Annotated in this window: 48 protein-coding genes; 7 read left to right on the top strand and 41 right to left on the bottom strand. The window is 50.5% G+C overall.

Features of this window, described 5'->3' with window-relative positions:
* Positions 1 to 152: 152 nt before the first annotated feature.
* The 9 genes from WMO41_RS12295 to recJ all read right to left on the bottom strand — a co-directional run bounded on the left by WMO41_RS12295 (position 153) and on the right by recJ (position 10,351).
* Positions 153 to 1,946 (bottom strand): ATP-binding protein, encoded by a 1,794-nt coding sequence (locus tag WMO41_RS12295; RefSeq protein WP_349230005.1) that lies wholly within the window; start codon positions 1,944 to 1,946, stop codon positions 153 to 155.
* A complete protein-coding gene (locus WMO41_RS12290) occupies positions 1,943 to 2,620 on the bottom strand; it encodes a response regulator transcription factor (RefSeq protein ID WP_349230004.1) in 678 nt (225 codons plus the stop codon). The genes WMO41_RS12295 and WMO41_RS12290 overlap by 4 nt, the downstream gene beginning before the upstream one ends.
* Positions 2,621 to 2,632: 12 nt before the next feature.
* Positions 2,633 to 3,280, bottom strand: a complete 648-nt coding sequence (gene phoU / locus WMO41_RS12285; protein ID WP_349230003.1) for a phosphate signaling complex protein PhoU — start codon at positions 3,278 to 3,280, stop codon at positions 2,633 to 2,635.
* A gap of 1 nt (position 3,281) precedes the next feature.
* Positions 3,282 to 4,031 (bottom strand): phosphate ABC transporter ATP-binding protein PstB, encoded by a 750-nt coding sequence (gene pstB, locus WMO41_RS12280; RefSeq protein WP_177292126.1) that lies wholly within the window; start codon positions 4,029 to 4,031, stop codon positions 3,282 to 3,284.
* A 12-nt stretch (positions 4,032 to 4,043) separates the two neighbouring features.
* Complete coding sequence (pstA, locus tag WMO41_RS12275) at positions 4,044 to 4,949, bottom strand: phosphate ABC transporter permease PstA (protein ID WP_494338462.1); 906 nt, start codon at positions 4,947 to 4,949, stop codon at positions 4,044 to 4,046.
* Positions 4,949 to 5,800 (bottom strand): phosphate ABC transporter permease subunit PstC, encoded by an 852-nt coding sequence (gene pstC / locus WMO41_RS12270; protein ID WP_349230001.1) that lies wholly within the window; start codon positions 5,798 to 5,800, stop codon positions 4,949 to 4,951. The genes pstA and pstC overlap by 1 nt, the downstream gene beginning before the upstream one ends.
* Before the next feature lie 79 nt (positions 5,801 to 5,879).
* Positions 5,880 to 6,836 carry a substrate-binding domain-containing protein gene (locus tag WMO41_RS12265; RefSeq protein ID WP_349230000.1) on the bottom strand — a complete coding sequence of 319 codons (957 nt, stop codon included), beginning with the start codon at positions 6,834 to 6,836 and terminating at the stop codon, positions 5,880 to 5,882.
* Between the two features lie 229 nt (positions 6,837 to 7,065).
* Positions 7,066 to 8,313 (bottom strand): serine hydroxymethyltransferase, encoded by a 1,248-nt coding sequence (glyA, locus tag WMO41_RS12260; protein ID WP_349229999.1) that lies wholly within the window; start codon positions 8,311 to 8,313, stop codon positions 7,066 to 7,068.
* Between the two features lie 250 nt (positions 8,314 to 8,563).
* The gene (recJ, locus tag WMO41_RS12255) at positions 8,564 to 10,351 is read right to left on the bottom strand and encodes a single-stranded-DNA-specific exonuclease RecJ (RefSeq protein ID WP_349229998.1); all 1,788 of its coding nucleotides are present in this window, start codon (positions 10,349 to 10,351) and stop codon (positions 8,564 to 8,566) included.
* Positions 10,352 to 10,571: 220 nt separating this feature from the next.
* Between recJ and WMO41_RS12250 the strand changes: the two genes are divergently transcribed.
* Complete coding sequence (locus tag WMO41_RS12250) at positions 10,572 to 12,209, top strand: putative polysaccharide biosynthesis protein (protein WP_349229997.1); 1,638 nt, start codon at positions 10,572 to 10,574, stop codon at positions 12,207 to 12,209.
* A 114-nt stretch (positions 12,210 to 12,323) separates the two neighbouring features.
* Here WMO41_RS12250 and WMO41_RS12245 read toward each other — a convergent pair whose 3' ends face one another.
* The 15 genes from WMO41_RS12245 to WMO41_RS12175 all read right to left on the bottom strand — a co-directional run bounded on the left by WMO41_RS12245 (position 12,324) and on the right by WMO41_RS12175 (position 29,884).
* Positions 12,324 to 13,214 (bottom strand): ABC transporter permease, encoded by an 891-nt coding sequence (locus WMO41_RS12245; RefSeq protein ID WP_349229996.1) that lies wholly within the window; start codon positions 13,212 to 13,214, stop codon positions 12,324 to 12,326.
* The gene (locus WMO41_RS12240; RefSeq protein ID WP_349229995.1) at positions 13,192 to 14,154 is read right to left on the bottom strand and encodes an ABC transporter ATP-binding protein; all 963 of its coding nucleotides are present in this window, start codon (positions 14,152 to 14,154) and stop codon (positions 13,192 to 13,194) included. The genes WMO41_RS12245 and WMO41_RS12240 overlap by 23 nt, the downstream gene beginning before the upstream one ends.
* The gene (locus tag WMO41_RS12235) at positions 14,148 to 16,610 is read right to left on the bottom strand and encodes a DUF8725 domain-containing protein (protein WP_349229994.1); all 2,463 of its coding nucleotides are present in this window, start codon (positions 16,608 to 16,610) and stop codon (positions 14,148 to 14,150) included. The genes WMO41_RS12240 and WMO41_RS12235 overlap by 7 nt, the downstream gene beginning before the upstream one ends.
* Positions 16,611 to 16,615: 5 nt before the next feature.
* Complete coding sequence (locus WMO41_RS12230; protein WP_349229993.1) at positions 16,616 to 17,764, bottom strand: sensor histidine kinase; 1,149 nt, start codon at positions 17,762 to 17,764, stop codon at positions 16,616 to 16,618.
* Complete coding sequence (locus WMO41_RS12225) at positions 17,754 to 18,458, bottom strand: response regulator transcription factor (protein WP_118531488.1); 705 nt, start codon at positions 18,456 to 18,458, stop codon at positions 17,754 to 17,756. The genes WMO41_RS12230 and WMO41_RS12225 overlap by 11 nt, the downstream gene beginning before the upstream one ends.
* Positions 18,459 to 18,671: 213 nt before the next feature.
* Positions 18,672 to 20,816, bottom strand: a complete 2,145-nt coding sequence (locus tag WMO41_RS12220) for an RNA degradosome polyphosphate kinase (protein ID WP_349229992.1) — start codon at positions 20,814 to 20,816, stop codon at positions 18,672 to 18,674.
* A 3-nt stretch (positions 20,817 to 20,819) separates the two neighbouring features.
* Positions 20,820 to 22,379, bottom strand: coding sequence for a Ppx/GppA phosphatase family protein (locus tag WMO41_RS12215; protein ID WP_349229991.1), 1,560 nt, complete (start codon positions 22,377 to 22,379; stop codon positions 20,820 to 20,822).
* A 214-nt stretch (positions 22,380 to 22,593) separates the two neighbouring features.
* Positions 22,594 to 23,736, bottom strand: coding sequence for a bifunctional chorismate mutase/prephenate dehydratase (locus WMO41_RS12210; RefSeq protein ID WP_494338461.1), 1,143 nt, complete (start codon positions 23,734 to 23,736; stop codon positions 22,594 to 22,596).
* A gap of 24 nt (positions 23,737 to 23,760) precedes the next feature.
* Positions 23,761 to 24,519 carry a lysophospholipid acyltransferase family protein gene (locus WMO41_RS12205; RefSeq protein ID WP_349229989.1) on the bottom strand — a complete coding sequence of 253 codons (759 nt, stop codon included), beginning with the start codon at positions 24,517 to 24,519 and terminating at the stop codon, positions 23,761 to 23,763.
* Between the two features lie 64 nt (positions 24,520 to 24,583).
* Positions 24,584 to 25,030 (bottom strand): putative ABC transporter permease, encoded by a 447-nt coding sequence (locus tag WMO41_RS12200; protein WP_349229988.1) that lies wholly within the window; start codon positions 25,028 to 25,030, stop codon positions 24,584 to 24,586.
* A 53-nt stretch (positions 25,031 to 25,083) separates the two neighbouring features.
* Positions 25,084 to 25,965 (bottom strand): MBL fold metallo-hydrolase, encoded by an 882-nt coding sequence (locus WMO41_RS12195; RefSeq protein WP_349229987.1) that lies wholly within the window; start codon positions 25,963 to 25,965, stop codon positions 25,084 to 25,086.
* Positions 25,966 to 26,052: 87 nt separating this feature from the next.
* Complete coding sequence (locus tag WMO41_RS12190) at positions 26,053 to 26,889, bottom strand: MBL fold metallo-hydrolase (RefSeq protein ID WP_349229986.1); 837 nt, start codon at positions 26,887 to 26,889, stop codon at positions 26,053 to 26,055.
* A gap of 21 nt (positions 26,890 to 26,910) precedes the next feature.
* A complete protein-coding gene (locus WMO41_RS12185) occupies positions 26,911 to 28,398 on the bottom strand; it encodes a tripartite tricarboxylate transporter permease (protein ID WP_349229985.1) in 1,488 nt (495 codons plus the stop codon).
* 12 nt (positions 28,399 to 28,410) lie between these two features.
* Entirely contained in the window at positions 28,411 to 28,875 is a 465-nt protein-coding gene (locus WMO41_RS12180) for a tripartite tricarboxylate transporter TctB family protein (RefSeq protein ID WP_349229984.1), read from the bottom strand.
* Positions 28,876 to 28,891: 16 nt separating this feature from the next.
* Entirely contained in the window at positions 28,892 to 29,884 is a 993-nt protein-coding gene (locus WMO41_RS12175) for a Bug family tripartite tricarboxylate transporter substrate binding protein (protein ID WP_349229983.1), read from the bottom strand.
* 212 nt (positions 29,885 to 30,096) lie between these two features.
* Between WMO41_RS12175 and WMO41_RS12170 the strand changes: the two genes are divergently transcribed.
* On the top strand, positions 30,097 to 31,029 hold the full coding sequence (locus WMO41_RS12170; protein ID WP_349229982.1) for a LysR family transcriptional regulator: 933 nt from the start codon (positions 30,097 to 30,099) through the stop codon (positions 31,027 to 31,029).
* A 6-nt stretch (positions 31,030 to 31,035) separates the two neighbouring features.
* Here WMO41_RS12170 and WMO41_RS12165 read toward each other — a convergent pair whose 3' ends face one another.
* Entirely contained in the window at positions 31,036 to 31,215 is a 180-nt protein-coding gene (locus tag WMO41_RS12165) for a DUF4250 domain-containing protein (RefSeq protein WP_349229981.1), read from the bottom strand.
* Positions 31,216 to 31,336: 121 nt separating this feature from the next.
* Between WMO41_RS12165 and WMO41_RS12160 the strand changes: the two genes are divergently transcribed.
* Positions 31,337 to 32,353, top strand: a complete 1,017-nt coding sequence (locus tag WMO41_RS12160) for a type I asparaginase (protein WP_349230006.1) — start codon at positions 31,337 to 31,339, stop codon at positions 32,351 to 32,353.
* An 81-nt stretch (positions 32,354 to 32,434) separates the two neighbouring features.
* Here WMO41_RS12160 and WMO41_RS12155 read toward each other — a convergent pair whose 3' ends face one another.
* The 9 genes from WMO41_RS12155 to WMO41_RS12115 are packed head-to-tail and all read right to left on the bottom strand — an operon-like array spanning position 32,435 to position 42,875.
* On the bottom strand, positions 32,435 to 33,637 hold the full coding sequence (locus tag WMO41_RS12155) for a mandelate racemase/muconate lactonizing enzyme family protein (RefSeq protein ID WP_349229980.1): 1,203 nt from the start codon (positions 33,635 to 33,637) through the stop codon (positions 32,435 to 32,437).
* 23 nt (positions 33,638 to 33,660) lie between these two features.
* Positions 33,661 to 34,938: a TRAP transporter large permease gene (locus tag WMO41_RS12150; protein WP_349229979.1), complete on the bottom strand. Its 1,278-nt coding sequence runs from the start codon at positions 34,936 to 34,938 to the stop codon at positions 33,661 to 33,663.
* On the bottom strand, positions 34,938 to 35,513 hold the full coding sequence (locus tag WMO41_RS12145; RefSeq protein ID WP_349229978.1) for a TRAP transporter small permease: 576 nt from the start codon (positions 35,511 to 35,513) through the stop codon (positions 34,938 to 34,940). The genes WMO41_RS12150 and WMO41_RS12145 overlap by 1 nt, the downstream gene beginning before the upstream one ends.
* Before the next feature lie 16 nt (positions 35,514 to 35,529).
* A complete protein-coding gene (locus WMO41_RS12140) occupies positions 35,530 to 36,681 on the bottom strand; it encodes a TRAP transporter substrate-binding protein (RefSeq protein ID WP_349229977.1) in 1,152 nt (383 codons plus the stop codon).
* A gap of 15 nt (positions 36,682 to 36,696) precedes the next feature.
* A complete protein-coding gene (locus WMO41_RS12135) occupies positions 36,697 to 37,830 on the bottom strand; it encodes a 2-hydroxyacyl-CoA dehydratase subunit D (RefSeq protein ID WP_349229976.1) in 1,134 nt (377 codons plus the stop codon).
* Positions 37,827 to 39,131, bottom strand: a complete 1,305-nt coding sequence (locus tag WMO41_RS12130) for a 2-hydroxyacyl-CoA dehydratase subunit D (protein ID WP_349229975.1) — start codon at positions 39,129 to 39,131, stop codon at positions 37,827 to 37,829. Before WMO41_RS12130 ends, WMO41_RS12135 begins: the two co-directional genes overlap by 4 nt.
* 35 nt (positions 39,132 to 39,166) lie before the next feature.
* Complete coding sequence (locus tag WMO41_RS12125; RefSeq protein ID WP_349229974.1) at positions 39,167 to 40,465, bottom strand: nickel pincer cofactor-dependent isomerase, group 22; 1,299 nt, start codon at positions 40,463 to 40,465, stop codon at positions 39,167 to 39,169.
* 8 nt (positions 40,466 to 40,473) lie between these two features.
* Positions 40,474 to 41,712, bottom strand: a complete 1,239-nt coding sequence (locus tag WMO41_RS12120; protein ID WP_349229973.1) for a CaiB/BaiF CoA transferase family protein — start codon at positions 41,710 to 41,712, stop codon at positions 40,474 to 40,476.
* A gap of 14 nt (positions 41,713 to 41,726) precedes the next feature.
* Positions 41,727 to 42,875, bottom strand: coding sequence for an acyl-CoA dehydrogenase family protein (locus WMO41_RS12115; protein WP_349229972.1), 1,149 nt, complete (start codon positions 42,873 to 42,875; stop codon positions 41,727 to 41,729).
* 276 nt (positions 42,876 to 43,151) lie between these two features.
* On the opposite strand from WMO41_RS12115, the gene WMO41_RS12110 reads away from it, so the two are divergent.
* Positions 43,152 to 44,639 (top strand): sigma-54 interaction domain-containing protein, encoded by a 1,488-nt coding sequence (locus WMO41_RS12110; protein ID WP_349229971.1) that lies wholly within the window; start codon positions 43,152 to 43,154, stop codon positions 44,637 to 44,639.
* Between the two features lie 85 nt (positions 44,640 to 44,724).
* Here the strand turns inward: WMO41_RS12110 and WMO41_RS12105 are convergent, their stop codons facing one another.
* The 3 genes from WMO41_RS12105 to WMO41_RS12095 are packed head-to-tail and all read right to left on the bottom strand — an operon-like array spanning position 44,725 to position 47,339.
* Entirely contained in the window at positions 44,725 to 45,501 is a 777-nt protein-coding gene (locus WMO41_RS12105) for an acyl-CoA dehydratase activase (protein ID WP_349229970.1), read from the bottom strand.
* Between the two features lie 27 nt (positions 45,502 to 45,528).
* Entirely contained in the window at positions 45,529 to 46,527 is a 999-nt protein-coding gene (locus WMO41_RS12100) for an electron transfer flavoprotein subunit alpha/FixB family protein (RefSeq protein ID WP_349229969.1), read from the bottom strand.
* An 11-nt stretch (positions 46,528 to 46,538) separates the two neighbouring features.
* Positions 46,539 to 47,339, bottom strand: a complete 801-nt coding sequence (locus WMO41_RS12095) for an electron transfer flavoprotein subunit beta/FixA family protein (protein ID WP_349229968.1) — start codon at positions 47,337 to 47,339, stop codon at positions 46,539 to 46,541.
* Positions 47,340 to 47,704: 365 nt separating this feature from the next.
* Between WMO41_RS12095 and WMO41_RS12090 the strand changes: the two genes are divergently transcribed.
* A complete protein-coding gene (locus WMO41_RS12090; RefSeq protein ID WP_349229967.1) occupies positions 47,705 to 49,264 on the top strand; it encodes a class I adenylate-forming enzyme family protein in 1,560 nt (519 codons plus the stop codon).
* An 8-nt stretch (positions 49,265 to 49,272) separates the two neighbouring features.
* Here the strand turns inward: WMO41_RS12090 and WMO41_RS12085 are convergent, their stop codons facing one another.
* Entirely contained in the window at positions 49,273 to 50,706 is a 1,434-nt protein-coding gene (locus tag WMO41_RS12085; protein WP_349229966.1) for a spore germination protein, read from the bottom strand.
* 612 nt (positions 50,707 to 51,318) lie between these two features.
* On the opposite strand from WMO41_RS12085, the gene WMO41_RS12080 reads away from it, so the two are divergent.
* Together WMO41_RS12080 and asnA are read left to right on the top strand one after the other, a co-directional pair.
* Entirely contained in the window at positions 51,319 to 52,374 is a 1,056-nt protein-coding gene (locus WMO41_RS12080; RefSeq protein WP_349229965.1) for a DUF8462 domain-containing protein, read from the top strand.
* Positions 52,375 to 52,522: 148 nt separating this feature from the next.
* On the top strand, positions 52,523 to 53,530 hold the full coding sequence (gene asnA, locus WMO41_RS12075; RefSeq protein ID WP_349229964.1) for an aspartate--ammonia ligase: 1,008 nt from the start codon (positions 52,523 to 52,525) through the stop codon (positions 53,528 to 53,530).
* A 66-nt stretch (positions 53,531 to 53,596) separates the two neighbouring features.
* Here the strand turns inward: asnA and rpiB are convergent, their stop codons facing one another.
* From rpiB to WMO41_RS12060, 3 genes are all read right to left on the bottom strand, one after another.
* The gene (gene rpiB / locus WMO41_RS12070; protein WP_118706339.1) at positions 53,597 to 54,040 is read right to left on the bottom strand and encodes a ribose 5-phosphate isomerase B; all 444 of its coding nucleotides are present in this window, start codon (positions 54,038 to 54,040) and stop codon (positions 53,597 to 53,599) included.
* A gap of 143 nt (positions 54,041 to 54,183) precedes the next feature.
* Entirely contained in the window at positions 54,184 to 55,263 is a 1,080-nt protein-coding gene (aroC, locus tag WMO41_RS12065) for a chorismate synthase (RefSeq protein WP_349229963.1), read from the bottom strand.
* Between the two features lie 75 nt (positions 55,264 to 55,338).
* Positions 55,339 to 56,400 (bottom strand): lactonase family protein, encoded by a 1,062-nt coding sequence (locus WMO41_RS12060; protein ID WP_349229962.1) that lies wholly within the window; start codon positions 56,398 to 56,400, stop codon positions 55,339 to 55,341.
* Between the last annotated feature and the right edge of the window lie 420 nt (positions 56,401 to 56,820).

Here is a 56,820-nt window from a genome sequence, read left to right as displayed (position 1 = left end):
TCACTGCTTTTTTATTTGAGAAAGAAAAAGCTGCGCAACAACCTTGGCAGGCCGTCGCGCAGCGACTTAGTTCAATAGCAATTTAGGGACGGATCTATTAAAGGTCCGGACGTTTGTACGCCCGGACCTTTTTTGATACTATATATTTACTTTTAGAACACGATCCGCACCGTGGTTCCCTCCCCCAGTGCGCTCTTTAATTCCACCTTTGCCTTATGGTAAATGGCTCCATGCTTTACAATGGAAAGTCCCAGTCCGGTTCCGCCGATCTGGCGGGAGTGGCTCTTATCCACCCGATAGAAGCGTTCGAAGATGCGCTCCTGGTCGTCCACCGGGATGCCGATGCCATCATCTTCTACGGTCAGTACCGGATGGTCTTTGATGGTGGCCACGTTGACTTCCACTTCTCCGAAGGGCTTGTTGTACTTGATGGCGTTGTCGCAGAGGTTGTAGATCATCTCGTCGAGGATCTGCGGATTGCCGTTTACTACAGTTGGTTTGCCGGTCATCATCAGGGTGATCTGGTTTTTCCTGGCCACATCCTGCAGGCGTCTTACCACATCGGAGGCAATCATGTGCAGATCCACCGGCCGCTTTTCCAGCTGGACTTTTTCTTCATCCAGCTGAGACAGGCGGATGATATCGCCCACCAGGGTGATAAGGCGCTGTGCCTCCTGATAAATCTTGCCGGAGAATCGTCCCATGTCGGATGGCTGAACCAGTCCATTCATCATGATTTCCGCATAACCGGAAATGGAAGTGAGCGGTGTTTTCAGCTCATGGGAGACATTGGCGGTGAATTCCCGGCGCAGTTCCTCGCGGCTCTGCTGCTCGGTTACATCGAGAATGACTACGACAGCACCGCTGCGGCCATTGCTCTCTGCCACCGGATTTGCCATAATCTGGTAATGGCGGTTTCCCACATCCAGCATCTGCTCACAGTGGGTACCTTTCAGTGCGCCATCTACCACCTGGCGGAAATTCCCGGAGCGGTTCAGGCTGATGATGTTGACGTTCGCCTGGTGTCCTGTGACGGTTTCCATTTTTGTGCCAGCTGCGCAGGCTTGTGCATCCGTGCTGCCTGCCCGCTGTCCTGCGCCTGCGTTTCCGGCAGCTCCGACCGAATAGTCATGTCCGGCTGCCTGCTCCACCGGAATTCCCAGCAGCTTCAACGCACTCTTATTATAGGACATCACATCGCCCTTGCTGTCCACCACAATGAAGCCTTCCCGCATGTTCTCGGTAATAGCAGTAAACTCTTCCTGCTTTTCCCGCAGTATTTCCATCTGCTGCCGGATGGTTTCTTTCTGCTTTTCCAGGCGGCGCACCAGTGGGGCCAGTTCATCGTAAACCTCGCCGGCCTTCGGATCATCCGGCTCCATCTCATTGATCGGCGCCACGATCCGCTTCGTCTGAAACTCGGCCAGGATCAGGACGCCAAGTACGATCAGAATACCCATGGCAATCATAACCGGAATGGTATGTACTACCGTGGCCAGCGCGCTCTTTGTGGTGCTGGCTACGCGGATGACGCTGCCATCGTCCAGGCGGGCTGCGTAATAGTAGGTCTGCTCAGCCAGCGTGCGAGAGGTGCGGACACTCTCTCCGCGTCCGTTTTTCAGCGCTGCCGCAATCTCCGGCCGGTCTTTATGATTTTCCAGGCTCTCGCTGTCTGCGAAGCTGTCATAAAGGACTTCTCCATCCGGGCTGACCCAGGTGATGCGGTTGACGCTGTTGCCGTCACCCCGGCTCTTTAAATGTGCAAGGTACTCTTCCCCGGACACATCCATGGCGGACTCCAGGTAACGAACCTCGGTCATAACAGACTGGCGCATCTGGGTCTGTAAGTCCTGGCATAAAAGCAGGGCTGTGATGAGCGCTGACAGCGCCATGGCAAGAAGTGCTACCAGACACAGATTCCAGTAGATTTTTCGTTTGATCTTCATGTTTCCGATTCCTCCAGCTTGTAGCCGACTCCGCGGATGGTCTCGATACAGCGGCTGGCATCTCCCAGCTTCTGCCGGAGTGTCCGGATATGGACATCCACCGTGCGGGTCTCACCGTCAAAATCATATCCCCATATTTTCGATAACAGCTGATCCCTGGTTAAGACCATGCCTTTGTTTTCCATCAGATAACAGAGCAGTTCAAATTCCTTGAAGGTAAGTGCTACCACATTTCCATCCACCGTCACCACATGGCGGTTTAAGTCTACGTGGATCGGACCTGCATTGCAGGTATCGTTTCGCTGCTCCGGCTCCGTACGGCGAAGCAGCGCGCGCACTCTGGACACCAGCTCCATCATGCCAAAGGGCTTTGGTATGTAATCATCCGCACCGCTGTCCAGGCCCACGACTTTGTCATACTCAGTTCCCTTGGCTGTCAGCATGATGACCGGAAGCCGTTTTGTGGGGCCGGCATCCCGCAGCTTCTTTAAGATGCTCAGGCCGTCCTCGTCAGGCAGCATGATGTCAAGGAGCACCAGGGACGGATATTCCTGCTTCATGGCATTCCAGAAATCCTTCGCGCAGGGGAAGCCCTTTGCGGTAAGACCCGTGGTCTGCAGCGTGTAGATTACCAGTTCCCGAATGCTTTCATCGTCTTCAACCAGATAGATCATTGTACTCTCCTTCTATTCCAGATGGGTTCCCGTGATGGAATATTCCACCCACTCCGCAATATTGGTCGCGTGGTCCCCGATCCGCTCAAAATATTTGGCGATCATCAGCATATCAATGCAGAACTCGCCCAGTTTTTCGTCGTTGTTCCCGGCACTCAGCATGCCGATCAGCTCCTGTTTTACCTTGTCAAAGAGGTCATCCACCACATCATCGTACTGGACCACCTCTTTTGCAATGTTCAAATCCCGTTTTACATAAGAATCAATACTCTGTGTCACCATGCGCATGGTAGCATCTGCCATGTCGCGGATGTGAAGGCGGCTCTTTGCCTCACGGTCATCTACAAAGCCGCAGATCTCCGCGATGTCGGACGCCTGGTCACCGATACGCTCCATATCGGAAATCATCTTCAGTGCAGAGGAAACCTGGCGCAGATCCTTTGCTACCGGCTGCTGCTGCAGCAGAAGGCGCATGCACAGGTTCTCAATCTCGCGCTCTTTCTGGTCGATCTCATGGTCGGCCTTATAAACCTCGTTGGCAAAATCACCCTCGCCCATCAGGGTGCGGGACGCATAGGAAATGGCATCCTCACAGAGGGCACCCATGCGGATAAGTTCCACATTCAACAGCTCCAGCTGTTCATCAAACCGGTTACGCATATCAACCAAACCTCCCTGTAATGTAATCTTCTGTCTTCTTGTTCTTCGGCATGGAGAAGATCTGCTCGGTCTCACCGAACTCGATCACTTCGCCCAACAGGAAGAAGGCGGTCTTGTCGGAGATACGCGCTGCCTGCTGCATATTGTGGGTTACCATGACGATAGTATAATCTTTTTTCAGTTCCACCGCAAGGTCTTCGATCTTAGATGTGGAGATCGGGTCCAGCGCGGAGGTCGGCTCATCCATCAGAAGCACCTCCGGCTGTACAGCCAGGGCTCTTGCAATGCACAGACGCTGCTGCTGTCCACCGGAAAGTCCAAGAGCGCTCTTTTTTAAGCGGTCCTTTAACTCATCCCAGATGGCTGCGTCCCGCAGGGATTTCTCTACAATATCATCGAGCTGCGCTTTGGAGCGGATACCGTGGGTACGCGGGCCATAGGCAATGTTGTCGTACACGCTCATCGGGAATGGGTTCGGCTTCTGGAATACCATACCCACTCGCTTGCGCAGAAGGTTGATATCCATATCCCCGTAAATGTCCTCGCCATCTAACAGAATGCTTCCGGTGATGCGGCATCCCTCTACCAGGTCATTCATGCGGTTTAAGGATTTTAATAAGGTAGATTTGCCGCAGCCGGACGGGCCGATGAAGGCCGTGATCTCGTTGGCCTGGATGTTTAAGTTAATGCCTTTTAAGGCTTTGAAGTCGCCGTAATATAATTCCATGTTGCTGATTGTCAGCTTATCCATAATGTTCTCCTTTTAAGCAGCCTTTCCAGATACTTTCTTTGCGATGAATCCGGATACTGCGTTGATACAAACCACAATGACCAGAAGCACGACTGCGGTAGCGTAAGACTGGTTGGTATAAAGTCCTTCATTGGTCAGCACGTACATGTGCACTGCCAGGGTTCGGCCAGAGCCGAATAAGTTGGATGGAATGCCTGCAACCGTTCCCGCTGTATACATCAGTGCCGCGGTCTCGCCTACAATACGGCCAACCGCCAGAATGATACCTGCCAGAATTCCAGGTACTGCAGATGGCAGAACTACCTGGAAAACGGTGCGGAGACGTCCGGCCCCCAGACCGAAGCTTCCTTCCCGGTAAGAATCCGGGACTGCTTTCAGGGCCTCCTCCGTGGTTCTCATGATCGTTGGAAGGATCATGATCGCCAGCGTCATGGCGCCGCCTAAGATGGTGTAAGACCAGCCCAGGGCCACCACAAACAAAAGAAATCCAAACAGGCCATAAACTATGGACGGAATGCCGGTCAGGGTCTCGGCGGTAATCCGCACGATGCTCACCAGCCGGTTGCCGCGTTTGGCGTATTCCACCAGATAGATGGCCGCGAAAATGCCAAGAGGAACTGCGATCAGCAGGGAGAGCCCTGTCATGATCACCGTATTGACCAGAGCCGGCATGAGGGATACATTTTCTGTGGTGTACTCCCACGCGAAGAGACTCGGAGTCAGGTACGGGATTCCCTTGATCAGAATATAAGCAATCAAAAACAGTAATGTCATCACCGTCAGAAACGCTGACACTGATACCAGGATCAGGAGGAGCAGTGACAGCGGGCTACGTTTATAAGACTTAAGCCACTGTCCGATGGTCTGCCGGTTGATGGCCTGAACTTCTATATTTTTCTTTTCCATAGCTGCTTCCATTACGCATTCGCCTTTCTGCTGATAATTGAGAACGACAGGTTAATGATCAGAATGAATACGAAGAGGACTACCGCCGTGGCAATCAGCGCTTCCCGGTGTAAGTCCGTCGCGTATCCCATTTCCAGTACAATGTTCGCTGTCATGGTGCGGACACCTTCCAGAATTCCTTTTGGCATACGCGCCTGGTTTCCGGCTACCATGATGACAGCCATGGTCTCACCGATGGCGCGGCCCACACCCAGGATCACACCGGCCAGAATACCGGATTTTGCAGCCGGGAGCGTGGCAAAGAATACGCTGCGCTCATGGCTGGCACCCAGGGCCAGGGAACCCTCGTAATAGCTGGACGGCACTGCGTTGATGGCAGATTCCGATACGCCGATGATGGTCGGCAGAATCATAATGCCCAGCAGGATGGAGGCCGTCAGCATGCTCTTTCCGCTTCCGCCAAAGAGCTGGGAAACCACCGGCACGATCACCACCATGCCGAAGAATCCGTATACGACGGAAGGAATGCCTGCCAGCAGGTCGATGGCCGGTTTGACCACTTTGTAAATGCGTCTCGGACAGAACTTTGACATGAAGACTGCGGTTAAAATTCCGATCGGCACACCAATGATCACAGCTCCTGCTGTTACATAAATACTGCCCAGGATCATCGGCAGGATGCCGTACAGGTTGTTGCCTGGTTTCCATTTCTCACCAGCCAGGAACTGGAACACGCCAATCTTTCCGATGGCCGGAATGCCGTTTACGAAAAGGAAGACGCAGATCATGGCCACACACAGAATGGACACGCACGCACTGAGTAAAAATGCCAGATGCATCAGCTGTTCTTTCAGATTTTTCATAGTTCTCACTTTCCTTCTTATGAAAAAAGCAGAGCAGCGGATTTTTTCACTTTCGCTGCCCTGCCACACTCGGTAATCGTTACTGAACGTCTGCCCAGTCGGTGATCTCACCGGTGAAGATGTCTTTTACGTTCTCGCTGGTCAGCTCGGTAACCGGGCTATCATTGTTGACTACAACTGCGATACCATCCATAGCGATGACGGTCGGGGTCAGGCCGGCTTCCAGCTCGCTGTCCTTTAAGTCTCTGGATGCCATACCGATATCGCATACACCCTCGATTGCGGAAGTCATACCAGTGGTGGAATCAGACTGCTGAACTTCAATCTCTACATCCGAGTTTACTGCTACATAAGCCTCTTTCAGTTTCTCCATAACCGGAGTTACGGAAGAAGAACCAGCTACAACAACCTTGCCCTTTAAGCCGGAAGCGGTGTAAGCGCCCTCGTTGCCCTGGCTGATGTAACCGTTATCCTCAACAACCTTCTGGCCATCCTCGCTCATGATGAACTTGATGAAGTCAGATGCAACATCGCTTAAGCCCTCTTTGACTGCAATGTTGAACGGACGTGCTACTTTGTACTCGCCAGCTTTGATGGCATCTACGGTTGCCTCAGCGCCGTCAATGTCAACTGCTTTTACGGTGTCATTTAAGGAACCCAGGGAAACATATCCGATTGCGCCCTTGTTGCCTGCGATGGTGGTCATCATAACGGAGGTGCTGTTGGTGATCTCTGCATCCTCGGTGGTGTTATCTACTTTCTCGCCAGCGTCGTTCTTGGTCTCGATACCGAACAGCTCGATGAAAGCGCCTCTGGTGCCGGAACCATCCTCACGGGATACTACGGTGATCGGGCCCTCTGCCTTGCCGCCAGCCGGCTCGGTGGTCTCTGCCTTCGTGTCAGCTGCTGAACTTGCTGCCTCAGTCTGTGCCTCGGTTGCTGCTGCGGTAGTCTCTGCCGGCTTGCTGCCACCACAAGCGGTCAGACTCGCGATTGTCATACCCATTGCTAATACCATTGCTAATGTTTTCTTCATAATACTTTCTCTCCTCTTCTCTCTGTTTATGAATACGCTCTGTTACGTTCTATGTTATTGTGGTTTCGATGTTCTCCATCTCTCAACCACAACTGCATTGTAAAATCTGAATGTAAAATCAAAAAGAGGGGAAATGTAAAATCGGTGTAAAACCGTTTAACAATAGAAAAAAGTCCGTGAAGCCGCATTTTCTGCGGCCTCACGGACCTGTAATATTTTACCTGTGTAATTATTCGTACAGCGGATATTTCTCGCACAGCCTGGTTACTTCGCCGCGGATGTAATCTGCCTTGTTCTCGAAATCGGTTGCTGCCAGCCAGATGCACTCGGCAATCTTCGGCATATCCTCTTCCTTTAAGCCGCGGGTGGTAACGGCCGGGGTTCCGATACGGACGCCGGAGGTTACGAACGGGCTTCTCGGCTCATTCGGAACGGTGTTCTTGTTCAGGGTGATGAAGACTTCATCACAGCGGTTCTGGAGCTCCTTACCGGAGATGTCCATGCCGCGCAGGTCTACTAACATTAAGTGGTTGTCAGTGCCGCCGGTTAAGAGTTTGAATCCACGCTCTACCAGTGCTGCGGCCAGTGCCTTTGCGTTCTTGCGAACCTGCTTCTGGTACTCGGTGAACTCTGGCTTTAATGCCTCGCCCAGGCAGACTGCCTTTGCAGCGATGACATGCTCTAACGGGCCGCCCTGGGTTCCCGGGAAGATGGCCTTGTTGAAGTTGAACTTGTCAGCGGACTCCTTGCTTGCCAGGATCATGCCGCCTCTCGGTCCGCGCAGGGTCTTGTGGGTGGTAGTGGTTACCACGTCTGCGTACGGGATCGGGCTCATATGCTCGCCTGCTGCGACCAGACCAGCGATGTGCGCCATATCTACCATTAAATATGCGCCAACCTTATCTGCGATCTCACGGAATTTCTTGAAATCGATCTCTCTTGCGTATGCGCTGGCACCTGCGAGGATCAGTTTCGGCTTGTGCTCAACAGCCAGACGCTCTACCTGATCGTAATCAAGATAGCCTTCGTCGTTTACACCGTAGGATACGATGTTGAAGTAAAGGCCGGAAAAGTTAACTGGGCTTCCATGGGACAGATGGCCGCCATGGTCAAGGCTCATGCTTAACACAGTGTCTCCCGGTTTTAACATAGCCAGGAATACTGCCATGTTTGCCTGGGCGCCAGAGTGCGGCTGAACGTTTGCGTACTCACAGCCAAACAGCTTCTTTGCACGCTCGATTGCGATCGTCTCTACCACATCGATATACTGACATCCACCGTAATAACGCTTTCCGGAATAACCCTCTGCGTATTTGTTAGTCAGTACGGTTCCCATTGCCATCATGACCGGCTCAGACACGATATTCTCGGAAGCGATGAGCTCCAGATTTCTTCTCTGACGTGCGGCTTCCTGCTCGATTGCTTTGCCGACTTCCGGGTCATAGTTTTCGATAAATTTCATTACCTCATTCACCATGGGCTTTGTCTCCTTTTCCGCAAATGCCCTCTCTCTGATACTCTCCAGGCATTTGCTTTCCTTTGTTATAATGCGGTTCCGATAAATGGAACTGCCACGTTGTGACAAAGGCACTGGGGTTGCCAGCGCCTTCGCGGTTATTTACGGTCGATTATAGTACAGCGTTTTGAAAGTGTCAAGCAATTATCACACTTCACAAATATTGTACGAAACTTTTGTGTATACAGAATATCTGATTCCGGTCTGCCTTTCAGGCATGCAGTTTGTAAGCTCTTACCACAATCTGCAGCGTCCGGTTTCCATTGTATTCATTGATATCCGGATAGTAAATGACGTCAATGCTCCGGCTGTTCTTCGCCTCCTCCACAAATTTGTCAGCCTCCGTGAATACCATGGCTTCCATGGGGCGGCCCTGCTCGGTCACCACGGTCATGCGGACTGCGTTGTTGTTGCGGCCGATGGCCCGCAGGCTGCGGATGCGGAGGTTCTTCTGGGCGAACTGGGGCTTTTCATTGCCCTGGCCGAAAGGTTCCAGGCTTTTCAGCTCGTTCACCAGCGCTTCTGATATGTACTCTAACGGCATTGCCACATCAATCCAGATCTTCGGAATGAAATCTTCCTTCGTGAGGGTGGACTGCTCGTTTAAGCGGCGGCGGAACTCCTCTACATTCTCTTCTTTTAAGGAAAAACCGGCTGCCATGGGGTGACCGCCAAATTTCAGCAGGAGCTCCTGCACACCGCACAGAGCCTTGTACATGTGATAACTTTCAATGGAGCGCCCGGAACCCTTCACGCAGTCCTCGCCCTTTGTCAACACGAAAGAGGGCTTGTTGTAGGCTTCCCGCACCCGGCCGGCAATGATCCCGGCCAAAGATTCATGACAATCCGGCAGATAAACCACCAGCACATCATCGTCTGCAAGCTCGGTATCCACCTGCTCAAAGGCCTGCTCCATGCCGGCCTGGGTCATGTCTTTGCGCTCTTCATTCAGAAGTTTTAACTCGGCCGCCATTTTCTCGGCGCGGGAGCTGCGCTGCATTTCCTGGCCCAGACACTTCTCCAGAAGCCCGGTCATGCTTCCGCTGGCATTCGGTTCCTCACAAAGCAGCAGCTCCAGCGCCAGCTGCGCGGTCTTTAACCGTCCGCTGGCATTCAGGCACGGTCCGATGACAAAGCCGATGTGGTACGCCGTCAGGTTGTAGATATCCAGTCCGCAGGCCTCCACCAGGGCGCGCAGTCCGGCACTGGCGGTATGGGGAATCTGTTTTAGTCCCCAGCGCACGATGATGCGGTTCTCATCCTGCAGCTTCATGACATCTCCCACGGTGGCAATGGCCGCAAACTCCAGCATATCTTTCCATTCCTGCTCCGGCACGCCGCTCTTTTCATAGAGCACCTGCACCAGCTTGTAAGCCACCACGCCGCCGCAGATTCCGGCAAACAGGTAGGAGCAGTCGTCCCGGTGTGGATTCACCACCGCGTCCGCTTCTGGCAGAACCTGACTGCCATCCTCCGCCCGGACCACTTCGTGGTGATCTGTCACGATGACGGTCATGCCAAGCTCTTTGGCCAGACGCACCTGTTCCAGAGCCGCAATGCCGTTATCGCAGGTGACGATGGTGTCGATTCCGTCTTCCTTCGCCTTGCGGATAATGGATTCGTTGATGCCGTAGCCATCCCGGATACGCTCCGGAATCTGGTAGTCCACATGACCACCGCACCGGGTCAGCCCCCGGTAAAGCAGGTAGGTAGAGCATACGCCGTCGATATCGTAATCCCCCACAATGCGGATGCAGGCGCCCGCCCGGATCTTCTCCAGAATCAGAGATGCTGCCTTGTCCATATCCTTCATGAGGTGGGGATCGTAAAGCTGGTCCAGGGTGCCGTTTAAATAACGGTCGATGGCTTCTTCCCCCTCCACATCCCGGTTCCGGATAATGCGGGCTGTGACCGGGCTGATATGAAACCGGGCGGCAACCGCGTTAAAATCCGCCCGCTTGGTCTGCAGCATCCAGATGGATTCCTGATGATTTCTCATATATATAACAATTCCTTTCGTAAACCTGACTGTAACCGTGCAAGCACGCTTCTGGCTCTCTTGCACTCGTTGCATTATATCACAGATGCGGTTTCATTTCCACGAACAACTTTCCGCATTGCATTCAGCCCCCCAATGGGATATACTGTTACTGTTCCGGCAAAACTTTCAATATACGATATGGTTTTGCCCACACGCAATTACTAAAGGAGACTTAGGTATGAGTAACAATAAGGAAAAATCCGACTCCGGCAACTTCCTGGTCCAGGGAAGCATTCTGGCCGCTGCCGGTATCATTGTCCGGTTCATCGGACTGCTCTACAAGATTCCCATGACCCGGGCCATCGGAGATGAGGGAATCGGCTATTACAATACTGCATACGAAATCTACAACATTGGCCTGATCCTGTCCTCCTACAGTCTGCCGCTGGCTATTTCCAAGCTGATCGCGGCACGGCGCGTGCACGGGAAGAATCAGGATGTACAGCGGGTCTTTAAGGCCGGACTGCTCTTCGGTCTTGTGGCCGGCGGCCTGATGACACTGTTTTTACTGTTTGGCGCCGACTGGATCACCGTTCACATCTTCAACAGCCCCAACAGTGCCCTGCCGTTAAAGGTCATGGCGCCGACCATTCTGGTCTTTTCCATTATGGGCGTGGTGCGGGGCTACTTCCAGGGACTGGGCAACATGGTGCCAACCTCCATTTCCCAGGTCATTGAGCAAGTGGTAAACGCAGTCATCAGCGTGGCTGCTTCCTTCGCTTTCATGCACTGGTTCGCGAACCGGGAAACTCCGGCTGCCTACGGCGCTGCGGGCGGCACCCTGGGTACACTTTCCGGTGCACTGGCTGCTTTCGTGTTCCTGACTTTGCTGATGTTTTTATACCGGAAGCAGAACGCCAAAGCCCTGCACAGACCGCAGGAAGACCGCCTGGAGAGCTGGAATCATGTATACACGGCGCTGTTTCTGACGCTGACTCCGATCATCCTCAGCCAGTTTGTGTACCAGTTAAGCGGTTCTGTGGATAACTCCATGTTCGGCTTCCTGATGAGTGGAAAAGGTCTCACCGAGAAAGAACGCCTTTCCCTGCTGGGCATCTACGGCGGCAAGTACCGCCTGCTTTCCAACGTGCCGGTGGCGGTGGCTTCTTCCCTTGGAACTTCCATGATCCCGAGCATTGTGCGCTCCCGCGCCCAGAAGAACCGTACCGATGTCATGTACAAGATCCGCCTGACCATCAAGTTTAATATGCTGATTGCCATTCCCTGTGCATTCGGTATGGCAGCACTGGCTTCTCCGGTTCTGCGGCTCATCTTCCGCGACAGCCGGGATCTGACCCGGAACCTGCTGATGTTGGGCGCTCCGGCCGTCATCTTCTTCTCCCTCTCCACCGTCACCAATGCGGTGCTTCAGGGAATTGACCTGATGAGAAAGTCTGTTACCCACTCCGCTATTTCCCTGGTAATTCACGCGGCGCTGGTATATGTGATGTTAAAATATTTAAACCTGGGCGTATACGGCCTGGTCATTGGCAACGTAACCTTTGCTCTGGTGGTCTGTGTCCTGAACTGGCACGCCATCGGAAAGGCCCTGCGTTACCGTCAGGAGGTCAAAACCACCTTCCTGCTGCCCTGCGCCTGCGCGGCTGTCATGGGCGTAATCGCCTTCCTGGTTTATTCCCTGGTCAACAACGTGACCGGTTACTACCAGATCGGACTCCTGATCAGTGTTCCGGTAGCCATGGTGGTCTACGGACTCCTGATCGTGCTGACCAAGGCCGTGACCGCAGAGGAACTGCCGGATATGCCGTTTGGCATGCGGATCCTGCGGCTGTGCCGGAAATTCCATTTGATGTAAGAAACGCCAAAACATAAATCCAAAATCAGAAAATCCTGTACCGGAGGTGTGATTCGCACGCACACTCTGATACAGGATTTTTTATTGCTCATACATTCTTCTTTTTTCGAATTATTACGCGTTGCCCCGCTCCACACTCCGCACCGTCCACAGCACAAACAACACAGCCAGCACCATCTGCAGCGCCATGCTCACGCCCATCCAGTGGCTGATGAGGGGATTGTCTGCCTGGTTGCCGAACCAGGTTCCTACCTGCACCCAGCTCTGGTTACCGGCCGTCAGCCGTCCGATGACCTGGGCGAAGGTGGCAATGGGATTCACCAGCAGCACATATAAAAGACTGCCGGATCCACTGCTCACGCCGCCGGATTCCGCGGATGCCAGGTACGCCCCGATCTGCATCTGGTTGATGTAGGTAACCAGAAAGTTGATGCCGTAGGTTCCAGCTGTCAGCACCGCGGTCACCGCGTAAGCAGCTACCGTAGCCGCCGTGGTCCGGCGAAACAGTGCCGAACAGCACAGGCCAATACTTCCCATGAACACTGCTGCGGCAAAGAAGCAGCACACCAGAAGCAGCAGATCCGATGCCGTCACACCGCCGTAGACAAACACCATAGCCAGGATCGGCAGGCTGGATACTACCATGAGAAACATGGTGCCCAGGGCCGCCTCCAGCTTGCCCAGCACAATATCCGCCGGGGTCATGCAGGTGGTCAGCATCAGATCCAGAGTCTGGCGCTCCCGCTCCCCGCTGATGCTCCCCGCCGTCACTGCCGGCATGATGAGGATCAGCATCAGAAATTCCAGGGATGCCACGAACATGTACAGATCCAGAAATCCCGTGTACTGCACCTCCGCCGTCAGCCGTACCTGAGCCAGGGCTGAGTACATGTTTAACAGTGCCACCAGAGCCAGAATCCCGTTAAACACCAGGAGCACCAGCGCCAGCTTAAAGCTTCGGACACTTATCATGCACTCCCGTTTATAGACCGGATTCGTCTTCATAGGACAACACCACCTTTTCCTCATTGTGATCCGTGATCTGCATAAAGATCGACTCCAGGCTTCCCGGCTCCCGCATAAAGCCGCGCACCGGAATGCCGGCCTCGATCATCTGCTTTAACAGTTCACTCTCCCGGTGCTCATCTCCGGTAAAGCCCACCATAATATCTTTCTCGCAGATGGAGATGGTCCGCACCATGGGGCTTTCCTTTAAGAAGGCCAGGGCTTTTTCCATCTCATCGTGCACGCTGATGATGATCTGCTTGGAGGTGTAAATCCGCTCCATGATCTCATCCATGCTTCCGGAGAGCACCATCTTCCCGGCATCAATGATGCCGATGTCCGTGCAGAGTTCGGAAAGTTCCGCCAGGTTGTGGGAGCTTAAGAGAATGGTCTTTCCCTGCTCATGCAGTTCCCATACCATCTGCCGGAATTCCAAATGTGTACGTGGGTCCAGTCCGGCTGTCGGCTCATCCATGATCAGAAGCTCCGGGTCATGGATCAGCGCCCGGGCCAGGCAGAGTCTCTGCTGCATACCGCGGGAAAGTCCGTCCACAAAGGCATCCATGCGGTCTCCCAGCCCCACCTGCTCTAAAAGACTTCGGGCGCGTTTTCGCGCCTCAAAGCCCTCCAAGTGGTAGCAGGCCGCAAAAAATTCCATATATTCTGACACCTTTAAATTATCATACAGGCCGAAGTGGTCCGGCACATAGCCGATCCGCCTGCGCAGGTCCATGGTGTTGCCCAGCATATCTTTGCCATCCAGCTCCACTGTTCCCTGATCCGGCTTTAAGAGGCCGGTCATAATTTTTATAGTAGTCGTCTTTCCTGCTCCATTTGGGCCCACAAAACCAAACAGGGCCCCGTCCTTTAGTTCCATGTCCAGTCCATCCAGGGCATGGTAATTTCCGTATTTTTTATGTAATCCCTGAATCTTTAACATCCGCGTTCCCTCCCTGCTACCATCGGCATTGGAAGCTGAATGGCATCAAAGCCGCCTCCGTTGTAGGCATAGCGCACTGTCAGCGTATTGCCCGGAGACAGGTACGATTTTAACTGTTCCACATCCAATGTGGTTCCCTCCAGTTCCATCTTGTCAAAGTTTCCGGTGGCATAATTATAGAAGTAAATGCTTCCGGTAAAGATGCGGCTCAGGCTGCTGCCGCTTCCGGCAAACTCCTCAGACACCGTTTCAAAGGTCAGGCTTTCCACCTCAATATCGGTTCCGAACTGATACTCCAGCGTCAGCGGTTCCGCGCCGCTCATGGAGTTGGTTTCCGCGTCATAACTGCCGCCCAGCACCTTCGGCGTTTTCATGAGCACAGAGCGGTAGATGGAACTGTCTCTGGAAGCATTGACCGGCACCGTCTGGGTCAGCATGGTGATGCCATAGGTCTCCTCGGACGGGTTCTTTAAGAACTGGCTTTCCTCCTTCTGGGTACTGAAGGCAATGACCCGGGCATCCGCGGTGTAACCGTTTAAATAGTTGTCCAGATAGAAGCGGGTCAGGTTGGAACGCTCCACCGCCAGCATATAGTTCTTGTTGCGGATATCCGCGGAAGCATAGGCATCCTCCCCGGAGATATGCTCCGCCGCCAGATAAGAATCTCCCAGCGGGTAGCGAAGCAGCTCATAGTCCGCCAGATTTTTAGTCTCGCCCGGCTCCATGCGTCCGATCTGCACCATATTTCCGTACAGCACCAGAGTCGCGTTTTCAATCGGGTACGGGAACTGGTTGGTCAGCGTCCCCTGAATCTGTCCCTCAAAGTAATCCACCTCGCCGGTGATGCCTACCCGGTCCGTGTTTTCCGTGCGCCGTTCCAGCCGGAAATAGCGCGGAGTAAACGCGGAAATGTTCTGGCCTTTCACCGTCAGCATATCTTCCTCGGTGCGGATTGCAATCTGATATGGCTCATCCACATCCAGAGACTGTCCGCCCACGGTATACTGGCTGCTTCTTGTGATGGGAAGCAGGCGGTAACCCGGATCCAGTTCCACGGTGTACGGGCGGTTGTAGGGATTTCGGATATTGATGTAGGTCGTATCCGTGATATAATCATCGGTCACATCCTGAATGGCCGCATAGGTGTAGAACGTAGAACGGAAGCGGGTCGGCATGCCAAGTACATACACCAGGGCCGAAAAGCCCAGCGCTACGATCACCACACCTTTGCGGTACATATTCTGAAGGCCGCGGCCGCGCAGAAACAGATAAAGCCCCGGCCCCAGAATGATCAGATACAGGCCGGTTATCCCCACATACAGCCAGAGGTTCGGCAGCTTATCCACATCTCCGGTGTTAATTAACCCCTGAACCGCCCAGAAGCGGCCGGAATTGCCGCTGTAAACCACCTCGGCAAGCTGATTGATGCGCTCCTCGCCAAGTAAATTGGTAAACAGGTAATCCACATAGGAGGTCTGCTTTTCACAGAAATCCGCAATGTCGCCCAGATCAAAGGCGGCTACAGCCACCAGTCCCTGCTCCTTCACTGCCGCAGTCAGAAGCGGAAAACCGTTGCTGGAGAGGATGACGTTGCCACCGTGCAGCGGTACATCCACACAGGAAATAGCCAGCATGCCGGCTCCCGGTTCATTCACTGCGGTAAAATCTTCTGCCAGGTTGATATGCGTGATATTGGGCGTTCCGTAAGAATCGTCCAGAAGCTCCGGCGCAAAGCGGCCCAGGGTGTCATCTACCCGGTCGCCGGTGCCCAGGATCAGCACGCCGCCGTCCTGAACCCAGTTCATGATTGCTGCCGTCTGCGTTCCGGAAAGATCCCGGAGCTTATAATCATTCACCACCAGTACGTCAAAAAGGCTGAGTCCCACCTCATCCTCCGGAAAGTCTGTGCCATCCAGCTCAAAGGTGCGGGTGCGCAGGGTACTGTAATTGATGCCAACACCGTTGAAATAGTGAAGCTCCCAGGGCGCGTCCGAGAGCACGCCCACAAACAGCTCCGGCACATCCCGGCTCACATTCAGCTTCACCTTACGGTTTAAGAGTACATTGTCAGAACTATCTGTCAGAGACAGCACCAGCTCATCGGCCGCCGTGCCAAGCGGAATGTAGTAGCGCGTTGTTTCACTGCCCTTCGCCTCCACCTCCACGCCGTAATCGTAGCGGTATACGGTCTCATCGGATTCTCTTGTTTTGATTTCCAGGGTTCCCTCTACCGGAGTCTCCTGGTTATTCTGTATGGTGACATTCACCGGCAGGTAGCGCCCGCCCTTGGCGCTGTCCTCATAGCCATAGCTTACATCCATGCTCACCGGATCATCCTGCGCCCAGGCCGGAGCGCAAAAAGCCAGACCGCCCAAAAAGCCGGCAGCCACCAAACAGACTGCCGCCCTTTTCAGGGGTCTGACCATCCGGATGTCTGAAAATTTTTTTCTATTCATCCACATCAGAGTTCTCCAAAATGTTCCTTATCTACATCAAAATCCACCTGCAGGGTTACCGTGAACACGGTGCCGTTCAAATCACTCTTCACCGTGATGGTTCCGCCGTGCATGTCTACAATGTTTTTTACGATGGCAAGTCCCAGACCGGTTCCGCCGGTGTGGGTGGAGCGGGACTGCTCAACCCGGTAGAATTTGTCAAAGATCAGCGGAAGCTCCTCCGCCGGGATCACATAACCGTAGTTGGTCACAGAGACCTGTACCGTGTCGGTATCGGCCATGACCTTGACCAGGATCCGTTTGCCCTCCGCGCCGTACTTGATGGCATTGCCGATCAGGTTGTCGAACAGGCGGGCCAGAAGGTTGCCGTCCGCCGTAATGATCTTGGCCGGCACGTTGCTCTGAAGCTCATAGGAAAGTCCCTTGTTGGCAAAGTTCGGATAGGACTCCTCCAGAAGCTGTCCCAAAAGCTTTACGATATCCACCTTGGACACGTGCATAGCCAGCTTGCCGTAGTTCATCTTGGTGAATCCGAACAGATCCTCGATGAGTTTCTCCAGGCGCTTTGCCTTGCTGTAGGCAATGTCTATGTATTTTTTCTGCATCTCCGGCGGCAGGACTACCTGGCCGGACAGCAGCTCCAGATATCCAATGATCGAGGTTAACGGCGTGCGCAGGTCGTGGGCCACGTTGGTGATCAGCTCATTCTTAGTGCGCTCGGATTCCCGCTCCTTATCCATCAGGCGGCGGATATCCTCCACCATCTTATTTAAGTTGGATGCCATGGAAGAAAACTCGTCATCTCCCACCACCTCCACCTGGGTGTTTAAGTCCCCTTCGGAAATTCGTTCTACCGCATCGGAAATCCGTCCAATGTATGCCGCGGACTTTTCCTGCAGAAGCAGAAAGGTCACGACAAAGGCCAGAATGCCGATGAGCACGTAAACCAGAACCACCACCACATCCGACTGCCCCACCATGTTTAACAGGGCGCTGGACTGTTCTGAGCGCTGGGCATATTCCGCCAGCATGGTCAGGTTCGTAACCAGAAACACATCGATGAGGCAGGCCACCAGGGTGCTGTAGATGATGTTGGCAATGACCCGCGTATGGTAGCAGTGGCTTAAATCGCTTTTTCTGCCGTTATTTTTCAATTTTGTATCCTACCCCCCACACTGTGGTGATGATCTTGTCCTGACGCTCGTCTTCCTTCATCTTGCCGCGGAGACGACGGATATGTACCATAACGGTGTTGTTGGCCTCATAAACCTTCTCATTCCAGACCTTCTCAAAGATCTCATCCGTGCTGAACACCTTGCCCGGGTTGGATGCCAGAAGGTAAAGGATGTCAAACTCAATCGGGGTCAGCTTGACCTCTTCATCGTACACCGTTACCTTGTGATTGTCTTTGTTAATCGTAAGGCCGCGGATGCTGATCTCGTTCTTCACAGTCTCATGCACATTGCTGTTCGGGTTTAACTGGGTGTAGCGGCGCAGCTGGGATTTGACCCGGGCTGTGAGTTCCAGCGGGTTGAACGGCTTTACCACGTAATCGTCCGCGCCGGTTCCCAGGCCCAGGATCTTATCCAGATCGGTGGACTTGGCACTCAGCATAATGATCGGAATGTTGTTGGTCTCACGGATCTTCTTGCACATCTCCAGGCCGTTCATGCCCGGCATCATGATATCCAGAAGGCAAAGGTGAATGTCTTCCTTATCTAAAATATCCAGACCGTCCTGGGCATTGGATGCTTTAAATACTTTATAGCCGTCGCTGACCAGATAAATTTCTACCAGATCCGCAATCTCCTGTTCATCGTCTACTACCAGAATATTGGTTTCTGCCATGACTGATTCCTCCTCGTGTATCTATCGTTATTCGGAAAGCCGCCAAGCTATGCCGGTTCCGTTTTTATTCTTTCTTAAGTGTACCATAAAACAAGCCCTCCCGTCTTACTTTTTTATTACATTTCCGGTAAGAACAGGAAAGCTTCCACCCGAAGATAAAAATGAGAGGGTCCTGATCGGGGATCCTCTCATCTTACAGTCTTGTATTCCGGGTTAATTCTGGCTTTCCGCCGGTACAAATACCCTTGTATTGTGTACATCATCCTGCTTTACAGCGGCCTTCGCCATGGCTATGGCCTCCTCGCAGAACTGCTGCTGGGCGGTTACAAGCACCTTACCCCGCTTGTCAATCTTTTCGTAGGTGCCATCCGGCTGCAGGATATGCGCTTTCACATTGTCTTCCAGCTGCACCTTTAAGATGTGAATGACCTGCTCCTTCAATACCGGATCTTCCACCGGGAACATGATCTCCACGCGCTTGTCCAGATTGCGCGGCATCCAGTCCGCGCTTCCCATGTAGACCTCCGGGCTTCCGCCGTTCTCAAAGTAGAAGATGCGGGCGTGCTCCAGGAAGTTTCCAACGATAGAGTGAACACTGATATTTTCGCTGAGGCCCGGCACGCCTGCCTTCAGACAGCAGATGCCGCGGACTACCAGCTCAATTTTCACACCGGCGCAGGACGCCTCGTACAGGCAGGCAATGATCTCCCGGTCACACAGGGAGTTCATCTTCGCCATAATGTGGGCCGGTTTGCCCTCACGCGCACGCATGGTTTCCCTGCGGATCATGCGGACGCAGCGGTTTCTCAGCCACAGCGGAGCCAGGATCAGGCGGTTCCAGGTCGGCGGCTCAGAATAACCGGACAGCATGTTAAATACCGCGGTAGCATCCTCACCGATTAATGGATGACAGGTCATAAGGCCACAGTCCGTATACAGTTTTGCCGTAGAATCGTTATAGTTACCGGTTCCCAGATGTACATAGCGACGGATGCCGTCTTCCTCGCGGCGCACTACCAGCGTAATCTTGCAGTGGGTCTTTAAGCCCACCAGGCCATAGATGACATGGCATCCGGCCTTCTCCAGCTTCTTCGCCCAGTTGATGTTGTTCTCCTCATCAAACCGCGCCTTCAATTCCACCAGAACCGATACCTGCTTGCCGTTTTCCGCCGCCTCAGCCAGGGCCGCCACGATCGGAGAATGGCCGCTGACACGGTACAAGGTCTGCTTGATGGCCAGCACATCCGGGTCTTTTGCCGCTCTCTGCACCAGATTTACCACCGGATCAAAGGTCTGGTATGGATGATGCAGAAGAATATCTCCCTTGCGGATATTGGTAAAGATATCATCGTCATTCATGAAAGCCGGAACCGGCTGCGGTGTGTAGATTGGCTCTTTTAAGTGGTCAAAGCCGCTCATGCCATACATCTTCATGAGGAAAGTCAGATCCAGCGGACCGCTGATCTCGTAAATATCCTCATTGCTGACGGAAAGCTCCCGCTTTAAAATCTTAAGCAGCCGCTTGTCTACCTTTTCCTCAACCTCCAGACGGATGACCTCGCCCCACTGGCGTTTCTTTAACTGCTTCTGAATCTCCTCCAGCAGATCCTCTGCCTCTTCCTCATCCAGCGTAAAGTCAGCGTTTCGCATGATCCGGAACGGATGGGCCGTGACGATGTTATAGTTTAAGAACAGATCCTTCATATTCCGCTCAATGACTTCCTCTAACAGGATGACCCGGTGCTCGCCCTCCGGTCCGGCCGGAAGCTCCACGATACGCGGCAGCACGGACGGAACCTGTACCATGGCAAATTCCAGTTCTCCGTCCTCGCTGTCTTTTTTCTGCACCAGCGCCGCGATGTTTAAGGACTTGTTGCGGATGAGCGGGAACGGGCGGGAGGAATCCACCGCCATCGGTGTCAGCACCGGATAGACATCCTCATGGAAAAACTTGTCCACAAAGGCGCCGTCTGCCTCAGAAAGCTCCTCATGCTCGCAGATGATCTGCAGGCCCTGCTGCTTCAAAGCCGGAAGCAGGGAACGGTTATAGGTGGAATACTGGAGATTTACCAGCTCATGAGTTTTCTCCCCAATCAGTTCCAGCTGCTGCTCTGGTCTTAAGCCCGCGATATCCGGCTTTTTATACTTTGCGTGTACCATGTCCTTTAAGGATGCCACACGCACCATAAAAAACTCATCCAGGTTGGATGAAGTAATGCTCAAAAATTTCAGCCGCTCAAACAGCGGAATGGTCTTGTCTCTGGCCTCCCCCAGAATCCGGAAATCAAATTCCAGCCAGCTCATTTCACGGTTTACATAATTTTCAGGTTTCAGATACTTTTCATCAATCTCTGCCATGACCTACACCCTCCTTTTCTGTCTTAACACCGGACGGATTCCAAAAATCTCTTCAAAGAAGTCTCCCTTATCCGCAATGGATATGGACTCCAGCGTCACATCTGCCGCGCACTCCGTCTGGATTACCAGCTGTCCGTCCTTCACATTCAGGCGGCTGTCTTTTAATTTTCCGGTATGGCCCCGGTCCATGGAATTGGCCAGCCGCAGAATGGCCGTCAGCTTTGCAATGACAATGGACAGATCCTCGGTTGATGCCAGACGGCTGTCTTTGGATGGCTTTGCCGACACTTCCACCTCATTGTACCGGAACTTCTGCTGATGATACTTCACAATATTGGCTACAATCTCACGCTCCACATGAGACAGACCGATAATTTCCGTTGCCATGATCATGTTGTAGCCACATTCCTCCGAGCCGCGCATGGTCACAAACTTTCCGCAGGAATGTAAGTTTGCCGCAATCTGCAACAGCAGCCGCTCCCGCGCTCCCAGGCCGTGGTATTTTTTCAGACTGTCAAAAACTTTAAGAGCTGCTTCCTCCACGTTCTGGATATGTGGCATATAGCATTTGTAGCGCTTTGCCATATTGCGGGAGGTAACAATGATATCGTTCTCAAAACTGTGGTTGAAGCGGATGAGCTTTTTGTCTTCCGCATACTCTGCAGCCATGCCATCCGTCATGCGGATGCCCGGCACCCACATAAACTCCGCTCCCGTAATTTCCAGCATCCGCTTGTAAATGGCCGCCGTCGGGAACAGCAGGCTTGCGTACTCCTCGTTTACATCGAAAAGGTCCTCGGTCTGAGCCAGTGTCATGCCCTTTAAGCGCTCATAAAAACGGTTAAACTCCTGAATGGTAATCTGCTCGGACCGCCGCCCCTCTGCCATTTTATAATGAATGGAAAGGATCGGTTCCCCGATGGCGATGAGGTTTTTGATTTCCCGGTCTTTTAAGTACATCTTCCGGTAGGTCACCAGTTCATTGTCGATCAGTTCCGCAATGAGGTTCTGGGCCCCCTGCTGGGTCAGCTTCTCATGGGCGATCAGCTCCCGCAGGCGCAGCACGCCAAGAGGCAGGTTCTGGGTGGAAACCAGGGCATCCTTATCAAACAGGGACGCCTGCATACTTCCAAACCCCACATCTACAATGGCAGTGCCCCGCTGAATGTTCTTCTGGAACTCCGCGTCCTTCGCCGCAATGGCCTTGTAGCTGATGAAACGCTGCTCGGAGTTGCTGATGATTTTTACATCGATTCCGGTCCGCACCCGAAGCTGCTCTAAGACAATCTGGCTGTTTCTGGCCTCCCGCATGGCGCTGGTGGCGTAGGCCCGGTACTCCTTCACCTGGTACTCCTTCATAATCCGCACAAAATCCTGCAGGACCTCACACATCTCCTCCACCAGCCGGTAGCTGATCTTTCCGGTATTATAAGTGTCTTTGCCCAGTGCGATCATGTGCTTTACCTGATCTACCGAGCGGACATTTCCCTTATCTGTAATTTCGTAAATTCCCAGTTCCAGTTCAAAGGAACCGACATCGATTGCTGCGAATGTCCGTACCATACACAATCCCTCCTGTAAAAATGCTGGTAACTGTTCAGTACCCTCACAGTTACAAATGCTGCTGCTTTCTCCTCGCCGCATAGTCCGATTATTATATCTGCTGCCTGTAAATATTCCGGGAATCCTGTGTAAATTCCCGGTAAAATATTCCATATTGCTCAGAACGGTCCGGCAAAACGCACTGCTTCGTGCTCTTTACCGAACCGTTATCTACCTAATAATTGCCAAGGATCTTAAAATTCTGCGCTTCCGCGCCAATGCCCCGCAGCGCGTTTTTCACGCCTGCGTCCTGCAGATTGCCCTCGATGTCCACAAAGAACCGGTACTCCCAGTTTCTTCCCGGAATCGGCCTGGACTCGATCATCATCATGTTCACATGGTTGAAGATGAAGTTGCCCAGCATGTTGTAAAGGGAACCGCTGGTATGCGGCAGTTCAAAACAAATGCTGATCTTACCCGCGTCTTTCTGGTACACCTTGCGGTTTGCCAGGATGACAAAGCGGGTGGTGTTGCCCTGATTATTCTGAATGGACGGCTTTAACAGCTCCAGGCCGTACATCTGGCCCGCAATCTCGCTGGCAATTGCTGCCTGGGACTTGTCGCCCTCCTCTACCACACGCTTCGCGGCTACCGCCGTATTCTCCACGCTGATCTGCTTCAAACCGTTATCATTTAAGAAGGTGGAGCACTGCATCAGTGCCTGCGGGTGGGAAAACACCGTCTTCACATCGGACAGCTTTGCCCCCGGCACACCAAGCAGCGCGTGATTCACCGGAAGAAAGGTCTCTGCCACGATGTAATTGTCGTAGCGGGTCAGCAAGTCATACATGTCGATGACGGCTCCCGCAGAGGAATTCTCAATCGGCATCACCGCGTAATCCGCGTTTCCCAGCTGCACTTCCTTCATGGCATCCTCGAAACGTGCCACATGATAGATTTCAGCATTTTTACCGAAATACTGAATAGCGGCCGCATGGCTGTAAGCGCCCTCCACGCCCTGGTGCACCACACGCACGCCCTCTACCGGCAGCTTATCCAGGCGCTCAAACCCCAGCTTCATGGCCCGGCCATGCTCCGCCAGAATGGAGTACTGATACTTGCGGCTGATGGACATCATCTGGGAGAACAGCTCCCGCACCGCCACCTGGTTAAATTCGCTGTCTGCCATGGCGCTGACCGCATCCAGCTTCTGCTTCTCACGCTCCGCGTCATAAACGGCCTTTCCGGAAGCGATCTTGGTTTCTGCCACCTTGCCGCAGATGTCCATGCGCTCCTCAAATAACTTTACGATCTGTTTGTCGATTACGTCTAATTTATTTCTGCACTCCAGTAAATCCACTGTTTCTCTCCTTTGCATATGCCGGTGTTCTCTGACTTCCGTTTACGCCTTTCTTAAACCGCGGCGTTCTTCCTGCTCTCTCACCAGCATTTCTCTGATCCGGGCCTCACTGTAGGCACCAGCGCGTTTCCGGTCTTCTGCCGGAAGCTCTTTGATGTAAAATGGCTCCCCAAATTCAATCGTCACATGGGACGGACGAATGAATGGAAAATGTTTTTCCAGGATCTCTGCCGTTCCGGTAATGGCCACCGGTACCACCGGGCATCCGGATTTCTCCGCGATCTTTAAGCTTCCCTCTTTAAAGTTCAGCATTTCCGTCGGATCCTCTGCCGTGCAGCGGGTTCCCTCCGGGAAAATCCATATGGAGGAACCGCCTTTTACCTTCTCAATTCCTTCCAGAATGGTCTTTAACCCCGCTTTGATGTCCTTGCGGTCCAGGAACAGACAGTTGACGTTGCGCATCCATTCCTTCAGAAGCGGAATCTTTTCCATCTCTTTTTTGGCTATAAAACCGGTCTGCCCCGGTACTACCACATAACCGGCCACAATGTCAAAATAGCTTCTGTGGTTTCCCAAATACAGCACCGGCTTGTCCGGTATGTTCTCCATTCCCTTGACGGTCAGCGTAGAACCGGTCAGGCGGAATACCATGGTCAGCACCTGTTTTACTACCTTTAACGCATATTCCTTCTGACGGTTTTCATCGTTTTTCCAGACACATTTCTCCCCGATCAGAAGCGGCAGCGCGCTTACCAGGAGAAATACGATTACCACCAGCAGGATCAAAATTACTCGTATCATCCCACACCTCGTTTTTCCATAATTACTCCTGTCCAGTATATAAAAAAAGAGGTGCAAAAACAAGTCATTCGCACCTCTTTTTTGGAAATTTGGAAATCCATTCAAATAACAGACCGGTGGCAAACCACAGCGGCGCAAAGTCCAGCCGAATCAGCCCGTTTACACTGGTCTGAAAACCGGTGTAGTCCCAGGGGCACATTCCCCGGGCCTGCAGAAATGCCCCGGACAGATACTCTGCCGTAAAAATGAGTACCATATAAAGCAGCCCATGCCGGATGATCCAGTCTGTCCGGCTCAGTGGACCATCCCCGATCCAGCGGTCCGCAAGACTGCCAATGGGCGCCAGAAGCGCGCCGCAGCCGTAGATTGGAAACATAAGGAGTGAAGTCCGCCCCATCAGCCGCCAGTCATGAATCAGGATGGATTCCATGGACGTAAACACCACTTCCAGACACCAGCCAGTCATGCCGCACAGGAAAAAGTGAAATAAAAATCGCCGTAATCTGTTCATACGATTAATATAACGTTTCCTCCGGCATTTTATTCACCTTTTCCCATCCCGTTTTATTTTGCAGCCGGATTTTCTTTCATGAACGCAAGCAGCGCATCGCGCTTTTCATCCAGATAACGGCTCCACTCCTCCGGGTCAATCCAGACACTGCGGTCTGCTCCGTTTTTGATTTTCTCCAGTTTTTCTGCCATGTGGTTGTTGACGCAGTGATTTCCCAGGAAGAAATCCACATGCTCATCCCGCACTTTTTTCAGAGACTCCAGATAGGTTTCCCGCATATGGCACTGTGGATCTCCAATCTCTGTTAAATAATCGGTTGCCAGCGTGTTAAAGCCAAATCCGCCGTAGTAACCGGCACGCACAGTGCGGTCTCCTTCTGTCACATCAAAGAAGATGGAAATGCAGCCCTCAGTATGACCCGGAACAAGATAAAATTTCATGTTCACATTGCCGAAACTCAGTTCATCCCCATCGTGGATCTCCACATCCGGCGGAATGATCTCATCCATAAGATCCGAGCTGTCCTGCACAAAGGATTTCTCCGGGTGTTCCCGGTACATAGCCGCATCCGGCGCACCCATATAAATCTTTGTACCGAACATATCCCGCATAAATTTAGCACCGCCAATGTGGTCCACATGGCCGTGGGAAAGAATCAGCCACTTTACATCCGCCGGATCAAAACCTGCTTTCCAGATGGAGTGGAGCAGCATAGCCGTTCCTCCACAGTTTCCCGCGTCGATTAAAAGCAGGCCGTCTCCCGTGTCAATCAGATGCACGCATACCCAGCTGTCGCCCACATAATAAACATTTCCGAACATCCGGAACGGTTCCATATAACGGCCGGTCTGCCCGGTCCAGTATTTCGACAGGGGATTTTTTTCAAACTCTGCCCGTCTTTCACAAAAATCCTGATAATTTTTCTTAATACTCATGGCAATGCTCCTTTTATTTCCTTATAAAAAAGGGAATACGGCTTTCAGGCACTTTCCCGATTCCGTACTCCCCCTGTATATAACATTTTACTTCATTAACTCACGCACCTGGCGTACACGTTCTGTTAAAAAATCGGCCCATATAGTATCATCCAGATAAGGCTGGCTCTCATGGGTGTACTGTCCTGCCCGGTCTACGATCTCAATCTGGTTCGGATGGCTCGGCAGAGCAATATCCACATGAATCTTTTTTAATTTCTCCGCATCGTCGAAGAAACGCTGCCGAAGATCCGGAGTCAGATATTTGCTGGTGGCGTAATACTTATCGTTCATGGTATTTGCCCCAACGCCGCCATGCATGGCCACTACATACTCTTCTCCGTTTACCGGATTTTTCTCTTTCCAGAAGAAACTGGTACAGCCAATGGTATGCCCCGGAGTCAGCATGGTCTGAATGCTGATATTTCCCAGGGTTACCGGCTTATCCTCAGAATAGAACTCATCCGGTTCAAAGTTCTGCACATGGGAACCGGAATCCGGGATCATAGTCTCCTCCGGGCAGCTCTTCATGAATACATAGTCCTCTTTGGACATATACATCTGTGCTCCGGTCAGCTCTTTCATCTCAGCTGCTGCGCCGCAATGATCGAAATGCGCATGGCTGATGAGGATTTTTTTAATATCTGTCGGTTTGTATCCCAGTCTGTAGATGGAATCTACCAGCAGATAACTGCTTTCCGGGATAGCCGTATCGATCAGGATCAGTCCGTCTCCTGTATCGATCAGGTAACAGCCAACCCAGGTCTGTCCTGCCACATACCAGGTATTCGGGGATACCTGGAACGGCTTTACTGCCAGGGTCCACGGCTCATGCACAAGGGTCTCCACCGGATGCGGAGTTGCCGGACTACAATGAAATGACATAACAAGTTTCCTCTTCTCTGATTAATTTTTCTTTACTTTTGCAAATATGGTTTTCAGGATTGGAGAGAATACACAGCAGATTCCAATGATCATGAATACGCAGGAAATCGGTCTGGTGAAGAAGGTTGCTGCGGTACCAGTATTCTGGAATGCTTTTAACATGTTGCTCTCCAGGGTCGGTCCCAGGATAAATGCCAGGATCAGCGGGGAGGTCGGGAGACCGCCAAATGCCATTACGATACCAATGATCGCAAATACCAGCATCATGCCGCACTTATAAAGGCTGCTGGAATCCACATACGCACTGATGAAGGAAATGATCAGCAGTGCCGGATACATATAATGATACGGAACCTTTAAGATCTGCGGGAACAGTCTCATGCCCATTGCCTGCAGAACCAGGCAGACAACCGCGCATACTGCTACGACCGCAAACATCAGATAAATAACATGACCGCTGTTGCGGAATACCATTGGCCCCATTTCCAGACCGTGAATGGTCAGCGCGCCGATCAGAAGCGCGGTGGTGGAGTCACCCGGGATGCCCAGTGCTGCCATCGGGATCATGGAACCGCCGATTGCCGCGTTGTTGGAACACTCAGATGCCCATACACCCTCCGGATTTCCTTTTCCGAAATCTTCCTGATGTTTGGATGCGTTCTTCGCCATAGAATATGCTACCAGATTGGAAAGGCCTGCGCCCATGCCCGGAAGGAAACCGATCACAAGACCGATCAGCCAGGAGCGGACGATATTCACACCGTTCTCGCGGATTTCCTTAAAAGTAATGCCGATACCCTTGATGGATTTGGTATCTACCTCCGGAAGTGGATCAAATCCCTTGCCGTATGCAATGATAATGCTGCTGACACCAAAGATACCGATTAAAACGACCGTCATGCCAAGTCCGCCCATCAGGTACATGTTGTCAAAGGTAAATCTTGCCTGCGCATCAATCGGGGAGAATCCGACAGAGGCGAACAGCAGGCCGATGGATGCAGATACCAGGCCCTTGAACATATCTCCTTTGGAAATAGCCAGTACCATGGTGATTGCCACGAAGCAGAGGCCGAAGTACTCCCACGGTCCCATCATGAATGCAATATCCGCAACGGTCTCACTTAAAAAGGCTGCCGCAATGGCACTGAAGAAGGTACCCAGGAAAGAAGCTACCATACCAATGGCAAGCGCTTTTCCGGCTTTACCATTTTTACTCATCGGGTAACCATCGAAACAGGTTGCTACTGCGGAAGCGGAACCCGGAATACCCAGAAGTACGGAACCGATAAAGGCACCGGAACATCCGCCTACCCATAAGGAAAGCAGGAACACGATTGCCGTGCCTGCATCCATGGAATAGGTTAACGGCATAAACAGCATAACTGCCAGCGTGCCGGACAGTCCCGGAATCGCGCCAAAGATCATACCAATAATGTTTCCCACCAGCAGGAGTACCAGGTTGCCCGGGTTCGATATCTGCTGAAGGATATATGGAAGATTTGCTAACATCTTGTTTTCCTCCTAACCGAATAATTCGCCGGTCGGTACACCCAGACCAAATGCGTAAACATAAACTGCATAAATGATTGCTGTCAGAAGAATGGTATAGATCAGTCTTCCCTTTAATGTGGACTTGCTTCCCTTTGCGTACAGGGTGGTCAAGATGTAGCAGATAACCGGAGTTGCGATCAGGTAACCCACATACTTCATGGCCAGAATGTACACAGCCAGAATGACGGTAGAAACAATCACACGGATCCAGCCTTCCTTAACCAGGAATACCTTTTCTTCTTTATTGCTTTTTGTTGATTCCACGAAGATTCCAGCTCCGCAGACGATAAATCCGATGACTGCGATCATCGGCAGTGCTTTCGGTCCCGGATAGGACATACTGAACGGAACGCTGAAGCTGCTGGTCATAAATGCTACGATAATGCCAATCAGCACCAGAAGCGCACCCGTGATCTGATCTCGTTTTAACTTCATCTCAGCGTCTCCTTACTTATTTCTGCTTTAATCCAAGCTCATCAATAACTGCGTTCAGAGTATCCTGCTGCTCTTTGACTGCTGCCTGGCCATCCTCATACGGAAGGAACTCCATAGCCATACCAGCCGGCTCCAGGGTCTTGTTTACTTCGTCATTTGCTGCAGCTGCTGCATAGTAATCATAAAGCTGTTTTGCAGTCTCATCGCTCATATCCTTCGGTCCGCAGAACAGGTTCATGGTTGCGAAGGTACAGTCAACACCCTGCTCCTGCAGAGACGGAACATCCGGAAGTACGCTGCTTCTTGCGCCCTCATCACCGTTGCTTACTACGCCAAGTGCCAGTGCCTTGCCGGACTCAACATACTGTTTTGCCTGGTTTACGTTTACCAGAGCTGCGTCGATGGTATTACCAACCAGAGCGGTCAGCTTCTCGGTATCAGAACCAGCCTCCACATATTTCAGAGGAAGATCTGCTGCCTTTGCTAACAGGCCTGCGATGATGTGGGAAGTACCACCTGTCTCAACACCAAGCTTTACCTCGCCGCCCTTTGCCTTTGCGAGGAAATCATCCAGGGTCTTCATATCAGAATCAGCGGATACCACCAGAACGTACTGTGCTTTCTCTGTTCCTTTAGAAACACCGATGATCTTGAAATCGTCTGCTGCTGCTTTGTCATATACACCAGTTGCGGTCTTGATCAGCATGGAGGTGTGGAACTGAAGGATTTTGCTGCCGTCCGGTTTTGCGGTACGAACCGTTTCCATTGCGACTACGCCGCTTCCATCTGTGTTATTTACTACGGTCATGTTAATGCCGGCATCCTTTGCGATCTGGGTAGTCAGTGCCCGGGCCATAACGTCGGTACCGCCGCCTGCCTTTGCCGGAACCTGAACCTCAATGGTTTTCGGAAGACCGGTGCTGCCGCTCTTTGCGCCGCCTGCACATCCAGTCAGTGCTGCCATTGCCATAAAACCTGCTAACACGATCCCAAGTGTTCTTCTCTTCATAACTCTTCTCCTTTTTATAAAAATTGTAATACCGGAAAATTTCTGCCATTAATATTTCAACAGTTTTTTCTCGATATACTTGTTTTTTTTGTATGTTTTGATTATACTTTTTCGAGTGGCTTAATTCAACTTATCACTTTTTATTTTGTCTCTTAATTGAATTAAGAGTTTTGCAAGTGCACATTATGCACTTTGTATACATAGGGGGTTTTATGGACTTAAAACAGATTGAGAACATCATCGCGATTGAGCAGGAACAGAGCATTTCCCGTGCAGCAGAAAAGCTTTTTCTGACCCAGTCCGCGCTGAACCAGCAGCTATTAAAGCTGGAAAAAGAACTTGGCACACCACTTTTTGAGCGGCGCAAACACAGTATGGTTCCGACCTTTGCCGGCCGCGTCTACCTCACCACTGCTCATCAGATCCTGGACATGAAAAAAGAAACTTACCGGATCATCTCTGATATCTCAGAAGAGAATTCCGGCGAGATTTCCCTCGCCTACACGCCTGAGGCGGGAGCTTCCATGTTCTCCCAGATTTACCCAATTTTCCACCGTAAGTATCCGAATATTACGTTCCAGATCCATGAGGAACGTGTAAAAAAGATGGAGCAGCTCGTATTAAAAAAAGAAGTTCACTTTGCGTTTTTAACTTACATTGAGGGCAATAAAAACCCGGATCTTGACTATATGGATATGGACACGGAATCCATGGTTCTGGGACTTCCAGCTTCCCACCCACTGGCCCATCTTGCCGGAAAGAACAGCCATGAAACCTTGCCGCTTCTGGACCTGACGCTCCTGCGGGACGAGCATTTTATCATGCTAAGCAAAGAAACCCGCATGCGCGACATGATCGATCATGCCTTTGCGCTTGCAGGTTTCCATCCAAAGGTTTTATTTGAATCCATCAGCACCCACACGGTGCTTAACATGGTGCGGGAACAGATTGCCCCGGCGTTTTTCCCACAGTCGTATGTGGATCCGTCTGCTCCCATGGTCTACTTTACCGTAGCTCCGGCTGAGCGCTGGATCCGCAGTGTTGCCTTGCTGAAAGGCAGCTATCTCACCCGTCCAGAAAAATATTTCATTGCGCTGGGCACGGACCATACGCGCGGCCGGCTGCTGGAAAGCATGGGAAAATAAGCCTGGCTACACAAACTGGTTTCTGTCCGCATCGTAATGGTAATCGATCGCGGACAGTTTTTCCTTCATCTCCTCCGCATCCAGATCATACGCGCTGCACAGATCATCAAAGCTGCTGTAATTGTCCCGGAGCTGGGTATTGAAAAAGCTCATCAGCATCACCGGGTCTTTTGGAATTGCTGCCATATTTTTTTATTCCTTTCTTTTCTATTTACATGATGATATAATGATAGAACGAATTTGCAAAACTTACAAGTTTTTGTTACAGGAGGCTCAAGACCCAGCTATGAAAACCCCAAAGAAGAACCTGAAACGTATCCTGATGATCGCCACCGGCGGTACCATTGCTTCCAAACGCAGTGACGAGGGCTTAAAGCCGCTCATTACCTCCGAAGAACTCCTTGGTTTCGTACCGGATGTCAAAGAGTTCTGCGAAGTAACTGCCATGCAGGTCATCAACATTGACAGCACCAATATCCAGCCAAAGCACTGGCTGTTAATCTCTTCCACCATTGAGAAATACTACGATCAGTACGATGGCTTTGTAGTCTGCCACGGCACCGACACCCTGGCCTACACCGCGTCCGCGCTTTCCTACCTGATCCAGAATTCCCCGAAACCAATTGTAGTCACTGGCGCACAGAAGCCCATTGACCTGGAGATCACCGATGCCAAGACCAACCTTTCCGACAGCTTCCTTTTTGCAAGCTGCGGCAAGGCCCACGGCGTCAATATCGTGTTTGACGGCAAGGTTATTGCGGGAACCCGCGGCAAGAAGGAGCGTACCAAGAGTTACAACGCGTTTTCCAGCATCAACTTCCCATACATTGCCACCATCCAGGACAACCACATCATCTTCTACCTGGATGACAAGGACCAGATGCAGGAGGAAGTCGCGTTCTACCACAAGCTGGACAGCAAGGTAACCCTGTTAAAGCTGATTCCGTCCATGAACGGCGACATCCTGGATTACCTGTTCAAGCATTACGACGCAGTCATCATCGAGTCCTTCGGCGTAGGCGGCATCCCCTCCTACGAGGATGACAGCTTCCACCGTGCCATTGAGCGCTGGGTAAATGCCGGCAAATTTGTCATCATGACCACCCAGGTCACCAATGAGGGCAGCAACATGTCCGTTTACGAGATTGGAAAGACCATCAAGAAGGAATTCGGACTTCTGGAGGCCTATGACATGACACTGGAGGCCACCGTCACCAAACTCATGTGGATCCTGGGCCAGACCCACGAACCGGATATGGTGAAAGAAATGCTCTACAGCACCATCAACCGGGATATCCTGTATACAACAAAGTGGAAGGCCTGACTGACTTTCCACACAATGCCAGACCGGCTGACATCAGAAGCATCAAAGTGCCTCTAATGTCAGCCGGTTCTCTTTTTCTTTCTATTCTACGGTAACTCTTACTGCTTCCTGCATCGCCTTTTCTGTCAGCTCATTTCCAATACCCGGAAGATCCGGTACCTCGTAACTGCCATCCTTCGGCATATGGTCATACTTACATAATGCACGGATTTCTTCTTTTAACGCACCCTCATGCAGTTCATGAATCAGGAAATTCGGAATTGCTGCTTCCAGCTGAAGGGTTGCTGCTGTTGCAATCGGTCCGCCACATACATGAATCTGTACACCTGCGTCATAAACATAAGCCATATCACAGATTTTCTTCACTTCAGTCAGGCCACCTGCTACACAAAGGTCAGGCTGGATAACCTGAAGCGCATTCTCCTCCAGGAAATCCCGGAAACCCCAGCGGGTTGCGATACGTTCACCGGAAGCAATCGGAATATTCAGCTTGTTGTGAATCTCCTTCATTGTCTTTACATTTGTCGGATCGGTCGGCTCCTCCAGATAGTAGATGCCAAGTTCTTCCAGTCTCTGACCGAGCTGTACGGAAGTGGTCATGTCGGTGAACGCATGCAGCTCAATAATGATATCCAGTTTATCGCCGCCTACCTCACGCATTGCCTTTACACGCTCATAGCCCATGTTCAGAACTTCCGGAGATAAGGAGCCTCTCAGTCTCCAGCTCGGGTCCGGCTTCGGTTCCCTTGCATAAACACCATTCGGCTTTACGCAGAGCGGATCGACCTTAATCGCGGTATAACCCTGAGCCATGGCCTTTCTGGTTGCCTCTGCATATTCCTTCGGATCTGCAATATTTCTGTGTACCTTATCCCAGTCAAACTGCAGCTGGCTTGCGTAAGCACGGATGGTCGGATTGGTCTTACCGCCTAAGAGCTGGTAACACGGTACGTTCAATGCCTTGCCTTTGATATCCCATACTGCGATATCCAGCGCGCTGACTGCCGCCTGGAAGACCATGCCGCCGCACTGGCCGCCCTGTCCCCAGAAAGTATTCTTCTTGTACATTTCCCAGAGACCCTCGTTGTTCATCGGATCCCAGCCGATCATCAGTTTTGCCAGATCTTTTACCTGGCCGAGTCCGCCGTATTTGCTCTTGCCGTAAGCCAGGCCGATCTCGCCAAATCCAGAGATGCCTTCATCGGTATTTACCCGCACAAATAATGGGTCAAGCAGCGGGTTCGGGGTATTGCATTCAAAGATATCTACGCTTGTAACTTTCATTTTCGTCTCTCCATTCTATCTTTTTATAGTAATGCCAGAAGTCCCATACTGATCGCCGGGATAAATGCAACCATAACCATGGCAATAAACAGAACCACAATAAACGGAATTGCGTTTCGCACAATCGGCACCATACCAAGTCCAGTCATAGACGTTGCAACGAACAGGTTCGCAGCTACCGGCGGTGTTACAAACGCGATTGCCAGGGATAAAGTCATAACCAAACCAAACTGAATCGGATCCATACCAAAGCTGGTAACAATCGGAAGCAAAATCGGGCTGAAGATAACGATTGCCGGTGTGGTCTGTACAAACATGCCCACGAAGAACAGCAGGATGAAAATCAGGATCATGATAACGTAGAAGTTATCGGATACAGACAGGAAACCTGCCTGAATGGCTTTGGTAACACCCATCATGGAGAATACGGCGCCCAGGCCGCCAGCCGGTGCAAATACGAACATCATGCCACCGATGGATGGGATGTTTACCTTGTACATATCCCAGATTTCACTAAAACTCAGTTCTTTGTAAATGAATTTGCCAACAAAGATACCATATACCACTGCAACAACTGCAGCCTCAGTTGCGGTGAACGCACCAGAATAGATACCGCCCAGGATGATGACTGGCATTAGGAGAGCTAATTTCGCGCCCCAGAGTTCCTTTATAAAATACTTGAAATTAAACTTTTGTCCGGTTCCCTCATATCCATGTTTCTTGGAATATAAGTAGTTTACTGCCATCAGCAGAGCGCCAACCAGAATTGCCGGTCCCCAGCCTGCCAGGAACAGGTCACTGATGGAACAGTTATTGGTCACACCAAATACAACCATCGGGTAACTCGGCGGAACGATAACACCAAGTCCTCCTGCTACTGCACAGAGACCGGTTGCATAATATTTGTCGTAACCTGCACGGATCATCTGCGGGATCATGATGCCTCCAATTGCGGAAACGGTTGCCGGTGCGGATCCAGAGATCGCACCGAACAACATGCAGGCAAAAATTGCTGCCATGCCAAGACCGCCTGTGGTATTACCTACCACACAGTTTGCTACATTAATCAGTCGTTTGGAGATACCGCCCGTAGCCATGATGCTTCCGGCAATCATGAAGAACGGGAGTGCCAGAAGTGTAAAGTTTCCGACACTGGTGTACATAGCCTGGGTTACGAATGTCATGGAGGTAACCGGGTCAACCAGCAGCAAACATACCATGGATCCGGCCAGTGCAATACCAATCGGCACACCGATCAGTAGCATCAGGAACATAGTTCCGAAAAAGATCACATAGGACATTATTTATTGCCTCCCTTCTTCTGACGCGCGAGTTCTTCTGCTTCTTTCTCCAATGCCGCAATATCAATGATCGGCTTGGAAACGCCCAGTTCTTTCTCTTTCTCCTTGCTTAACCGGATAATCTCCTGAACCAGGCGGATTGCGGTAAGCAGGAAGCACAGCGGCATCACCACATAGGACAATGCCTTCGGGATCTTTAAGATCGGGGATGCTGCACTCTTTGCCGCATAGTTGTTAACCAGGGACATCATCGGGAAAATGATGTATAAGCTGAATGCCAGGAAGATTACGTTAGAAATGATCAGCAGGGTCTTCTTAGCTTTAAAAGGCAGCATTTCCACAAATGCATCAATTTTTAAGTGTTTTCTGCTTAAAACCGCTGCCGCAACACCTAAATATACCATCCACACAAACAAGATTGTGGCAACTTCCTCTGCCCAGGTTACCGCATGACCAAAACAGTAGCGGGTTACAACCTGCACAAACAACAGAATGGTCATGATGATAAAAATTCCGGCACCGGCATAGACTTCAAAATGGTTCAGCAATTTTTTTGCAAGACTTTCATTTTTCATCTGCTATCTTCCCTTCTTACTGTTTAGCGGAAATACGCTCGATCTCGTCCATGATTGCATTGTAGCGATCATCGCCAATGCTCTTCTTGATATCTTCGTAGCAAGGTGCACAAGCTTCTTTGAAGGATTCTTTCTCTTCTTCGGTCGGCTCGTATACTTCCATAACGCCCTTTAAGGTTTCCAGATCTTTGCTCTCAGACTCTTCCAGTCCTTCACGGCATAAGTCAACTGCGTCTTTCGCAACTTCTTCCATCAGAGCCTGCAGATCCGGAGACATGCTCTCCCATACATCCTCAGAAACAGCCATGGTGGTCAGGGAATAGGTGTGGCCGGTCAGGGTCAGATAATCCTGAACCTCATAATATTTGTTGATAACGATATTGCTTAATGGGTTCTCCTCTGCGTCTACCAGGCCCTGCTGCAGTGCGCTGAACAGCTCAGAGTAAGCAACGGTGGTAACGGATGCGCCCATAGCCTCGAACGGAGCCATCTGGTACGGGTCAGCCTGGGTACGAACTTTCAGGCCCTTGATATCTGCTGCGGATTTAACCGGCTTTTTGTTGTTGGTGAAATGACGGAAGCCCATGTCGTAGAAGCAAAGAACACGAACACCTACATCCTCAATGATCTTATCACGGATTGCCTTGCCCTGTTCGCCATCCATGAACTCGTATGCAACCTGGTTGTTGTCAAATAAGAACGGCATGTTGAACGGCATGAAGGCGTCGGTGTACTCACCCCAGGAACCCTGGTTTAAGGTAATGAACTCGAATGCTCCGGTGGTACATCCGCCGATCATCTCATCTGCGGAACCGCCTAACTGTGCATCCAGGTAAAGTTCCATTTTTACTTTGCCGTTAGAGCGCTTCTCTACTTCGTCACAGAAATACTTGATGCCTGCGCCGTATCCCGGGATGTCCAGGGTAGAAGACTTTGCAGAGGTGGAAACCTTGTAGGTTACTTCCTCGATATTATCTACATTGTAGCTGCCGGATGATTCTGCGCCATCGGAAGATGCAGTATCTGCTGCGGTATCTGCTGCAGTATCTGCCGGTGCTGCTGTCTCTGCGCTGCTCTGTGCCGGAGCGGTCTTGCCGCCACATGCAGTCATCATCATTGCTGCTGCCATTGCCATTGCTGTTACCTTCACCATCATCTGTTTCTTCATAAAATAAATCCCCCTTTATTTTTTTGAATTGCAAATCATTTCCGCAAACGTCTGGATCCGGGTTCGTAACTGCTCTGCAGTTCCCGGCTGCTGATCGATCTCCAGTGCGAGCACCGGAATTTCCAGTTTTTTCATCATCGCATTCATAACCGGCAGATCGTATTCTTCCTGGTCACAGAACTTCATCATGCATGTGATCACACCCTGCACCTGATGTTCTTTTGCTGTCTCGCACATGCGGACCAGTCTTGTTTTTTCTGTATCATGAACCAGGGAACACTTTCTGTCCTTCCACTGTTCTGCCAGGCACAGCAGTGCGTCATCCCCCTCCGGAATCTCTGCTGTATACTGGCGGCTCTCCTGGGCAAGATCATCACTGTCCACCATGAGTCCGTATTCTTCCAGAAGCTTTAAAAGCTCATCCGGCTCTCCGGTGATTCCGCTTAAGATCACCCGTCCGCCTTTCCAGTCACATTCCGGCTCTTTTTTCAGTTCTTCGGTCAGTTCCTTTACCAGTGCCAAATGCTCTTTCTTCTCCATAAACCAGGCACTCTTCATAACGCTGTGGCGGATGATCGGTGTAATGCGGTCTGGATGTTTCCGGGCTTCTTCTGCAAATTCCAACATTGCACGGCTGTGCTGTCTGGAAATTTCAAGCGCTGCTTTTAAGTCTTCTTCTGTAATCGGATGTCCGGCCACTTTCTCCAGCCTTGCCCGGATCACTTCATATTCGCTCTTTAAGAACTGGATTCCTGCATCTGTCCGGTTCTGCGGATAGGTTACCGGAATCATCGGAATATCCGGCACTCCTACCTTCCAGTTCTGAGTAATGCAACGCAGCGCATCACAGATTGCCGGGATCATAACTGCACTTAAGCCCTTCATGCTTCCATTCAGTCCCATTTCCAGGCTGCTCTGCATGATCGGACAGCAGAATGCCGGAACATAAGCTCTTACCTGATAACTCTCAGTCTGGCTTCCCCAGATTCCCATCGGAACCATACCTGCTGCCATCACCAGTTCCTGCGGAGTGTAGGGTGGGAAACATCCCACTACCTTTTTCCCCTCACTCTGATAACGTTCCAGCTGTTTTCGCGGATCATGGGAGATTTTCATTAACTGTTCTATGATCTGTTCCAGTCTGCTCATTCTCCATCTCCTCTCTGGCGTTTTGCTTCTTCCATCAATTCCACAAATGCCTGAACCCGCGTCTCATACTGTGCTTCGCTGTAGGCCCTGAAGTCTGCCTGGTCTCCATCAAAAGCCATATACGGGACTTCGGTTCCTTCCTGAACACGTCTCTGAAGCTCATACTGCTGGCAGTCCATAACCTTGCAACTTCGGTTTACATGGTATACCACGCCATCGCACTGGAACTGCTTCACAGCTTCCACGCGGCGTGCAACGATCGTATCCAGATTGTTATTATTGTTCGGCAGGTCAATGTAAGCTCTTGCCAGTCCGTCCAGATCGTTCACTTCATATTCCAGTCCCCATGCATTTACATATCCGGTTGCCACCAAGTTTACCCCGTAGTTTCTCAGAGTCTTTAAGGTGTGGCCCAGATACGGCCAGCATGCGATGCCTTCCCAGAAGATCCGGTATTTTTCTTCTACCGGGAATGTACTCTTTCCGGTCTTTAAATTCTCTTCAATCTCGGAAATCAGCTGTTCCAGAATTGCCGTGGTGCTTTCCTTGCCCCGGCAGCATACCATACAGGACATGTAGTTGAATAACTCAAAACCAGTCAACGGGGATGGCTTGTGGGCAAGCAACTCGTTCGCCTTTCTCCACAGATCCTTGTTTCTTAAGGAGACACGCATCACATGCTCCAGTTTTGCCGGATCCAGTTTCTTCCCGGTCAGTCCCTCCAGTCCTTTGATATACTCATCAATCTGATTTCTGACGTATTTTACTTTTTCCTCAGAAGCGGTTGGCGTATAGTTGTATACCGTGTCGATCAGGAACATCGGCACATCAAACTTTCTTGCCAGATTTTCAAACCATTTTGTCAGCTGGTTGCAGATATTGTTGCAGCAAAGCACAAAATCCGGTTTCGGCATATTGTTGCCCGGCGCTGTCAGAGAATCCATGTAAGCCAGATTGATTCTCGCATAGGAGCAGACATCCATGTTGTAGCCCTCTCCCTCTGCGTAGTTCAGATACTCTTCCGCCTGGTGTCTCGCTGCCAGGCCTGCTGCATGATTCTCCGGATACACAATATAAAGGCCCATTGCCTCTGCGATCTCCTGCGGGAAAATGGATGCGGACCATCCGATCTTTTCTCCCCGTTCTTTGGCTGCTACGGTATCCTGATACAGCTTAGTCAGCTGCTCGCCTACCATAATTCTGGATTTCGATAATACTTTTTTCTTTTTAGGCGGATCGGCTGCCTGTCCGGATGACCCGTTCGGAGCAGGCTCTGCATTCGTTTTTTGTTCCTCTGCCATTTCTCTCCTCCTGTCTTTATCCATGTGAATGTTATTTACTCCTGAATATATCCGTCTTCACCAAACCGGATTTCTTCCGGTTCTGATAAAATTTCAATATCTTCTCTCTGCTTCAGCTTTTCTGCCAGATTCTCCGATACCTCAATCTCAAACAGATGCATGGTATCTTTGATCCGAACTATCTTTGCCTTGCTGTAATCAATTCCAGTACAGGTCCGGATTGCCCAGTACAGTGCCTGCCGATCATTCTCCGCAAAACATGGAATGCGGCATCCCGGCAGGAAGTTCGCAGTCATCATATTCGTCCAGGTGATGGCCCAGTCGATCTGGCGCACACACCGGAGTGTTGTCACTTCGATCGTTCCAATTCCACTGGCATTGCAGTGAGTTTCTTCCGTCAGTCCCCGCACAAAAATGTTCTGGCTTACCAGTGCACCGGGATAGATGCGGTCACGCCTTGCGACTACGTTCGGGTCAAATCCTGCGCCGCCGATGTTCTTTCCGATCTCATCTATGATCAGCACATCGGTCTTTCCGAATTTGAATTTTGCCAGCTTGTCCTTGGCAATCTGTAAAAGTTCCTTCTCCCGATCCGGAATCTCATCCTTCGGAATTACCTCCAGATTACAGATATCGTCGTAGGCGTTCTGCACAATTCCGACTCCGAAAAGGATTGGTTCATGCTCCAGACAAAAATGTCCGATCTCCGGAATCAGCCTTGCAAAGTTTTCATAGCCTTCCATATGGATTCTGGCTGCACCTTTATGCTTTGCCATTCCAATAGCCATCATCTTCATCAAGCCGCTTTCATAATCACCCTTGAAGCTGGTGTGGGGTTTGATCTTATTGATGACGATGACCCCGTCTGACTCCCAGGCGTATTTGTCGCAGTAAATCGGGATTCCGCTTTCCAGCTCACCTGCCTTCACGGTATCCATGGATGCACGGATCGGCACGCCCATGGCCTCCTCCGTGATTCCAAAGGTTGCCAGCATCTCTTTCTGGCCCTCTGCAACGCCTCCTGCATGACTTCCCATAGCCGGGATGATGAAGGGACATGCACCGTATTTTTTCAGCCAGCTAATCAGGGTTTTCATGATTTCCGCGTAAAACGGAATACCTCTGCTTCCTGCTGTCAGGCAGATCTGCTTTCCCGTTAAGCGCTCCGGTTCCCGGATTTTTTCCTCCAGTTCTTTTTCCAGCCAGGCCGGGACATCCTCGATCCTGCTGCTGTCATATAACTGACGGATCTTTACCATCTTTGGAAGTACTACCTGGTCCAGGCCCTCCATTTTCGCCCGGATCGGTGTAAAATCTATATGCAATCCATCCACGATATCACCTACTTTACTGTAATCACGGCCTCCGAGATGTCTCCTGCTTCCACCATTGCCTGAAGTTCTTCTTCACTGTATCCGGCTTCCTTCAGAACTGCCTTTGTATCGGAACCGGTCAGCTTTGCCGGTGCGAATTCCGGCCACTCGTTGGATGCGATGGTTGCCGGTGCGTGTGCAAACGGTGCTTCCTTCTCATTTCCATAGGTATGGTAAAAAATGTATTCATTCTCCAGTGCCTGCGGATCTTTTACCAGTTCCGTGAAATGCTGTGCTTTCTCGAATGCCACGTCATTTTCCGTCATGATCTTTGCCCATTCCTCATAGGTCTTTGTGGCAAAGATCTCATCCATCATTTTAACCTGTGTCTCCATGCTGCCTGTGTCTTCCACGGCTTTTCTTGTCACGAAGCGCGGGTCATCTGCCATATCCGGACGTTCCAGCACATTTGTCGCAATGTCTGCCCACTGTTTGTCATAGGCAGTTCCCGCCAGATAGAACCAGTCGCCATCCTTACATTTGTAAGTATTGGAAGTGGAGTTGTTCGGTTCAAATCTGGTTCTCGGCCATGCCTTGCCGCTGTATGCGGAAAGGAAACCGGAGCTTAATGCGAAGCAGCCTGCCTGGAACAGACTTGCCTGAACCAGATCACCTTTTCCGGTATTGCCCCGCTTTACCAGTGCTGCGTTCACGCCTGCGATCAATGCTGTTGCTGCAAAGTGATCACCAAGACCTGCTACCGTATTGAGAAGATCTTGACCGCGCGGTGCTGCATCTGCCATCAATCCGCTTCTTGCATAGAATGCAGTGTAGTCAAATCCCGGTTTATCTTTTGCTGGGCCTTTTGGGCCGTATCCGAGGATCATGCCATATACCAGTCCCGGATACCGTTCCTTTAAGTCTTCATAGCTGATTCCCAGCTTCTTTAACGCGCCCGGGCGGTAATTGGTGAGCAGCACATCTGCAGTATCCAACAGCTTAAACAGGGCTTCTTTTCCCTTTTCACTCTTTAAGTTCAGTGCCACCCAGCGTTTATTTCCGTTTTCATTATCGTAGCTTGGATTTCCAACTACGCCCCTCTCATAGATCGGGATTCCCATGTAAGGTCCGTTATTCCGGTATGTATCGCCCTGCGGAGGCTCGATTTTAATGACATCTGCTCCCCACTCTGCCATGATCCTGCCAGCTGTTGATGCCGCCAGGAAGTTGGACAAATCTAAAACCCTGATTCCTTCCAATGGTCCCATGTTCCTATCCTCCGTTATGATCTCTTAAACAGGCTGCCGCTGATAACGACGCGCTGGATCTGATTGGTTCCCTCAAAGATCTGGAACAGCTTCGCGTCACGCATTTTCTTTTCCATCGGATATTCCTTGGAATAACCGTAGCCGCCGAATATCTGAACACCGTCCGTGGTTACCTTCATTGCAGTATCAGAACAGAAAGCCTTTACGCAGGATCCTGTGGTTCCATCATAAATACCGTGATCGATCAGGTCTGATGCGTACATAACCATCTGTCTTGCTGCCTGTGTCTGAATCTCCATGTCTGCTACCATAAACTTGATTGCCTGTTTTGCTGCCAGCGGTTTGCCGAATACGACACGGTCATTTGCATATTTGATGCAGAGATCGATGACGGACTGGCAGATGCCTACGGATGTTGCAGATCCTAACGGTCTGGAACGTTCCAGGGTCTTCATTGCGATCTGGTATCCTTTTCCTTCCTCACCCACCAGGTTTCTCTTCGGTACACGTACATCCTCGAAGATAACATCACAGGTACTGTTGGTGCGAAGTCCCATCTTGTTTTCGTGTTTTCCTACAGAAACACCCGGAAGATTTCGCTCAACCAGGAATGCAGACATACCGCCGTTGATTCCTTTTTCCTTATCGGTATAGGCAAATACAATGTAGATATCGCCGCGATCACCATTGGTAATGAAACACTTGCGGCCATTGATTATGTAATCATCACCATCTTTCTTTGCTGTTGTCCGGATTGCTGTTGCATCGGAGCCAGCCTGCGGCTCAGTCAGACAGAATGGATTGAAACCACCCGGAACTACAATATCCGCAACGTATTTTTTTTGCTCCTCGGTTCCGAAGATCATGGTAGGCGTAACACCCAGGCAGTTGTTGCCCATGGTAACGGAAAATCCTGCGTCTACTTTTCCGATCTCCTCACGGATGATGGACATCTCTCTTGCAGTCAGTCCCATTCCGCCGTACTCTGCTGGAATGTTCATGCAGTGCAGGCCCATATCAATGCCCATCTGCACGATCTCGTCCGGGATATAACTCTTCTCGTCGTACTCGCCCAGTCCCGGAGCAACTTCCTTTTCCATAAACTCTCTTACCATCATCTGGAGATCTTTTTCTGTGTCACTTAATAAAAAATAGTTATGCATTCGTTCCTCCTCTTACACGTTCCATATTGGTTATGCTTAATTTAAGAGCAAATTCCATGCCATGTGCATTGCTTATCGTTTTGCATGTAATAACGTCCATATAAACGCATTCCATTCATTTTTTATTGTGCAACCCCAACGATTTGCACAAGTGCAATGAAAGATTGTGCAATTTTTAACCTAATTCTGCACAACGTTCTATTTGCATTTTCATATTCGTTGGTCTATAATTACCTTTATAATTATGTATGTCACTACAAAGGAGATTTGATCAGCATGTCATTACCGATACCAAAACAAGCCAGCGCAGATTCCGCATGCTTTTCCGATAATCTTACCGACATCGGCATTTGCGTCTTTGACCAGAATGGAAAGTTTCTTTACATGAATGACTCTTTTCTGAAAATCCGCAATGTCACTCGTGCATTTTATGAGTCCCGTACTGCCTTCGATCTTCTCCACAACAAACTGATTGACAAGTGTGTTCTAGATTCTGTGCGTGAAAAGAAGATCCCGCTCTCTGATGTGCAAAATGTAGTTTCACCGGACGGTTCCTGCCTGAGGAAACAGCTAGTAACCGTCTATCCTATTTTTGACGAGGCAAATTCCATCAAAAATTACATTGCCTATTACCAGAATCTGGAATCCTTCATTGACTCCGGCACAACCGTTGAAGTCTCTGAAGATGATTCCTCTTCCTTTTTTATTGGAGACAGTCGGATTATTGCAGAGAATCCCACCTCCAAGGCCATGTATGCCAAAGCCCAAGAAGTCGCTGACACCGATGCAACCGTATTGATCACCGGGGAAAGCGGTACCGGAAAAGAAGTGCTGGCACGTTTTATCCACGCGTCCAGCAACCGCCGGGACCAGGAAATGATCACCGTAGACTGTACGGCACTTCCATCTGCCTTGGTAGAGGCAGAGCTGTTCGGCTATGAAAAGGGAAGTTTCACCGGTGCAAACCAGAGCAAAGCCGGCCTGATTGAGGCCGCTGACCATGGCACACTGTTCCTGGATGAGTTAAACTCGCTCCCGCTGGAACTCCAGGGCAAGCTGCTACGCACCATCGAAACCAAAACTGTAAAGCGGATTGGTTCCTTAAAATCCCGCCAAGTGGATTTCCGCCTCATCGTTGCTTCCAATGTAGACCTGCTTCAATGCGTAAAAAACAAGACCTTCCGCCTTGATCTGTACTATCGCATCAATGTCCTGGCCTTTCACATCCAGCCGCTGCGCAGACGTCTGGAAGACATCATCCCTCTTGCCCGGGCATACGAGAAGATCTTTCAGGAGCGGTATAAGCGGAACCGTGCGTTTTCCGCAAACCTCTACCGGGAAATGCTGGCTTACAGCTGGCCCGGCAATGTCCGTGAATTAAAGAATTTTGTAGAGCGGCTCGTGATCATGGGGCCGGAAGATGCCTTGCTCTCCGTAAAAAACATTGCATCCTTCCTTCCGAATTCCCAACAGGAAGATACCGGTTTGCAGGAAGCAGAGGCTGCTGCAGATCATTCCATACTTCCTGTCGGCATGCCGGAAGACATTCTTGCAGAATCCGGCAGTCCGGACAATACAGATCTCCCGCAGCCGTCAGCTCCACAAAAAAACTCACGATCCAGATCCTCTGATCCGGAAGAAGAAAAAGCTGCTATCATGGAAGCACTGCGCATCAACCAGAACCATAGAGAAAAAACCGCGGTGTACCTGCACATTTCTCGCCGTACCCTGCAGTACAAATTAAAAAAATACGGACTCCTGTAAATGTTCATATCATAAAAATGAGGCATATTCCAGCAGCCGGATCCCGGGGGAAAGGATCCGCACCGCTGCATATGCCTCATTTTTATTACATAGTTTCCTTTTCAAATGCCAGGATTGCCGCACCGTAGGCGCCCGCAAGCTGGGCGTCCGGGTGTGTCACGATCTGCCTTCCCAGTTCATGTTCCAGTGCACGGACTACGCCGGCATTCAGTGCTACTCCTCCACTCATGGCAATCGGTCCCCGGAATCCAATCCGGTTGCCCAACCCGGCAACCCGTTTTGCTACCGACTGGTGAATTCCGGCTGCCACATCTGATCGGGTCGCTCCTGCTGCCAGGTGCGAGATTACCTCGGACTCCGCAAATACCGTACACACACTGCTGATGCTGAGGGGTTCCTCTGCCTTTGCTGCAAGCTCTGCAAGCTCCGATGTCTGCACAGACAGAATTCCTGCCATCACATCCAGAAAACGGCCGGTTCCGGCTGCACACTTATCATTCATTACAAAGTTCAGCAGTGTTCCGCGCTCATTGATCTGCATTACTTTCGCATCCTGGCCGCCAATATCGATCACGACTCTGGCTTCCGGGATCAGATAGTGAATTCCTTTTCCATGACAGCTCAGCTCACTCGCCTGATCATCCGCACCGTGAAAGGTCATGCGCCCATAGCCGGTCGCCATAACCCTTGTAATCTCTTCGTGCGTGATTCCGGCCTCACTCAGAGCATCCGCAAAAACACGGTCCGGACCCTCTGATCCAATGCCAGCTTCAATCACCTTTCTGGCTGCCACGCGGGTTCCATCTTCCAGGATCACTGCCTTGGAAGAGGTGGACCCAATATCAATTCCCATTGTAAACATGTCATCTCTCCAGACTCTTTGTTTTCTTTAAGTTTCCTTAATCTTCTTAAATTCTGCTGTCAGTACCGGCAGAACCTCAAACAAATCTCCAACAATTCCGTAATCTGCCACAGAGAAAATCGGTGCATCCGGGTCTTTGTTTACAGCAATGATGGTATCCGAACCAGACATTCCCGCAATATGCTGAATCGCCCCGGAGATGCCGCAGGCAATATACAGCTTTGGCGCCACGGTTTTTCCGGTCTGCCCCACCTGGTGTGCATGGGAGATCCAGCCGTTATCAACTGCTGCCCTGGAGGCACCGACTGCACCGCCAAGTATATCCGCAAGGGCCTTTATGTAGGAAAAGTTCTCTGCAGAACCAACGCCATTTCCGCCGGATACAATAATCTCTGCCTCATCCAGATTCACGCTTTCTGCTACTTCCCGTACTCTCTTAATCAGTTCTACACGATTCTCCGGAATCTTCATCTGTTCCCGAATGATCTCACCGGTACGGCTTTCATCTGCTACAGGCTTTTTGAATACACCTGGACGCACCGTGCCCATCTGTGGCCTGGTATTCGGACACAGGATGGTTGCCATCAGATTGCCGCCAAATGCCGGTCTTGTCCATGCGATATTGCCGCTCTCTCCATCTAGGTCAATGGCAGTACAATCTGCAGTCAGTCCGGTTTTAATCCGGCAGGAAACACACGGACCAAGATCACGGCCGTTATTTGTTGCACCAATCAGAATTCCTTCAGGCTGGTATTTCTCGATCAGTCCAACCATTGCCTCACCGAACACATCTGTGTTATAGATGTTGTACTCTGGTGCATCTAACAGCAAAACCTGGTCCGCACCATATGCGATAGCCTGTTTTGCCGTTTCCTCTACGCCATTTCCGATCACAACTGCCACAAGACTGCATCCCCGCTTGTCAGCAAGATTGCGGCCCGGTGCTAACAGTTCAAATCCTACCGCTTTTGGTTTTCCTTCTTCCGTCTCCATGTAAACCCAGATATTTTTATTATTCTCAAACATGTCTTTTCCTCCTACACCAGATTTGCATCAGTCATAAGCTGCACCAGCTTTAACGCAGATTGTTCGCCTGTCTCTTCCTGGATTTTGACACCCTGCTTGTTATGTACCGGTGTAAAAGTTTTCTTTACCTTGGTCGGGGATCCCTTTAAGCCTGCCTTGCTCAGATCGATTTCCAAATCTGCCGCAGTGATTTCTCCAATCACAGCTCTGCCTGCTGCCATTTTTGAACGGATAGTAGGATAACGAGGCTCATAGGACGGTTTGGAAACAGTAACCAACGCCGGGATTGGGCACTTTAAGATATCATAACCTTCATCGTATTCCCGCTTTACTTCCAGATGCTCATCGTTCCATTCACAATCTACCGCATAGGTTACCCTGGCAAGACCCAGATGCTGCGCAAGGGACGGACCGACCTGGCCGGTATCTCCATCGATTGCCTGTTTTCCGCAAAAGATAAAGTCAAAAGGTGCTCCTTGGTCTTCCTCCATTTTTTTCACAGCGCATGATAAAATGTAACTTGTAGCCAGCGTATCAGAACCGCCAAACGCACGATCCGTGACCAGAAACGCCTGATCTGCGCCTACCGCAAGGCAGGATTTCAGAGCCTCTTTTGCCTGTGCCGGTCCCATGCTGACTACCGTAATTTTTCCACCTGCCTTTTCTTTTAAACGCACTGCCATCTCCAGGGCATAAGCATCAAATGGATTGACAATACTAGGAACTCCCGCACGGATCAGGGTATTGGTAACCGGATCGATCTTAATCTCTGTCGTATCCGGAACCTGTTTCACACACACTAAAATATTCATGCTCATTCTCTCCTTTGCACGTTGATGCCCAGTTAAACAGCAACTTTCATGCCAACTGGTTCTTCCTTGTCCCAAAGGATTTCTATTTCCATTTTGTGCATTTTATCCCATTCTATTTTCACTTTGTGCAATTACAAAATGTGTATTTTGTGCAATTATGTATCTTGCACATCTGTATTTTCACAATTTTCCTGTTCTTCAGTCCCATTTGCATTTCACTCACATCTTTTTCATATCCATTTTCGTTGTATTTTTCACTTATTCTGCTATATTCTTCCCATACAGCCTAATCGGCATGATTTTTGCTTTATATATCAGTAAGTAAAAAGCGCTTACAATTTTTATTACATACAGGAGGATATTTTATGGATGATGCCAACATCTTACAGAGCTTCTTTTTTACTCAGATTAACCGGAATCCTGATCAGGAAGCTGTATATGATTTTGAATCCGGTGCGCATTACACTTACCGCGATCTTGGAGTCCGCGCCTGTCGCCTGGCCAACTTTTTAAAACACGAACTGAAAATACTCCCCAATGATCGGATTGCCATTTTGTCCAAAAATGACATGGTCTATATTGATACCTTCTTCTCAACCATTTATACCGGCGCCATTACAACAACCTACAATGCTCATCTGCTGCCAGAGGAACTTGCCTGCATGATCCACAATGAGCAGCCCAAAGCTATTTTTTACGAAAAAGAATACGAAGACAAACTGCTTGCCATTGAATCTAAAGTTACAATTCAGCACTATATTCTTCTGGACGGAGAAGAAAACCCCTTTGGCCCGCATCTTTACCAGCAAATTATGTATTACTACAACACACAGTCGCCCTGTATCAAACTAAATGACCTGGAAAACATTATCCTGCTGATGCATACCGGCGGCACCACCGGCATCCCGAAAGCTGCGATGCTCTCCTGCCGGGCCATCTACTTCAATGCAGTCGGACAGCAGAATACATGGAATCTCACCAGCAAAGACAGCACAATTGCCTATCTTCCCATGTTCCATACCGCAACCTGGAACACGCTGGTTCTTCCCATGCTCTATGCCGGAGGCCGTGTCATTATTATGAAAAAATTCCAGCCTCAGATACTCATGCATCTGATCGCACAGGAAAAAGTTACGGTCATCTGGGGTGTACCCAGCACCTACCGCCGCCTCATGAACGATCCAGACTTCATGAAAGCTGATTTTTCATCTATTGTATGGTGCCGCTGCGGTGCAGCACCGCCATCCAGTGATGTTATGGAACAGTACTGGGAAAAGGGAATTACATTCTGCAACGGTTACGGAATGACAGAGACAAGCCCGGGCACACTCTCCATGCCCGCCGGATCCATGACGCTGGATGATATCCGTGCCAAACATACCTCCTGTGGCAAACTGATGCCGTACAATGAGGCAAAGATTATCGATGATAACGGAAAAGAAGTTTCGGATGGAACCCCTGGTGAACTATTGTTCCGCGGAAATCTGCTCTTTTCCGGCTACTGGAACAATGATGAAGCTACGCAGGCCGCCATGCCGGACGGCTGGATGCACACCGGCGATATCGGCCTGAAAGACAAAGACGGATTTTTCTATGTGATTGGCAGAAAAAAGCACATGTTCATCAGCAACGGAGAAAATATCTACCCCGCAGAAATTGAAAGCCAGCTGTTTGAGTTCCCAGCTGTCGCAGATGTCTGTGTTATTGGCGTTCCGGATTCCCAGAAAGGGGAAGTCGGCAAGGCGCTGATTGTCCTGAAACCGGGCATGACTGCAACCGTTCAGGAAATCCGGGATTTCTTAAAACCCCGTCTTGCAACCATCCGCATTCCGGTATATATCCAGTTCGTGGATTTTCTGCCCAAAAATGCAGCGGGAAAAACCTCGCTTCCCATCATCGCAAGCCTATATGGGCACAACGAATAAAAAGAAACTCAGCGATTCACATCCGCATTCTGGCTCTCCGGTATCACCGGGAGCCGGCCGCGGAAAAACCGCTTTTTGAGTTCCTTCCAGCTGAAAGGAATGATCGGGTAAATATAGCTCTTGCCGGCAATTGTCTTATTGAACACAATCGCGCAGACTGCGATCACAAATCCCGTGATATACCCCCACACATCAAACACCGCCGTGAGCAGCAGCAAAATGACACGCATGAATTTCAGCGCATAACCAAGCTCAAAACTGGACTGGCTGTAGTTTGCGATAGTCACAAAAGCCATGTACAGCATCGTCTCCGAATTGAACCACCCGGATTTCACGGAATACTCGCCCAGCACAATACCGGCAATAACGCTTAAGGGCGTGGTCAGCATGTTTGGTGTGTTGATGGCCGCCAGCCGCAGACCATCAATCGCAAACTCCAGAATCAGAAGCTGGAAGATCAGCGGCACATAGGTTACATCGGAAAGCTTGGTGAACGCCAGCCACTCAGGCAGCGCGTCCGCGTGCATCATGCCAAGCAGCCAGGTGGGTGTAAGAAGCAGGCAGAGAATGGCCGTCATCATGCGGGATAAACGCAGGTAAGTACCGGTCACCGGCGGGAAGTAATAGTCATCCGCTTCCTCAATGATATCAAACACAGAGGAAGGCAGTACCATGGCCGCCGGAGAGTTGTCCACCAGAATTACGATATTCCCCTCCAGAATGCAGGCCGCTGCTGTATCCGGCCGCTCGGAAAACTTAAATTTCGGGAAGGGGTTATACCATTTGTGCGGAAAGATTCCCTCCGCCAGGCTCTCCTGATTCATGGTCAGCGCGTCCACCTGAAGGTTTTTAATCCGGTTCCGGATATTTTTCAAGAGCGCCTCATCCACTCTTCCTTCCATATAACAGACTGCAATATCGGTATGAGAACTGTTGCCTGCGGACAGAATCTCCATAATCAGCTTCGGATCCCGGATCCGGCGGCGGATCAGCGCCGTGTTAAAGATCAGAGTTTCCACAAAGCCATCCCGGGAACCGCGCAGCACCTTGTCCTTTTCCGGTTCTCCCACACTCCTGGCCGGGTAGGTACGGCAGTCCAGCATCAGACACTTATCATACCCGTCTATGAGCACCGCCGTAATGCCGCTTAAGAGCTGCACAATCATATCTTCCTCATTTGCGATCAGCCCCACTTCCCCGTAAGGCATATATTTCTTGGAAAACCCATGGGCGTCCGTCGGCATATCTTCTGGTTTGATGCTCCACCAGGCCTGCAGAACCTTCAAAAGGACTTCATCCTTCGTCAGTCCGTCCACAAACAGCAGACAGCCTTTCTTTCCACCTATGGAAATCACCCGGTAAACCACATCAAAATTCTTTTCCAGACTCAGCGTCTGTTTCAAATGTTCCAGATTATCTTCCAGATTTTTTGAAAACTGCATGGTATTCTGTCACCTTTCCTTGTTTTGTGTCACTTACAACGTACCTTTCCATTTAGTATGTGAGAATTCCCCTCACTTATGCGTGGGGCATTCTCATGAAAGTTGCACAAAGAATCTTTCGTTTTTGGACCTAAAAAAAAGTTTTTCTGTCACATTTTTAGTTTTTCTTTATAGTACAAACGAACGTCTTTGTGTCGCGAACGCGTGTATACAATTTGAGCAGTTTTCCCTCTCCAAAGTGCACAATCTTCTTAAAATTGCACAATATTCCTTGACGGTACCTGGATTTGATGCTATAGTGTGTTTTGTAAGAAAGACATGAGCGCCATCACTCCGGCGCCTTTTATTTTCTTAACTGGTATGGGGATACCAAGCGAAGACTGTATTGTGTAACGGTTTTTGATCGTGACCAGGAGCTGCTTTCTGTGGGGGAAAAGCGGCTCCTATTTTTTTATGTTTCTGATGATCTTCTTCTCCCTTTCCTTGACATAAAATTAGCCGAATGCTAATATAATTTCAGAAGTTATCCAGAGTTATGAACAGTTATCCAGTATTATAAAAGTTATCCAGAGTTATGAACAGTTATCCATTTATAGTAAGGAGGGTTCACAGGTGAAACGCGATAATCCATTTACTCTTACCTTTGGAAAACAGCCTATCAAATACATCAACCGATATGAAAGCACCGATAATATCCTTTCCACATTTGAGGCCAGCAATCCAATCAGCCAGACCTATCTTATCAGCGGTATCCGTGGAAGCGGCAAAACCGTACTCATGACCTCTGTGGCCAATCAGCTCCGTAAATCAGATGACTGGGTTGTTGTTGACCTCAATGCCACGCAACCTTTACTTCAGGAATTTGCCATGCGTCTGACAGATGCCAGTAAGCATATCCCCAATATTTTTGAAAAAGGATTTGAAATTTCCGTAGCCGGTTTCGGCCTTGGATATAACGGTGCCATGGAAGATCACGACAGTGTGAGCAAAATCGAAACAATTCTTGCAAAGCTGGGTAAACAGCATAAAAAAGTCCTGATTACCATTGATGAGGCCGTGGCCAATGAAAATATGCGCGTTTTTGCCAGCCAGTTTCAGATTTTTGTACGAAAAGACTATCCGGTCTTTCTGATCATGACGGGGCTCTACGAAAATATTTATGAAATCCAGAATGATCCAGTATTGACATTCCTGCTCCGCGCCCCCAAAATCATCCTTGGCCCCCTTGGCATCAATCAGATAAAAAACGAATATCAGGATATTTTCCAGATCGATGATGAAACATCCAGACAGCTGGCAAATATCACCATGGGCTATGCGTTTGCCTTCCAGGCTCTGGGAATGCTGTACTGGGAGTACCGTGATGAGAAACCGCTCGACTGGATTCTGCGCGAACTGGATGGACTTCTGGAAGACTTTGTTTACCAGAAAATATGGACAAATCTGTCCCCTCTGGAAAAGCAGATCATCGCAGCCATGCCGGATCAGGGTGCAAAGATAAAGGTAAAAGAGCTCTGCGATAAACTTGAAATCAAAGGAACCACCTTTTCCAAATACCGGGAACGCCTAATCAACAAGGGCGTCTGCACTGCACCGGAATACGGGTATATCGCACTGTCCCTGCCAAGATTTAAAAATATTACTGCATCTTACGACATAGAATCGTAGTCATTTTGATGCTCCGGCAACTTTATATTTCTATAGAAAACACTTGTGATTTCATTCCAAAAATGCTACCATTAAATATCATGCGGAGTTTTGCTCAGGCAAAGCTCCTTTTTTTTGAAACCTAACGCAATACAGGGAGGAAACAACCATGGCACTGATCATTCCAGCAAACTATGATCCCCATCTCACCGTTCGTGAGACTCAGGAAGCGATCAAATACATTCGCGACACATTCCAGAAGGAATTCGGCAAGGAGATGCACTTGGAGCGTATCTCCGCACCGCTGTTCGTTACCCAGTCCAGCGGTCTGAACGATAACTTAAACGGCGTAGAGCGTCCGGTTCAGTTCGACATCGCCGCAATCCCGGGAGAGACCGTTGAGGTCGTACATTCCCTCGCAAAATGGAAACGTATGGCGCTGAAAGAATACGGCTTTAATCCGGGCGAAGGCCTTTACACAAACATGAATGCCATCCGACGCGACGAAGAGCTTGACAATCTTCACTCCTGCTATGTAGACCAGTGGGACTGGGAGAAGGTCATCACCAAAGAAGAACGCACCATCGAGACCCTGGAATCTACCGTGCAGACCATCTTCAAAATCATCAAGCACATGGAGCATGAGGTATGGTACAAGTATCCGCAGGCTGTAAAGCATCTGCCGGAGCACATCACCTTCATCACCACCCAGGAACTGGCAGACCGCTACCCAGATAAGACTCCAAAAGAACGCGAGAACCTCATTACCAAAGAATACGGCTGCGTCTTCCTCATGAAGATCGGTGACAAACTCACCACCGGCGAGCCGCACGACGGACGCGCACCGGACTACGATGACTGGCAGTTAAACGGTGACATCCTGTTCTGGTATGAGCAGTTGAACTGCGCACTGGAAATCTCCAGCATGGGTATTCGTGTAGATGAAAAGTCCTTAGAGGAGCAGTTAAAGAAAGCCGGCTGCGAGGAGAGAAAGAACCTTCCGTACCACAAGATGCTGTTAAACGGCGAGTTGCCGTACACCATCGGTGGCGGTATCGGACAGTCCCGTCTGTGCATGCTGCTGTTAGACCGCGCCCATGTCGGCGAGGTACAGGCAAGCCTGTGGCCGGAGGATATGAGAAAAATCTGCAAAGAGCATAAGATTGTGCTGCTGTAAGGCAGAGCGCAAAAAGAAGCCACCCGGCGAATTCCAATGCCGGATGGCTTCTTTTTCTATTCCATATTATTTATTCTCAATATCGAAAATCATATCCACTCTTCTCTGATGGCGGCCGCCTTCGTACTCGTTGTCCAGCCACTCATCCACGATCATCTTGGCCATCTCCACGCCTACCACGCGGGCACCAAAGGTCAGGACGTTGGTGTTGTTGTGTCTGCGGGACATTCTCGCACTGTACGGCTCGCTGCAGGTGCAGACTAATACTCCTTTTACCTTGCCTGCTGCCAGGCCGATACCGATGCCGGTACCGCAGATGGCAATGCCGTAATCTGCTTCGCCGGATGCTACCGCACGGCCTACTTTCTCGCCGTATACCGGGTAGTCGCAACTCTCGCTGGAATTGGTGCCGAAGTCGATGACCTCGTAGCCCTTCTGCTCTACATATGCCTTGATGGCTTCCTTCATCTCCACCGCGGAGTGGTCATTTCCCATAGCAATTTTCTTCATGATTTTCCTGTTTCCTGCCTTTCATTTTAAATCTATTCCAATATCTGGTATTCTCCCCAGTACATCACTTCGTTGTTACCATTCATGCGTTGCGCAAACTGCAGCAAATTCCACAGATGCCTCGCATTCCAGATTAGTAACTCTTAGTCCAGCCTTGCGTTCTTGCCCATGAGCAGCAGATCCACAATAGTCAGAGCCGTCATGGCCTCCACCACAACAACTGCTCTCGGCACTACCACCGGATCGTGGCGGCCCTTGATGGCAATCTCTACATTCTCGCCGTGGTTGTTGGCTGTCTTCTGCGGCTGCGCGATGGACGGAGTCGGCTTGAAAGCCGCCCGTAGCACAATCTGGCTGCCGTCGCTCATGCCGCCTAAAATGCCGCCGGCGTGGTTGGTTTTCTTTACCACCTTGCCATAAGCATCTACATAAAACTCATCGTTATTCTGGGAGCCCAGGGCTTTCGCTGCCGCAAAGCCGTCTCCAATCTCAAAGCCCTTGACCGCGCCAATGGACATGATGGCTCTGGCCAGGCTGGCATCCAGCTTGTCAAAGACCGGCTCGCCCACGCCCACCGGCATGCCGTCCACCAGACACTCTACCACACCGCCCACGGAATCCTGGGCCGCGATCATGCGCTCTAAGAACTCCGCAGTCTCTTCTGCCGCTACCTTATCCGGCATATTCAGGCTGTTGTTGTCCCGCTCAGATAAGTCGAAACGCTTTGGATCAATCTCAAACTCACCGATACTCTTCACATAAGCGTTTACGGTAATGCCATAGTGAGCCAGCAACTTGCAGGCTACCGCTCCTGCTGCCACCCGGGCAATGGTCTCGCGGGCAGAGGAACGTCCGCCGCCCCGGTAATCGCGAAAGCCGTATTTCTGCTCAAAGCAGTAATCCGCATGGCCTGGACGGTATACGTCCATGATCGCGCTGTAATCTTTGGAACGCTGGTCGGTGTTACGCACCATCATGGCAATGGGTGTGCCAGTGGTCTTTCCCTCAAACACACCGGAAAGAATCTCTACCTGGTCTCCCTCGTTTCTTGCAGTGGCAAACTTGCTCTGCCCCGGCTTTCTTCTGTTTAAATAAGTCTGAACATCCTCCTCACAAAGCGGAAGCCCCGCCGGGCAGCCGTCGATGGTGACACCAACGCCTTTCCCGTGAGACTCCCCCCAGGTCATAATGCGGAAGATGGTTCCATATGTGGATCCTGCCATATTCTTCTCCGTTTTTCTCATTTTGTCCGCATGCCGGTTTCCTCCGTGCGTCATGCACCCTAGTATAAAAGCAGATCAGTCGTCTACTTTCACAATAATGCAGCTGTTCGGCTCATTGCACTTGATGGCATTGGAGCTCATGATCAGCAGCTTTTTCTCATAATCAATCTTAAAGAAGGTAATGCTGTTGCTTTCATGGTTGATGACTGCCAGATGCCTGTCATCCGGGAATACGGAAATATCCTTCGGATACTCACCGCTGATCGGCAGACAGCAGAGCATGGTTAAAAGTCCGGTCTTCTCGTCGCGGCTGTAAACTGCTACGCTTTCATCTCCTGCGTTGCTGCAGAACATATGCTTCTCATCCGGAGAAAAACGAAGGGAGCAGGCAGCCGCCAGGGAGCTGTGCTTCTCACCCATGGTGGAGATAGTCTGAATCTTCTCCACATTCGGCACACGGTCACCGGTCTCATAGGTAAATACATCAATAACATTCTTCTGCTCGTACATTAAATAGAAGAATTTGCCATCAGAGCTGAAACGCAGGTTACGCGGAGCGGACTCCATCTCACACGGAATGGTGTCTACCTGTACCAGATGCTCGTCCTTCTCGCTGAAGCGGTAAATCTTCACCTGATCCAGTCCGGAATCCACGATCATGACAAACTTGTTGTCCGGGGTACGTCTGCAGCAGGTAACATGCGGACGGAAATTACGCTCAGCCACACTGCCGAGACCCTTGTGGAACACACCATCTACGATTTCGCCAACGCCTCCGTCTTTTCTTAAACGGAGCACCGTTGCCTTACCGTCATGGAAACCGGATACAAACACATAGCGGTCTTCCTTATCCATAGAGAGGTGGCAGGCTCTCATACCCTTGGTCTTTGCGCTGTTTAAACGGGACAGGCTTCCGTTCTCCAGAATGCGGAATGCCACAACGCCCTCATCCGCTACCGAATAAAGAGTCCGGTTATCGTTGGAGGCCGTCACATAAGAAGAGTTGTCCACTTCCACTTCACAGCGCTCCTTAAATGTTCCTTTTTCCACATCCACATCATAGACGGTGATTCCTTTTGCTTTGCCATTATATGAATAGGAACCGACATACGCCATATACTTTCCTTCTGAAGCCATCACTCTTCCTCCTGTTAGATCGCTTAAATTTTCTGTTTAAAGTCAGAATTTTTACCCGGTCCGCGTGCAAAAACACACGGACCGGCAACTATTATTCAGCATACCACAGATTATTGAAAAAATCTATTCTGAATCTATTGACATACCGATATTTTTCAGTATAATTGAGCTTGTTTTGTGTTTACTAAAACTAAACTTTGAAGTGCATTTTACATTCATTTAATATTTCTAAACTTTTCGGATAGTATGATACCAGGGTCAAAAGGTCAGAAGTCCGATGCAAGCTTGCTTGCAGGAGGATTTTGGACCTTGGGACCCGCAAAAACATGAGTAAGCAGCCATTTTTCGTAACTGTTCAGTACCCTCACAGTTACGGGCAAAAATCCATTGAAAATTGCCTTCGGCAATGGGATTTTTGCC

It is taken from the genome of Ventrimonas faecis (assembly GCF_040096075.1).
Taxonomy (GTDB): domain Bacteria; phylum Bacillota; class Clostridia; order Lachnospirales; family Lachnospiraceae; genus Brotaphodocola; species Brotaphodocola faecis.
The sequence above is the reverse complement of the archived record's forward strand: the minus strand, read 5'-3'. Positions and strand labels throughout refer to the sequence as shown.

What these genes read in the sequence shown, in the direction of transcription:
- WMO41_RS12120 (WP_349229973.1), bottom strand. Translation starts at nt 41,712, where the DNA reads ATGGGACCATTGGAAGGAATCAGGGTTTTAGATTTGTCCAACTTCCTG.
- WMO41_RS12115 (WP_349229972.1), bottom strand. Translation starts at nt 42,875, where the DNA reads ATGCATAACTATTTTTTATTAAGTGACACAGAAAAAGATCTCCAGATG.
- recJ (WP_349229998.1), bottom strand. Translation starts at nt 10,351, where the DNA reads ATGAGAAATCATCAGGAATCCATCTGGATGCTGCAGACCAAGCGGGCG.
- WMO41_RS12100 (WP_349229969.1), bottom strand. Translation starts at nt 46,527, where the DNA reads ATGTTTGAGAATAATAAAAATATCTGGGTTTACATGGAGACGGAAGAA.
- WMO41_RS12155 (WP_349229980.1), bottom strand. Translation starts at nt 33,637, where the DNA reads ATGAAAGTTACAAGCGTAGATATCTTTGAATGCAATACCCCGAACCCG.
- WMO41_RS12185 (WP_349229985.1), bottom strand. Translation starts at nt 28,398, where the DNA reads ATGTTAGCAAATCTTCCATATATCCTTCAGCAGATATCGAACCCGGGC.
- WMO41_RS12200 (WP_349229988.1), bottom strand. Translation starts at nt 25,030, where the DNA reads ATGAACAGATTACGGCGATTTTTATTTCACTTTTTCCTGTGCGGCATG.
- rpiB (WP_118706339.1), bottom strand. Translation starts at nt 54,040, where the DNA reads ATGAAGAAAATTGCTATGGGAAATGACCACTCCGCGGTGGAGATGAAG.
- WMO41_RS12295 (WP_349230005.1), bottom strand. Translation starts at nt 1,946, where the DNA reads ATGAAGATCAAACGAAAAATCTACTGGAATCTGTGTCTGGTAGCACTT.
- WMO41_RS12235 (WP_349229994.1), bottom strand. Translation starts at nt 16,610, where the DNA reads ATGAATAGAAAAAAATTTTCAGACATCCGGATGGTCAGACCCCTGAAA.
- WMO41_RS12105 (WP_349229970.1), bottom strand. Translation starts at nt 45,501, where the DNA reads ATGTTTACAATGGGAATTGATATTGGGTCCACCTCTTCCAAGGCAGTG.
- WMO41_RS12215 (WP_349229991.1), bottom strand. Translation starts at nt 22,379, where the DNA reads ATGGTACGGACATTCGCAGCAATCGATGTCGGTTCCTTTGAACTGGAA.
- WMO41_RS12290 (WP_349230004.1), bottom strand. Translation starts at nt 2,620, where the DNA reads ATGATCTATCTGGTTGAAGACGATGAAAGCATTCGGGAACTGGTAATC.
- pstA (WP_494338462.1), bottom strand. Translation starts at nt 4,949, where the DNA reads ATGGAAGCAGCTATGGAAAAGAAAAATATAGAAGTTCAGGCCATCAAC.
- WMO41_RS12165 (WP_349229981.1), bottom strand. Translation starts at nt 31,215, where the DNA reads ATGGCAGCAATTCCAAAAGACCCGGTGATGCTGATGAGCTTTTTCAAT.
- glyA (WP_349229999.1), bottom strand. Translation starts at nt 8,313, where the DNA reads ATGGTGAATGAGGTAATGAAATTTATCGAAAACTATGACCCGGAAGTC.
- phoU (WP_349230003.1), bottom strand. Translation starts at nt 3,280, where the DNA reads ATGCGTAACCGGTTTGATGAACAGCTGGAGCTGTTGAATGTGGAACTT.
- WMO41_RS12265 (WP_349230000.1), bottom strand. Translation starts at nt 6,836, where the DNA reads ATGAAGAAAACATTAGCAATGGTATTAGCAATGGGTATGACAATCGCG.
- WMO41_RS12245 (WP_349229996.1), bottom strand. Translation starts at nt 13,214, where the DNA reads ATGAAGACGAATCCGGTCTATAAACGGGAGTGCATGATAAGTGTCCGA.
- pstC (WP_349230001.1), bottom strand. Translation starts at nt 5,800, where the DNA reads ATGAAAAATCTGAAAGAACAGCTGATGCATCTGGCATTTTTACTCAGT.
- WMO41_RS12085 (WP_349229966.1), bottom strand. Translation starts at nt 50,706, where the DNA reads ATGCAGTTTTCAAAAAATCTGGAAGATAATCTGGAACATTTGAAACAG.
- WMO41_RS12205 (WP_349229989.1), bottom strand. Translation starts at nt 24,519, where the DNA reads ATGATACGAGTAATTTTGATCCTGCTGGTGGTAATCGTATTTCTCCTG.
- WMO41_RS12225 (WP_118531488.1), bottom strand. Translation starts at nt 18,458, where the DNA reads ATGGCAGAAACCAATATTCTGGTAGTAGACGATGAACAGGAGATTGCG.
- WMO41_RS12145 (WP_349229978.1), bottom strand. Translation starts at nt 35,513, where the DNA reads ATGAAAAATGAAAGTCTTGCAAAAAAATTGCTGAACCATTTTGAAGTC.
- aroC (WP_349229963.1), bottom strand. Translation starts at nt 55,263, where the DNA reads ATGGCAGGATCCACATATGGAACCATCTTCCGCATTATGACCTGGGGG.
- WMO41_RS12195 (WP_349229987.1), bottom strand. Translation starts at nt 25,965, where the DNA reads ATGAGTATTAAGAAAAATTATCAGGATTTTTGTGAAAGACGGGCAGAG.
- WMO41_RS12150 (WP_349229979.1), bottom strand. Translation starts at nt 34,938, where the DNA reads ATGTCCTATGTGATCTTTTTCGGAACTATGTTCCTGATGCTACTGATC.
- WMO41_RS12130 (WP_349229975.1), bottom strand. Translation starts at nt 39,131, where the DNA reads ATGGCAGAGGAACAAAAAACGAATGCAGAGCCTGCTCCGAACGGGTCA.
- WMO41_RS12095 (WP_349229968.1), bottom strand. Translation starts at nt 47,339, where the DNA reads ATGAATATTTTAGTGTGTGTGAAACAGGTTCCGGATACGACAGAGATT.
- WMO41_RS12110 (WP_349229971.1), top strand. Translation starts at nt 43,152, where the DNA reads ATGTCATTACCGATACCAAAACAAGCCAGCGCAGATTCCGCATGCTTT.
- WMO41_RS12060 (WP_349229962.1), bottom strand. Translation starts at nt 56,400, where the DNA reads ATGGCTTCAGAAGGAAAGTATATGGCGTATGTCGGTTCCTATTCATAT.
- WMO41_RS12140 (WP_349229977.1), bottom strand. Translation starts at nt 36,681, where the DNA reads ATGAAGAAACAGATGATGGTGAAGGTAACAGCAATGGCAATGGCAGCA.
- WMO41_RS12240 (WP_349229995.1), bottom strand. Translation starts at nt 14,154, where the DNA reads ATGTTAAAGATTCAGGGATTACATAAAAAATACGGAAATTACCATGCC.
- WMO41_RS12210 (WP_494338461.1), bottom strand. Translation starts at nt 23,736, where the DNA reads ATGCAAAGGAGAGAAACAGTGGATTTACTGGAGTGCAGAAATAAATTA.
- WMO41_RS12090 (WP_349229967.1), top strand. Translation starts at nt 47,705, where the DNA reads ATGGATGATGCCAACATCTTACAGAGCTTCTTTTTTACTCAGATTAAC.
- asnA (WP_349229964.1), top strand. Translation starts at nt 52,523, where the DNA reads ATGGCACTGATCATTCCAGCAAACTATGATCCCCATCTCACCGTTCGT.
- WMO41_RS12170 (WP_349229982.1), top strand. Translation starts at nt 30,097, where the DNA reads ATGGACTTAAAACAGATTGAGAACATCATCGCGATTGAGCAGGAACAG.
- pstB (WP_177292126.1), bottom strand. Translation starts at nt 4,031, where the DNA reads ATGGATAAGCTGACAATCAGCAACATGGAATTATATTACGGCGACTTC.
- WMO41_RS12220 (WP_349229992.1), bottom strand. Translation starts at nt 20,816, where the DNA reads ATGGCAGAGATTGATGAAAAGTATCTGAAACCTGAAAATTATGTAAAC.
- WMO41_RS12180 (WP_349229984.1), bottom strand. Translation starts at nt 28,875, where the DNA reads ATGAAGTTAAAACGAGATCAGATCACGGGTGCGCTTCTGGTGCTGATT.
- WMO41_RS12175 (WP_349229983.1), bottom strand. Translation starts at nt 29,884, where the DNA reads ATGAAGAGAAGAACACTTGGGATCGTGTTAGCAGGTTTTATGGCAATG.
- WMO41_RS12190 (WP_349229986.1), bottom strand. Translation starts at nt 26,889, where the DNA reads ATGTCATTTCATTGTAGTCCGGCAACTCCGCATCCGGTGGAGACCCTT.
- WMO41_RS12250 (WP_349229997.1), top strand. Translation starts at nt 10,572, where the DNA reads ATGAGTAACAATAAGGAAAAATCCGACTCCGGCAACTTCCTGGTCCAG.
- WMO41_RS12135 (WP_349229976.1), bottom strand. Translation starts at nt 37,830, where the DNA reads ATGAGCAGACTGGAACAGATCATAGAACAGTTAATGAAAATCTCCCAT.